The sequence below is a fragment of the Marinilabiliales bacterium genome (genome assembly GCA_007695015.1).
Classification (GTDB): Bacteria; Bacteroidota; Bacteroidia; order Bacteroidales; family PUMT01; genus PXAP01.
In genome coordinates, this window is record REEN01000047.1 from 1 (window position 1) to 57,671 (window position 57,671).

Genomic DNA, 57,671 nt, shown 5'->3' on the forward strand with positions numbered 1-57,671 from the left:
CAGGCTTCCGCCTGATGAATATAACTCAATATGCAGGTCGGTGTCAAAAACCTGCCCCGCTTCAATGACAAGGTAGGTGGTTGCAGGAACCGGATATACCCTGATCCCGGTTTCCGGATGCCGGGGCAGGAAATTCGGACTTAGGGTGATAAAATGTTGAACCGTATCGGCACAGGCCCTGTTCCTGACCACCTGACTGACAGTGTACTGACCTGATCGGGAATAGGTGTGTACCGGCTCCTGCCGGGTGCTGGTGCGCCTGTCGCCAAACTCCCAGTAGTATGAGGCGGCATTCTCGGAAAGGTCCAGGAACGCAACCTCCAGTCCGTCCTGCGAATAGTTAAAGCCTGCACGGGGTATATTGGTTGCGTTTACAGCCATGTCTATCTCAGCCTCCTTCTCATCAATTTCTCCGTTCGATGTAACTGCAAGTTTAACTTTGCGTTTCCCTCCCTGGTTATAGGTTACAAAATGTGGTCCCCTCGTATCTGCCGTACGCGGTGATGCTCCGGTTCCGAAATCCCAGGCCCATGTCCCGGGGTTGCCTGTGGAAAAATCGGTAAAAACCACCCTGTCGCCCTGGCATATCTCAGTGGTACTGACGGTGAAGCGGGCTGACAGCTCCTCTTCTCCCCAGGGGTTCAGTCCCCCGACCATAAAGGCATCCGTGCTGTCGGGGTCAAGCCAGGGCTGTAACCGGCTGTTTGTACCTTCGTACCTGTCCCATGCCAGCGAAAATTTGCAGTAGAAATCATCTACCGCATCTCCGCAGCGGGCATCTCCGCCGGTCAGCAACCCTACCAGCGAGCCGTTATGGTCGAACAGGGGGCTGCCTGAGGAGCCTCCCTCCGTGGTGCCGAGGCCCCATCGTTCTATATGCCAGTGACCGTTGGCTGTGTATCCGCTCCCAAAAGTGGCGGTTACCGGCTGTTCAGCAGATACCGCTATCTTTTTTACATCGCCGTTGGGGTGGTGAATTGTTGCCACCGGAGCTGCAGGCGGATCGGGCGACCTGTTCCAGCCGGCATACCATGCATTGTAGGACTTAGGAGGTTTTTCATTTAATTTGACAAGCGTGAAATCCAGGTTCTGCTGGGTGGCGAGCAGCTCTGACCCTGAAAGGCTCTGGTTGAGGGGGCCGTCACTCCCGTTGCAGAAAGGACTCTCGTAACCGAAAAGGAAGACGGTGTTTGCGGCCCTGTTACTGTTATCAATGCAGTGGTTTGCAGTGAGCAGGTAGGGCTTGCCGTCATTGGCGGTGTTATTGACCAGAACCCCTGTACAGAGCTGTATCCCGTTTATAACAAGCCTGGCAACGGCGTTTTTTTCAGTCTGAAAGTTATCACCTGTGGGACAGTTTATATCTATGTTGCATTTTCCCGAGAACCCGAACCTGCTGCTCTTAAGGTTATGTATGCCGATAAAATCATGGGCTACGGTTCCGATCTCCAGCTCCCCGTAATGTGTGGCTCCTTTTTGCATCTGCATCTCCACGACAATACGGTCACCTTCAACTGGTGATACAGCAAGGGTGCCGTGCCGCTGGTTATTACGGTGGTCAAATGCACCCAGTACCTGTGTAAGCGAGTGGGAGTAAAGGAAAACAGAGGCTCCTTCCGCGAGGGTGAACCGGCTGAAAATAATGTTCAGTGAGTATGCGCCGGCTGACCTGATTGAGACCCTCCAGACCCTTCGTCCATCTGCAAGTTCCTCCCAGATCCCGTCTTTCAGGGGATCAATGCTCACCGAAAAAGGTTTCGCAAAAACAAGGGGTTTCAGTCCGGCACCATCATCCTGCTCCATATCGGAAATATACCGGGAAAGGTCGAAAACGGGCATCTCTATCACAGGCAGACTGCCCGGGGATCTGAGGAGGGCGGCGGCAGGCTCTCCTCCATGGCTTATCTGCGTTGCAGCATCATAAACCGGAAGACAGGCAAGGCTAACCGCTATCAGCAACCTGACTGATAATATGCAATTGAATTTCCTTTTGTCCCGTCCTGTCATTTCCCAAAAGTAAATGAAATTTTTTACAGGAAAAAAAGGCAGAGATAAGTACCTGCCCGTCCTAGTGGTGTCCGAAAGCCAGTCCCCGAGGCGCTATTCCCGTATTATAGCTCCCTTCCGGATCACCGTCATTAAAAATATGCAGTTTCCCCGGTGAAGTATAATCAGTGATCTCAAGGGTGAAAAAACGGCCTGTTGACGGGCAGGTTGCTGCATATGAGAAATTGTCCGGCAACATTGGTTCGGAAGGCTGAACCTGGCTGTCGATTGCCATTGCATACACGCCCCCTGCCTCTCCGTAATAGAGAGTTTCCCCGTCAGCAGAAACTGAGAGCCATGAGGGGTTAAAACCGTCACCTCTGACGCCGATCACCACGCTGCGGTCCGCCTTCAAAGTTGCCGGATTGATTCGGACAAGCCTGGAATCGGTCTCTTCAATTATTTCCGTCCAGGTCTCGTTGTAAACCACCCTGCCCCTTGAAAGGACCCAGACGTTACCATCGCGGTCGGTTACTAGCGCTACAGGGATATCGCCGGCCTCAACGGTGGTAACCACCTCATTGCTGCGGGTGTCTATGACCGATACCGTGTTGTCGAATGCCCAGCCGCCACTGTTGGCAACATACAGGTGGTTGCCGGCCACCACCATCTGCTCGGGTCCCATTCCGACTTCGATGGTATCGGTAATTATTCCGTTTTCCAGCTCAACCCTGTAAACGTGACCGTCAAGGTTGCCGTTTGAAAGGTAGCCGGAGCCGTTTCCTGTATAGGCGAAATACCTTGGATATGTGAAACCTGTTATGGTAGAAACCGATTCAAAGGTTGCCAGGTCAACCACTTCGATCTTCTGCGAGTTGTTGGCCACTATTACCCCCAGATCTCCGGCCAGGGTAAATGATTGTAACACATCGCCGGCAGGCCGGCCGTTGACATGTTCAAAAAGATTGTTCATAACTATGTTGGAGTCGGGGTCATACCAGCTTATCGAGCCGTTGCTGGCGTTGAAGGTACCTTCGCAGACTATGAATACTCCTCTTGCATAACCTTCCAGCCGCGGGGTATCATCCTCTTTTTCACACGAGATAAAAAATATCGTACCTGCTGCTAACAGGAAATATTGCATTGTTTTTCTGAGATCCATTTTCAATGATTTAGTTGGTTTGATCATAGGGGTTAACATTTGAAAACCGGTTCTGCATTAATCTCCTCCCCTGGTGAAGGAGCCGTTTATATAAAAATTATACCTGTCAATGCAGCCGCTGAATATTTTTTTTTAGTGAGCATCATTGTAGCCAAGTGTAAGCCCAAGGTGGAAAGTGCGTCCCGGCATTGCATAGGATCTGACCACCTGGTACTGTTCATTGAAAAGGTTCATCACCCTGATCTGAAGCATCGCTGAAATACCCCAGAGATTTACTCTATAGCCCCCCCATGCATTACAAACCATGAATGGTGGCATCATGTGCAGGGGATTGTTATCGCTCGTGGTGTGCCTGTTGCCCGTGTAGTTGACGGAAACCCCTGTATAGCCCCTTCCTTTTCCTGCATTGATGCTGAGTGAGCCGCTGTGCGGAGGCATGTACCTGAGGTGTTTCGGACTCTTTTTGCCCTCTTCCGGCTGAAGGCTTTCCACCATTGATTTTGCATAGTTATAGCCGGCCCTGGCACCGTAATGCAGGTTGCCTGTACTTCCGCCGGCTGACACCGAAGCTTCGAGACCTCTGACATTAACCAGATCCCGGTTCTCGGGATGCCACCAGCTGTTATTGCTGGTGGGTACCCATTGTATCATGTTTTTTAACCGTGACCTGTATATGCCTGTTTCAGCCTCAAGCTGCAGGTGCTGACTGCTTAGAAGCACCACCGACAGACCCGCATCGGCAGAATAGCCTGTTTCGGGAAGGAGGTCGGGGTTTCCACCCGGATACCAGTATTTGTCATTGAAGGTGGGAACCCTGAACTGGTCAGAGTAGCTTGCAATTATTGAAAGCCGGCCTGAAGGCAGCCTGTACCTGGCGCCTGCAGAAAGAAGTACCGGTATGTCGATGCCGGGGTGATACTCCTTCCTTGCCGAGGTATTGACAGTCAGTGCCGGAAGCGCCAGCTTGATCGCTGAGAATACAGCAGTGCGATACTCGGCCGGTTGCCGGACATAAGAACCGGCACTTGCTGAAAGGGATGAGAATATAAAACCGCCATCGGCTGAAAGATGGTCCGTCACCCATACACGGTAACTGGCATCGCCCATAAAACGCCTGGCGGTTATCTCTGACAGAGGCTGGGCGTTGCCGGCAGCATTCCGGCTGCCGTCATCCCAGGTCATAGTCTCGTCAAAGATTGCCGTATTGACAGAAAGAACGGACCTGTGCCATATTTTTGACCATTTTGCATATCCCCTGACTGAATTGTCGCCCTGCACGGCAATGGCAGGAAGGTAAGACCCCATAATTGCCGGAAGCTGTTTTTCCCTGACCTGGTACCAGAGGCCTGCTTCAATACTGTTGCCGCGGGGCAGTCTCAGAAACAGGTTCTGTATGGTACCCCTGTTATCGAGCGCATTATTGGCAATGGTTTCGCGGGGATTGCCCGGTTTGTATATATCGGTGTAGCGGAAATCGTTTTCAGCCTGGTGAGAGAATATGTTAATGTGATATTGTATCCGGGGATTGCCAAATCGCCCGGTTACCGAATAGTGGCGGTTGTCATATGAGCCCAGTTCGCTTCTTATTTCTGTACGCACCCTGTTGTTCCAGTCCGCCCTGTTCCCGAGCAGGACCGCCCCCCCGGTATTACCGCTCCCGGCAATGCTTCCTGCAGCACCATATACCACTTTGATTTCATCGGCGGCCGCGACCGGTACCAGGGAGAGGTCTGCCATGCCAAGTGTCAAAGAATTGAGCACAAAACCGTTCCAGGATATGGCGGACTGGTATGAGTTTGTGCCGCGCAGGAACAGGGAGGCTGCAGAACCTGCACTTCCGGGAGTATTTATATAGGCCGTGGTGAATGCCGGCAGAAGCGTGCCGAGATCGCTGCCTGAGAATGCCAGCATTGTCAGGGAGTCAGGTTCGGCCGACCTCTTGTCTTCATGAAAGAATGAACTGCGGTGCTCCTCTATAATAACCTCGTTAATGTGAAGCAGCATGAGGCTGTCGGCGCCGGCCGCTTTACTCCCGGCTCTTTCTTTATTGTCCGGGCCCCCTGTTGCCGGATCACCTGTTGCCGGATCACCTTTTGCCGGATCACCTGTTGCCGGATCACCGGGCACCGGATTGCCTTGTACAGGCAATAAAAGGATCAGGAATATGCAAAAAAAGAATAACGTGGTTTTCAAACCGGAATAATTATGTTTAACCCCGAACATCTGTAACAGGATCTGGCAGGTCTTCTGACTTACTCCCCTTCAGGACGCCTTCCCATTGCCGTAACCGGCAACAGTGGCAGGAATGCCCTGAAGGATTGACGGAGATTACAGCAGCGGGTACTGTCCGGGATTCTCACCCGGTTCCCTTTTCATCCCGTTTGCAGGAAGTTGCAAGCAGGAACCAATCCAGATGCAAATATAGCCATTTTTTCATACACGTTCCGGGAGTGTTCTCTTTTCCTCATATTACTTATCAACATCAGGGGGCCATATCTGTTAATTTTATAAATTTACCTTCTCAAAAAACCATTTTGAAAATAATTATTATGGACAGAGGAACCGCTCGTGAGAGAATACTGATCCTGAGGAAGAGACTGGAAGAGCACAACTACAGGTACTATGTCCTTGCCGACCCTTCTGTAAGTGATTTTGAATATGACAGGCTCATGGAAGAGCTGATCGGGCTGGAGCGTGAATTCCCCGAACATTTTGATCCTGCTTCACCTTCGCAGCGCGTGGGAAGCGACATTAGCCGGGAGTTTCCCCAGGTGCGCCACCGGTACCCCATGCTTTCACTTGGGAATACATACTCGCCTGAAGAGCTGGCTGAATTTGACAGGCGAATAAGAAAATCCGTTGAAGGAGAGTTTGATTACGTCTGTGAGCTCAAATATGATGGCGTGGCGATCAGCCTGACCTATGAGGAGGGCATTCTCACCCGTGCAGTAACAAGAGGCGACGGGGAACAGGGAGATGATGTAACTTTTAATGTAAGGACCATCAGGAGTGTGCCGCTCAGGCTGAAGGGTGAGGGCTACCCGCCACTGCTGGAGGCAAGAGGTGAGATACTTTTTCCCCGGAAGGGGTTTGAGAAGCTGAATGAGGAGAGGGAGCGGAAGGGAGAGAACCTGTTTGCCAATCCCCGCAACGCAGCGGCAGGTACCCTGAAGATACAGAACTCTTCAATAGTTGCAGGCAGGCCATTGGATTGCATTGTCTTCGGGGTTATGGGAGAGGGCCTGCCCTTTGACCTCCATTATGAAAACCTTGTCAGTGCAGGTAAATGGGGTTTCAAGATATCAGAACATACACGAAAGTGTTCTTCTCTTGAAGAGGTATACAATTTTATTGATCACTGGGAAAAGAACCGGTCCAAACTTCCTTTCGACATAGACGGCGTGGTTATCAAGCTAAATGATTTCAAACTGCACCGCTTGCTTGGCTATACCGCCAAGACACCCCGCTGGGCAATATCATACAAGTTTTCGGCAGAACGTGCCGCCACCAGACTTTTATCGGTCGATTTCCAGGTGGGGCGAACCGGAGCTATTACCCCGGTAGCCAACCTTGAGCCGGTGAGCCTTGCCGGGACAACCGTCAGACGGGCATCACTCCATAATGAGGAACAGATAAGACTTCATGATATCCATACGGAAGATACGGTGTACGTTGAGAAGGGAGGCGATATCATTCCCAAGATAGTAGGTGCGGACAGCTCAAAAAGGGTCGCCGGAAGCCGGCCTGTTGAATATATAAGTAACTGTCCTGCATGCGGTACAGCACTTACCAGGGTTCCCGGCGAGGCAAAACACTATTGTCCCGCCCAGAATACATGTCCCCCCCAGATACTTGGAAGAATAGAACATTACGTCAGCAGGCGTGCCATGAACATCAACATGGCAGGTGCCACGGCAAAGCTGCTGGTTGAACAGGGACTGGTGAGAGATGCCGGCGATCTTTACAGTCTGAAAGCAGAGGATCTTATTAAGCTTGAAAGGTTTGCGCTCAAGTCGTCGCAAAACCTTATCAGAAGCATTGAGCAATCCAAAAAGGCACCCTGGAGCAGGCTGCTATATGCTCTTGGGATACGTTTCGTAGGGGAGACAGTGGCGCGGAAGCTGGCAGAGGCCTTTCCTTCGGCCGATAAGCTGATGGATGCCGGAATGGAGGAGCTGCTCGCCGTTGATGAGGTGGGGGAGAAGATAGCCGCCAGTGTGACCGGATATTTTTCTGTTCAGGAGAACAGGAATATGATTGATAAACTACGCAGGGCCGGGGTTACCATGGAGGCTGATGGGCCGGTGGATGCTAATGCCGGGGACAAGCTTGCAGGTAAAAAATTCGTGATATCGGGCACCTTTTCGCGACATTCCAGGGAAGAGCTCAAAGTCCTTATCGAGCAAAACGGGGGTAAAAACATTTCAGCAGTCTCTTCTAATGTTGATTTTATTATCGGAGGGGATAACATGGGACCATCAAAGCTGCAAAAGGCCAAAGAGTTGAACGTGCCGGTAATTACTGAGGAGCAGTTTGAGGAGATGCTGGAAAGTTAGGGTTTTTCGATTTTGCAGGTGAAGCCCGCATATTTTTTGTTAATATTGCATTTTATACCTGATTAAAGCAATCTTATAGTGTTTCTGGAAAGAATAAGGAAAAGAACAGGCATGTTTCTGCTTGGAAGAAAGCTCAGGAAGCTGAGGCGCAACAAGCAGTTTGTCAATCTGGCCGATGCCGGTAGTGTAGGAATACTGTTTCAGCCAGCGGCAACCGGCAGCTTTGATGCTGTACATGAATTTGTGCGAAGGCTCGAGGGGGAAGGCAAGAAGGTTTTTGTGCTCGGTTATGTGGACGATGAGAAGGTACCCGACCAGCTGCTTCTGAGGAAAAGCTACCAGTTCTTCTGCCGCGGTGACCTTGACTGGTACTTCAGGCCAAAACCGGAGTTTGTAAACGAATTCATTGACAGGGAGGTTGATATATTAATGAATCTGAGTTTTGACGATATTTTCCCGCTGGAGTATGTCCATGCTCTCTCAAGGGCCAGGTTCAAAACCGGAAGGTTCAGGGAAAACAACGACAGGACAGACCTGTCTATCGATGTCCGCAACAGCAGGAATACAGAGTATCTTATTGAGCAGATAACCCATTATCTGCATGTAATTAACAGGAAACAAGAATAATATATTATGTCGAAGAAATTATTTCAGGGCACAGGGGTGGCCGTTGTTACTCCTTTCAGGGATGACGAAAGTGTCGATTTCCCCTCCATGGGAAAAGTGATTGAACACCTCATTGAAGGAAAGGTGGAATACATTGTTGCACTGGGCACTACCGGTGAATCGGTGACCCTGAACCAGGATGAAAAAACTGCTGTTATAAATTTTGTAATTGAAAAGGTCAATAACCGGATTCCGGTTGTTATGGGTGTCGGGGGAAACAATACGCATGAAGTGGTAAGTGCCGTACAGTCTGTTTGCGATGAGAACCTGCCGCTGGCCGGTATCCTCTCTGTTTCACCCTATTACAACAAGCCCACCCAGGAGGGTATATATCTGCATTATAAAAAGGTAGCCACAGCGTCGACACTTCCGGTTATCATATACAATGTTCCCGGCCGGACGGGCCAGAACATTACGGCTGAGACCACTGTCAGGCTGGCCCGGGATTGCAGGAACATAGTAGCCACCAAGGAGGCTTCCGGAGATCTCAACCAGGTCAATTACATACTTAAGAACAAACCGAAGGATTTCATGGTGATATCGGGCGATGACCAGCTCACCCTGCCCATGATCGCCCTCGGTGCATCAGGTGTCATATCGGTTTCTGCCAATGCGTTCCCGTTTGAGCTTTCTGAAATGGTAAGGCTTGCATTGAAAGGAAAACTCAGAAAGGCTCAGGCTTACCAGAATGCCTTGCTTGATCTGATGAACGCACATTTCGTTGAGGGGAATCCGGCTGGTGTGAAAGCCAGCCTGAATATCAGAAAGCTGATACATAACAACCTCAGGTTGCCACTTTGCAAGGTTTCCACACAAACCTACAACAAGATCAGGTCGCTTATCGAGGAACTGGACGGTATAAAGGAGAGCCTGTATGCCGGCTGATGACCGGCAGCAGGTCCCTCAGCTTCTAGTCCAGGTACCTGGCAAGCCAGTCCAGGAACTCATCATACCAGAATACGGAGTTCCGGGGTGACAATATCCAGTGGTTCTCATCAGGATAGTATATAAGCCTGGCGTCCAGACCCATTCTCTTGTAAATACCATATACCAGCAGTCCGTGACCCACGGGCACCCTGTAGTCAAGCTCGCCGTGGATTATCAGCATCGGTGTGCTGAAGTTGTGCGCGAACATGGCAGGGTTTGCCTCCATAAGTCTGTCAAAATTTTCCCATGGCGATCCGCTGTACTGGTGCGGACGGTACCAGGTATAGTCGGCCGAAAACTGCATGTGGATGTTGTACACCCCGGCATGATTGACCAGGCACGCGTACCTGTCGGTGTGCCCTGCTATCCAGCTTACCATGTAGCCGCCATATGAGCCGCCGGTTGCTGCCATACGTGTCTCGTCAATAAAGCCCCTTCCGATCATATAGTCGGTTGCCTTCATGATATCCCTGAAGGGCAGGTCGGCATGAGAACCGTGGATTGACCGGGCAAACTCCTGACCGAAACTTGTTGAACCATGAAAGTTTGGTAATGCCATAACATATCCCGGTTCAGCGAAGAGGTGGGCGTTCCACCTGTAGTGCCACTGGTCGCCGAATATGCTGTGGGGGCCTCCATGTATCATAAGTACCAGGGGATATTTTTTATCCGGGTCAAAACCGGGCGGATAGACAATATACATCTGTATGTCGGCTCCGTTTGCCCCTTTATAGGTTACGTTCTCAACATTGCCAAGCTTGATGGCCTCCAGTAGATCTTTGTTGACCGATGTCAGCTGTCTTGCGTTACCTCCCCGCTGCGTGGTGATGTAGATGTCGGCGGGACTGTTAAGGTTGTCGTGGGTGAATATGATTGATCCCCCCGGGGTGACCTGCAGGCTGTTGTTGTTGCCCTCATCAAAAAGAATGGTGTGGCTACCTCCGCCGGAAGGAATTGAGAACAGGGGCTTTTTTGCATTATGCTGCGCATGGAAGAATATTGTACTGCCATCGTGCGACCACTGCCACTGTTCACATGAGAGATCGATATCTGCCGTGATATTATGGTGTGTTTCGTTATACCTGTCGTATACCACCATCTGAACATTATCGGCATAGAAATCGGCCTGGTTCTGCCTGCCGTACAGGATCATGGTCCCACAGGGACTGTATACGGGGTTCGTATCGTCGGCAGGATTGCGGGTGGTTATGTTCCTCATCTCACCGCTGCCGTCGGCCGGCAGCAGGAATATGTCGTAGTTCAGTTTCTCGAACGGCTCGGGTATGCTGTTCATTGATACCGCGATCTCCTGTCCGTCCGGTGAAATATCATAGGACACACCGCCCATCATGGCGAAAAAGTTGGAGGTGCCGGGCATCAGGTCAGTTACCTCGCCCGATGTTATGTCGACAGAGAAGAGGCGCGGGAAAAACCCGTCTGTCAGCCACCTGTCCCAGAACCTGTACATCACGTTCTCGGTAACCTTTGCCGTTACCTTGCTATCCCTCTGCTCATTGATGATATCCTCAAGCCTGTCAAAGCACCCGTTGTAGTTTGGGTGAATATTGGCGGCAAAGGCGATCCTTTTACCGTCAGGAAACCACCTGGGAGCAAATACGCCGACAGGCAGGCCGGTGATTTTTCTGGCCTCGCCCCAGCCGTGCTCCATTATGTAAACCTGGGCAGGGTTGCCGTCCCTCCTGCTCAAAAAACCAATATGCTTTCCCTCCGGGCACCAGAATGGTGATGATTCCCTTCCGGTGAAGGTGATCTGCTTCTTTTCACCGGTTTCATTGTTTAACAGATATATGAATGTTGATGACTCATTACTTTGAAGATCATATCCGGTGAGTGTGAAAAGTGTGCGACTCCCGTCGGGAGATACCACAGGCGCACCGGCCCTGCGCATCTGCCAGAGGTGTTCGGCGGTAAAACCGGCAGGGTCATTGCCACTGGCTGATATTACAAACGCTGCAGTAATGAAAATAATGATTGATTTCTTCATGGCCTTCTGTTTTTCAGGTTTAGTTGCCTTTATTGTGACCTGTGAAGATTAAAAAAAAATAATTAAAATCCTATGAGATATCTGCAGGCTGACCCGGGAACATAAATGACAATTGAACAATTTATGAGCCTTGCACGTTGATAAACTACAGATAAGCTGATGTTAAACCAAAAATATGATCAAGATGGCCTTTACATTGCAACTGAACGACAGGGCGCCTGATTTCAGGCTCCCTGCAACTGATGGAAAAACCTATTCGCTGGCAGATTTTGATGACGCAAAGGTGCTTGTATTGTTTTTTACCTGCAATCACTGCCCCTATGTTATAGGTTCCGACGAGGTGACCCGCGCTACAGCTGAAAAATTCGGACCACATGGTGTCAGGTTTGCAGGCATCAACTCAAACAGCAAAAACACCTATCCTGAAGATGACTTTCCCCATATGGTGGAGCGGATGAAGAAGCATAAGTTCCCCTGGGTGTACCTTTACGATGAATCACAGGAGGTGGCAATGAAATACGGTGCTTTACGCACACCCCACTTCTATGTTTTCGACGGGGAGCGGAGACTGGTATATGGCGGGCGCGGTATCGATTCTCCCAGGGACAGTTCGAAAATGACGGTAAACGATCTTGAAAACGCCCTTGAAGATATCATTGCAGGCAGGCAGGTAAGTGTGCCGCTCACCAACCCGATAGGCTGCAATGTCAAGTGGGATGGCAAGGATGCCCACTGGATGCCGGCCGATGCCTGCGACCTTATATAGCAAACAGTGGTTTGGGACATGTATCACCGTGCAGTTGAAACACTGCAAAATGAGGTATAAAACAACCAGGAGGCTGTGAGGTTATCACAGCCTCCTGCTGTAAGTCAGCGACCCTGGTAAGGTACGCCGTTCTTTATCCAGTCCGCCGCTTCATGCCCTTTCAGATGATGGTCAAAATATTCCTTCATCCTTATGGTGTAGTCAACCTTGTTGGGGTATTTCTGCGGGTGATGGGGCTCGTCCCTGTATTGCAAAAAGATGATGTCCTTTCCTGCACGCCGCATTGCCAGATAGAGCTCGATGGACTGCTCCCAGGGTACTGCCTCGTCCACATCGCCGTGCATTATCAGAAGGGGGGTGTTTATCTCATGGGCATAAAAGAGAGGTGAGTTTTCTATATAGAGGTATCGCCGGTCAAAAAGGGATGAACCAAGCCTGCTCTGACCCGTCTCATACTGGAACTGCCTTGCCAGTCCGCTTCCCCACCTGATACCGCCATATGCGCTTGTCATGTTCGACACGGGGGCGCCTGCTATTGCCGCCCTGAAGATGTCAGTCTGCGTCACCACATAGGCTGTCATATAACCGCTCCACGAATGGCCGTGCAACCCGATAGCATCAGGGTCGGCTATGCCCAGATCAATAAGTTTATGCACGCCCGGAACCAGCGCGTTTACGGCCGACATGCCAGGCCGGCCAACCTTGAAGTGAATATCGGGCAGGAATATCACGTATCCGTTGCTGGCGTAATACCCGAACGATGGGCGGTGGTTTATCACGGTCTGGTTGAAATCATGCAGCCTTTGAGAAAACTGCTCATAGTAGTAGACAAATACCGGATATTTTTTGGAAGGGTCGTAATCGCCCGGTTTGATCACAATACCGTCAAGCGGCACGCCGTCTGCCGAATTAAATGATATGAGCTCTGCCGTCCCCCAGTTGAACTCACCGATCTGCCTGCCCAGGTCAGACACCTTTACCGGGTTCCTGAAACGCCTGCCGGTAACCCACAGGTCAGGGAACTCATCATAAGATTCACGGGTATACACTATGGTCTGCCCGTCTTCCGAAAGAAGCCTCAGCCGGAGGTTCCTGCCTTCGTCGAGAAGCATGTTAACCCCCTGCCTGTCAGATCTGAGCGACCATATGGACCTCTCCTTGGAGGTCTCGTTATAGCCTTCGGCAAAGAGTATATCGTTAAGGCCAATAAGCGGTTCGTTGTCAAGTCTCCTGATCCTGAATACGGTTTCGGTTTTGCGGCCCTCACCGCCTGTTATGTTCATCATCGCTCCGGTCCGCAAATTTGCCCTCCATATATCGTACCTGTCGTATATCAGTACCGATTCCCCGTCATCAAGCCATCCAGCCGTCCTGTAGCTGCCGGGTTCGGCCGGACGGTCCATGGTTTCGCTAAAGAAGGGTATATCGATATTTTCTGTCAGGTTTGTGACCCTCCCGGTGGATACCTCATACGAATGCCAGTGTTTGTTGTCGAAATGTATCAGGTAACGGCCGTTGGGAGAGAGTGCCGCCATATCCTGGTGCTCCTCTGCAACGAGGGTCCTCCCGCCGTCCAGCAGGTTTACCAGGTATATGTCCCTGAAACGCCCCTCCCAGGTTATTCTTTTCGCATAGGGCAGTGAGGAGGAGGCAAGAGCATTCTTCCCTCCCCTGGGGGTAATCAGATCGGGTACCTCTTCGCAGGCGAGAGGTACAATCCTGTTCTCTTCGATATGATATACGGCTGACAGGTTCTGTCTGCTAAACTGGTTCCACATGATCTTTTCATGCGTTTTGATAAGCGGGTCCTCGCCGTGCCAGATATCAATATCTGCCTGTTGGCCTATTGAATCGAGCACAGATGAATATTCTTTCTTCTCTTCAGGCCCGGCTGCAAACCGGTCAGGCCTGAAACCAAAAAAGAGCATTTTACCGTCGTTGCTCCAGCCCGGACTGTTGTCGAAAGGAAGGAACATACCCCCGGGTGCATCCTCCTGTCCAACGATCTCCCTAATAGCGCCACCCGGCTCCCATACGACAAGGGCTGCAGTTTCAAGGGTGTCCTTTTCCAGGTCTTCAGCTCTCATAAAGGCCAGGCGCCGTGTGCTTTCATGCCAGGTGAACCTGTTGTACTTTGCTTTTTCAGTAGTGTCTATAAAAGCGGGAGGTGTATCCAGATTTGCCAGTGAAAGGCTGAAAAGTCCGTTATTCGCTTCGAGGGTGTCGCTGACGGTAAATACCAGCGTGGAGGAGAGGCTGTCGACAGTCCACGTTTCCACAAAAGGCAGGGTTACCTCTTTGTTGCTGCCGAAGTCTTTTATCAGCAGCGGGGTACCGGACTTCTTCATCCGGTCGTTCTGATCTTTGTTCAGGGTGGTGTCCTCAACAGCATGGTGATGCACGAACAGGTAGCTGTGAAGTGTACTGAATGAGGCTCTTCTGACATCTTTAAAAGCGGTAGCCGAGCCGTCTGCCGTACTTATCATCACCGCTGCATTATTTGGCCTGTCTGAGGCAGACCTGCCTTCGGTTTCGGCAAGGGGGGGCGCCTGCAGGAACAGGGCCTTCTCTCCGTTGGCAGAAAAAGCGGGTCTTGTACCTCGGTCGACAATATATTCAGGGTTACCTGCGGCAGAGACGAGCACTCCGTATCCGTCGCCACGGTCGGGCGAAGCTGCATAGGCAACCCATTTGCCGTCATGGCTTACTGCCGGTGACTGCATATGGTGAAAATTCATTATGTCTTCCAGTGTCATGGCACGTCTTTCCTGTGCGGTAATGCTTAGTGCCAGAATAAAAACGACCGGCAGCAAAATACCGGTTCTGAGGAGTTTACTGCTGTTCATCATAGCTGTTGGATTGAATTATATCAGATTGGATTGTTTTTTCCGGTTGTCACTTTTTTCCTATTGTTACTTTTTTTGGCAGCAGGGATGCATTAACCCGACTGCGTGCCGGCGGAATATCAAAAATAGCAATATGTTTTTATTTTTTTTAAGCATGAGCAGCAGATTGACATGATCTATACCGGCTTTCTGCCGGCGGCATGTGGTCCGGTTCTGAATTCAAATATTTCTTCCGGGTACTCTATGCCTGTCAGGAACAGTCCCTGTGCGGGTGCCGAGGTGCCTGCCTTTTGCCTGTCCTGCGCCAGTATTATATCGCGAAAGTGTGCAACATTGATTCTGCCGCGGCCCAGCTCCAGCATCGTGCCCACAATGGCTCTTACCATGTTCCTCAAAAACCTGTCGGCCTTTATCTCAAAAATGACCATTCCGTTATGTTCTTTCCATGATGCGCTGATGATTTTGCAGATATGGGTCTTAACGTTGCTGTTGGACCGGCAGAAGGAAGAGAAGTCACTGTGCCTGATCAGTTCGGTAGCTGCAAGGTTCATTGCATCAATATCGGGAGGCGGGTACAGGTGGTAGCTGGTATCCTGCCTGAAGGGGTTTTTCCTGATACTAATATAATATTTATAGGTGCGTGACCTGGCGCTGAACCGGCTGTGGGCCTTTTCATTCACCGGGAAGATGTCTGATATTGCAATGTCACCGGGGAGCATATGATTAAGTTTACGCACTGTCTCGGCAGTGTTCCCGGGCTTCAGTGACGGCGATTCGAAGTGGGCGGCGAAATAGCTTGCATGAACCCCGGTATCGGTCCGCCCCGCCCCGGTAAGTCTTATCTTCTCCTTAAGCAGAAGCGCCATTGCCTCTTCAATGGTCTGCTGCACACTCCGGGCATTGGGCTGTATCTGCCACCCGCAGTATTCCGTTCCCCGGAAGGAGAGTTCTATGAAATATCTCTGACCCAATTATTATGCATTTTGCCTGGTCGCCGGCCCGGTTATCAACGAACTGCAACCTGTGGAGAAGCAAAGTTAACAATTTTGGGTTGTTTTGGGACTGACAGGTGCGATAGTGCCGTTGAGGATCTTATATTTGTTTTAATATGCTAAATTTGTGTAGATATATACCGTATCGGATAATTAAAACTCCGGACCTATGCAACCCTATTCAACTGCAGTTAAAACAGCGGTTTGGCCGGCTAGCGGATTTTTTGCAGCCGGAAAGCCGTTTGCGGCAGCAACTGCTGTGCTGATAACCATTTTCCTCCTGGTATTCGGGTCTGTTGCCCGGACGCAGGAGTTTGACAATGAATCCCGGTCAGTTTACATACTTGACATAGCCAGGTATGTAAAATGGGAGAATATTGACGATATATCTGTTTTCAGGATAGGTGTCCTGGAGCCTGTGGAGGATCTCTTCCCGGTGATCAGCCACAACGCATCACTCAGGGGCGAAATACAGGGCAGGCCCGTGGAGGTGGTAAGCTTTGAAACCATCGATGAAATTACGCCGGTAAGCCTTCTTTATGTTAACAAGAGGTATGATTACGACATTGCGCTTGTGCTTGCACGCATCAGGGGCAACCATACACTCCTTATAAGCGAGAATTATGAGTTCCACCGGTCTATGATAAATTTCATCGTTTATGATGGCCAGCAGAGGTTTGAGGTCAATGAGGACCGTATGAATGAGGAGGGCCTGCATGTAAGCGAGCTTTTCAGGGAGCATGCCGTGACAACGGAGGCGGACTGGCAGGAGATTTACCGTCTGGTGGAGCTTGAGCTGGAGCAGGAAAAGATACTGGTGCTGGAGCAGAACCGCCTGATAGAGGAGCAGCTTGCCGAAATAGAGATGCAGTCCGAACGTATAGACCAGCAGCGTGACCATATTGAAAGGCAGATGGAGGAGATAGAGCGGCAGGGGGAGCTGCTTGAAAAGCTAGAAGGCGAAATTGCCGCCCGCCAAAGGGAGGTGGAGAGGCAGAACCGGCAGATAGCAGAACAGGGCAGGGAGATAAGTGAACAGATGGAGGAACTGGAAGAGAACCGCCGGGAGTCAGAAAGGCAGAGTGCCATACTTGCCGGTCAGATGGAGAGGATTGACGAACAGGAGAATATGATAGCAGAGCAGGATGTCATCCTGGGCAGGCAGCTTGAACAGATAGAAAAGCAGAGGCTTCTGATATGGTTCTTCATTGTTATGCTGGTATTCATCGCAGCTCTTGCCTATTTCATTTACAAAAGCTACCGCATCAAGAAAGAAGCCAATATAAAACTGGAAGAGAAGAACAGGCTGATTACCAAACAGCGCGATGAGATACAGCAGCAGCGGGACAGCATAGCAGAGCAGAGGGACAGGATAGTCGAGCAGAACAAGCTTATCTGGGATTCAATAAACTATGCCCAGAGGATACAGCGGGCGATCCTGCCCGATGATACCAATTTCAGTGTAATTCTGGATCATTTTTTTATCATGTACAGGCCCAAGGATGTGGTGAGCGGTGATTTTTACTGGGAATCGAAGATTGGCAATGAGGTTATCGTGGTGGCTGCCGATTGTACCGGTCACGGAGTGCCGGGCGCCCTTATGAGCATGCTGGGGGTGACCTTCCTCAACGATATAGTGAATACCCGCAAGATTACCCGGCCTTCCGAGATACTCGACAAGCTGAGGGAGGATGTGATCAATGCCTTTCACCAGCAGGGGAGCCGCAAGGAGGAGATACAGGACGGCATGGACATTGCCGTATGCGCTATCAACCAGGAGAACAAAACAATACAGTTTGCCGGGGCCAACAACCCACTGATACTCATCCGCGGAAGCGAGGCCTTCCAGTACAAGGGAGACAGGATGCCCGTTGCCATAAGCGACAGGATGATGGACTTCAACAACCACATTATTGAGTTGCAGGACAAAGATCAGGTCTACATCTTCTCTGACGGTTATATTGACCAGTTCGGCGGGGATAATAACAAGAAATTCATGCGTAAGAGGCTGGTCAGTCTCCTTATGGAGATCAAGGACGAACCGATGATCAGGCAGAAGGAAATTCTGGTCCGCAGCTTTGATGAGTGGAAAGGTGATAACGAACAGACCGATGATGTGGTTATGATCGGTCTCAGGATATAGGAGCGGGGACTATTTGCATTCCCACCGTGTGGTGCGGTTGCCAATTGTCACATCCTCCTCATCGAGTATCTCCTCCAGCCTGAGGCCCGAATACTTTTCCCATTCCGTTGCGCTATCGAGAACACCATCAACATAGGTGGCTTTCCTGCACATCATTGAGTCCTCCAGTTCGCATGATTTAAACATGAACGATCCGGCTGCGAAAAGAGCGACAAAAAAGAGTGCTGCCAGTTTCTTTGTAAGATTGATTTTTTCCATAACAACTCAGATACAGATAATGTGTATTAGATTGATCAGGCTCGAAAATTAGGGCAATTATGCGAGAAATGCAAAGAATGTTCCGGTTTTCCGTTTGTCTTTAAATGATTAATTTTGCAGTTTTTATTGAGATATTCAATTGATGAATTTGAACAGAGAGACCCGGAGGAGACGGACATTCGGCATTATAAGCCATCCTGATGCAGGTAAGACCACCCTCACTGAGAAACTTCTGCTGTTTGGAGGTGCCATACAGGTTGCCGGCGCCGTGAAATCAAACAAGATCAAGAAATCGGCCGTGAGCGACTTCATGGAGATAGAGCGGCAGAGAGGCATATCGGTTGCCACCTCGGTCATGGGCTTCGAGTACGGGGGTTATAAGGTGAATATCCTTGACACGCCCGGCCACCAGGATTTTGCAGAGGATACATACCGTACGCTGACCGCGGTTGACAGTGTCATAATAGTAATTGATGCAGCGAAGGGTGTTGAAACGCAGACAAGGAAACTGATGGAGGTATGCCGTATGCGTAAAACGCCTGTAATCGTATTTATAAACAAGATGGACAGGCCCGCCCTCGATCCTTTCGAGCTGCTTGACAACCTTGAAAAAGAACTGCAGATCAGCGTCTGTCCGCTCAGCTGGCCGATTGGGAGCGGAGGAGGTTTCAAGGGTGTGTTCAACATGCATGAGCAGAAGCTTGACCTTTTCCCATCTTCAGGTAGTCACCCGGAACAGAAGGATTTTAAGGTAAATGATATCCTTTCGGGGGAAGCGGACAGCTATTTAGGGTCCGGTGCTGCATCACTGAAGGATGATATTGAACTTGCCCTGGCCGGATACCCCCGGTTTGACCGGGAACAGTATTTAGGGGCAGCTCTGGCTCCCGTGTTCTTTGGTTCTGCGCTTAACAATTTCGGTGTCAAGGCTTTGCTCGATTGCTTCCTTGAAATAGCTCCCGAGCCAGGTACCATAAAAGCGGTTGAGAGGGAGGTTCATGCCGGCGAGGATAAATTCACTGGATTCGTGTTCAAGATACATGCCAATATGGATCCCAACCATCGTGACCGGTTGGCTTTTGTGAAAATCTGCTCCGGTATTTTTGAGCGCAATAAGCCTTATCTTCATACACGCACAGGCAAAAAGCAGAAGTTCAGCAGTCCCACTGCCTTCATGGCAGAGCGTAAATCGGTGGTTGATGCGGCATACCCCGGCGATATAATTGGCCTTCACGATACAGGGAATTTCAGGATAGGAGATACTTTGACAGAGGGTGAGGTGCTTAATTTCAAGGGAATACCCAGTTTCTCACCAGAATTCTTCAGGTATGTCGAGAACGCCGACCCCCTTAAGTTCAAACAACTGGCAAAAGGGCTTGACCACCTTATGGATGAGGGCGTTGCACAGTTGTTCGTCAACCAGGTGAATGGCAGGAAGATAATTGGCACAGTGGGACCCCTGCAGTTTGATGTTATCGAGTTCAGGCTAAAGCATGAATACGGGGCTACCTGCAGGTACGAACCTTTGAATATTCACAAGGCCTGCTGGATGGAGAGCAGCAGCCGGGAGCAACTTGACGATTTCAGAATGCGCAAACAGCAGAATATGGCTAAAGACAAATGGGGCAGGGATGTGTTCCTGGCTGATTCGGAATACAGTCTCCAGATGGCAAGAGAAAAATATGACGCCATCAATTTCCATACCATATCGGAGTTCTGATGACGGGTACTGCAAAACGGCTTCGATGCTCTGTCGGATACCTTGCCGGACTGGCAAATGATGATTGTCATGAATTATTTATGTGTACTCGATTATTTTTGCCGGCGTTGTTTTTGCTGCTAAAAAATAAAATCCGGCTGTACACACAACACAAATTTAGTTTTCTAATTATTTTGTACATTTGTTTGACCTTTTTTGGTATATATACTATATTACAATTATAGTCAGGTCATTAATTATAGCAGACAGTAGTAAATTAATTATATAAAAGTAAAATTTCATCCACATGGAAAATAAACTTCAGGAATTAACCGAGAAGATCTATGCTGAAGGGGTCGATAAGGCCAATAAAGAGGCCCAGCAGATTATTGACAATGCCAGGGCCGAGGTTGAGAAGATGCAGGAAAAGGCGCGTGAGGATGCCGGACAGATAATTGAGAAGGCTAAGAAGGAGGCAGAGGAGATTAAAAAGAATGTGAACTCTGAGGTTAAGCTTTCGGCAAGGCAGGCGATTAATACTATCAAGCAGCAGATCACCGGTCTGGTAACGGCAAAGGCTACCGGTGAGAATATAAAGGAGGCTTTTAAGGAGAAGGAATTTCTGCAGAAGATCATCGAAGTTGCCGTTAAAAACTGGGATCCGAAGTCCGGCAAAACTATGGATGTGGCTGTTTTGTTGCCGGAAAAAGACAAAAAGGAGCTTGACGATTATTTTAACAAAAAGCAGAAAGCACTCCTGGATGCCGGACTTGAGATTAGATTTGATGACAGTGTGGTGGCTGGTTTCAAGATAGGGCCCAAAGATGGCAGTTATCAGATCAGCTTTACAGATGAGGATTTTGAGAATTTTTTCAAGAACTACATCAGGCCCCGTACCAAAGAATTGCTATATCCGGAAGAAAAATAGTGCCGGATGGTAGTGTTGCCCGCAACTACTGCTGCGGCAACTGTAACCGGTTTTGGCCGCCACGCCTACGGTTTAATCATTTTTATCAAGTGCTTAATATGAAATTAACCTGTATAATTAAGTAATGTTTGAAAGAAACTACTACTATCTGGTAGCCGGACTGCCTGAAATTCTGATCGACCAGAAAAAACTCAATTTTTCCATAGCCGATTTCAAGGAGGATATGGAGTATCATTTGCACCCTGATGATTTTGGGCTTGTAGAGTTGCTGTTTCTCCCGGCCGATAACAAGAATCTGCTGAACCTTCTGATGAAAACGGGCGGGGAATTTGATAACAGTGGTAAGTATTCACAGGAAGAACTTGAGGAGGAGATCAGAGAGCCGTCGGCTGCGCCCGAATACATGCAACAATTTATTACCGCTTATAAATCAGGGAACTCCGTTTTTGACGGACTTTCGTGGGAAGACCAGCTTACATGGCTTTTTTATGAATACCTGTTGCAATGCCCGAATGCATACTTGCGGGAATGGTTTGATTTTGACCTTAACCTGAGAAATATAGTTGCAGGTTTCAATGTACGAAAGCATAAGCTTGAAGGAGACAAGTTTTTTATAGGAGATAATAGTATTGTTCAGGCGGTCAAAAAAAGTACGCTCAAGGACTTCGGATTGGTTAATGATTTCGGGCCGATGGAAAAGCTCGTAGCAATCCATGAAAATGAAAACCTCCTGGAAAGGGAGATTGCCATGGATAAACTGCGCTGGGAATTTATGGATGAGCTTAACACGTTTAACTATTTCACCATAGAAGTTCTGCTCGCTTTTGTCAAAAAACTGCAGATGATAAATCGTTGGCTTGATATGGATTATGAAACAGGAAAAGAGATGTTCACAAAGCTTCTGGATCAGCTTCAGCAGAGTTATGAGTTTCCCAAAGAGTTTTCGGTAAAACAGGTAAATTGATAATCATACTTTATACACATGAAAGAAAATAATCTAACCAGGGGTAAAGTGACCGGCGTCATAGCCAACCTTGTGATGGTTGATGTTGACGGACCGGTTTCTCAGAATGAAATTTGCTATATCAATCTCGAAAACGTCAAGCTGATGGCGGAGGTCATCAAGGTTATTGAGAACCGTGCCTATATCCAGGTATTTGAGAGCACCAGGGGACTGAAGGTGGACACTGATGTTGAGTTTTCCAGGGGTATGCTCGAGGTAACACTTGGTCCGGGTATTCTTTCCAGGAATTATGACGGACTTCAGCATGACCTCAACAAGATGGACGGGGTGTTCCTGAAGAGGGGAGATTATACCGCCGCGCTGGATGACAAAAAGAAATGGACGTTCAAGCCGCTGGCAAAGAAGGGTGATCAGGTTCTGGCCGGTGACTGGCTGGGTGAGGTGAATGAGAATGAGCAGCCCCACAAGATCATGGTACCATTCAAATTTGCGGGCAAATACAAGGTTAAAAGTGTTGTGGGTGAAGGAGAGTACACTATTAATGACGAGATCGCAGTTCTTACCGACGATAAAGACAACGAGGTGCCGGTTACCATGGTCCAGAAGTGGCCTGTCAAGATACCCATCAAAACCTATAAGAATAAGCCACGCCCCTTCAAACTTCTTGAGACGGGGGTCAGGACCATGGATACCCTTAACCCGATAGTGGAGGGTGGTACAGGGTTCATTCCCGGTCCTTTCGGCAGTGGCAAGACTGTTCTCCAGCATGCAATTTCCAAACAGGCTGAGGCTGACATAGTGGTTGTTGCAGCCTGCGGAGAGAGGGCAAATGAGGTAGTTGAGATCTTTGCGGAGTTTCCGGAGATTGACGACCCCCGGACCGGCAGGAAGCTGATGGAGCGCACCACCATTATTGCCAACACCTCAAATATGCCTGTTGCAGCTCGTGAGGCATCGGTATACACCGCAATGACACTGTCGGAATATTATCGTGCTATGGGACTTAAGGTCCTGTTGCTTGCTGACTCAACATCAAGATGGGCACAGGCCCTCAGGGAGATGTCAAACCGTATGGAGGAGCTTCCGGGCCCGGATGCTTTCCCGATGGACCTTCCGGCAATTATATCCAACTTCTATTCAAGGGCGGGCTTTGTTTACCTGAATAATGGTGAGACCGGCTCCATAACATTTATAGGTACAGTATCACCTGCGGGTGGTAACCTGAAGGAGCCTGTGACTGAATCGACCAAAAAAGCAGCACGCTGTTTCTACGCTCTTTCACAGCAGCGTGCCGACAGTAAGCGTTACCCTGCGATCGACCCGATTGACAGCTATTCTAAATATCTCGAATACCCCGAGTTACAGGATTACATAAAGGAAAAGATATCAGATACATGGGTGGATAATGTGATGCTTGTCAAAAATATACTTATCAGGGGTAAGGAGGCTTCAGAGCAGATCAACATTCTTGGAGACGATGGTGTTCCCATCAGTTACCACCTTGATTTATGGAAATCCGAGGTTATAGATTTCATTATTCTCCAGCAGGACGCATTTGACCCGATCGACCGCTCCTGCCCCTTACCCAGACAGAAGTACATGCTCGATAAGGTGCTTGATGTATACAACACTAAATTTGAGTTTGATAGCTTTGAAGAGGTTAACCCTTATTTCAAGCGGATTATCAACGAACTGAAACAGATGAACTATTCGGAGTTTGAATCTGATCAGTTTAAGAGACACGAAAAAGAATTGTATTATATAATCGACGAAAAGAAATCAGCGTAATGGAAACTAAAGCTTTTCAGAAAATATACACTAAGATAACCCAGATCACCAAGGCAACATGTTCACTGAATGCCGAGGGCGTGGGATATGAGGAACTGGCCTCGGTTAACGGCCGTCTGGCTCAGGTTGTTAAGATACAGGGGCAGAGTGTTACCCTCCAGGTATTCGGAGGCACCGAAGGTATTCCTTCAAATGCCGAGGTTACTTTTCACGGCAGGCCTCCCGTAATAAAGGTGAGTGATGATCTTGCAGGGCGTTTCTTCAATTCATTCGGATTGCCCATAGATGGCGGACCCGAGGTTGAAGGGGAAGAGAGGGAGATCGGCGGGCCCTCCGTAAACCCGGTAAGAAGGAAGCAGCCATCGGAACTGATTGCCACGGGTATAGCCGGCATAGATCTTAACAATACACTTGTAACAGGCCAGAAAATACCCTTCTTTGCCGATCCTGACCAGCCGTTCAACCAGGTTATGGCAATGGTTGCCCTGAGGGCAAAGGCTGACAAGATCATACTCGGCGGTATGGGGCTCACTAATGACGATTATCTCTATTTTAAAAATGTGTTTGACAATGCCGGCGCGCTTGACCGTATCGTCAGCTTTGTAAATACCACAGAGGACCCCCCGGTTGAACGCCTGCTCGTACCCGACATGGCCCTGACAGCGGCCGAATATTTTGCTGTCGACAAGAACGAAAACGTGCTGGTGCTCCTTACAGATATGACGCTGTATGCCGACGCTCTCAGTATCGTTTCAAACAGGATGGACCAGATACCCTCGAAGGACAGTATGCCCGGATCGCTTTACAGTGACCTGGCAAAGCTGTATGAAAAAGCGGTCCAGTTCCCGGAAGGCGGCTCGATCACCATTATTGCGGTTACCACCCTTTCAGGGGGAGATATTACTCACGCAATACCCGACAATACGGGTTATATAACCGAGGGACAGCTTTTCCTGCGCCGTGATACCGAGATTGGCAAGGTTATAGTCGATCCGTTCAGGAGCCTGTCACGCCTCAAGCAGCTTGTGATCGGCAAGAAGACCAGGGAGGATCATCCGCAGGTTATGAACACTGCGGTGCGTCTCTATGCGGATGCAGCAAATGCCCGTACCAAGCTTGAGAACGGTTTTGATTTGACGGACTATGATGAGAGGACCCTCAAATTTGCAAAAGATTATTCAAATAAACTCCTTGCTATTGATGTTAACATTGATACCGAAAAAATGCTTAATACAGGATGGGAACTTTTTAAAGAGCACTTTACCCAGGCCGAGGTTGGTATCCGCAAGGAGATGACGGACAAATACTGGCCGCGTAAAAAATAGTTTAGCGGATTATTGAACTGAAAATACCGATTGCATGGCCATAAAATTTCAATATAACAAAACCTCTCTGCAGGATCTTAACAAGCAGCTCCAGGTCCGGGTAAGAGCCCTGCCTACCATAAAAAACAAGGAAACGGCGTTGAGAATGGAGGTGAAAAAGGCGAAGGATGAGGCCGCAATTCTGGAAAATAAGCTGGATGAAAAGATCAAGGCTTACGATTACATGACCCGGCTATGGTCAGAGTTTGATCCCGGACTGATAACTATAAAGGATGTTGAAGTATCTGTCAAAAAGATAGCAGGGGTAAGGACTCCGGTGCTTGATGACATTATTTTCGAAATAGCCGACTTCAGCCTGATAAATAAACCGGACTGGTACTTTGACGGAATAAAGATACTTAAAGAGCTTGCCCAGGTGGCAATTGAAAAGGAATTTTTCTACAGGAAGATGAAGCTTCTTGACCATGCCAGAAAAAAGACAACCCAGAAAGTAAACCTTTATGAGAAGGTTCAGATACCCGGTTATGAGGAGGCTATACTGAAGATCAAGCGGTTCCTGGAGGATGAGGAAAACCTTGACAAGTCATCCCAGAAAATAGTAAAAACCCGTCAACAGAAAGCAGAGGAGGCACAGATATGATATCACCAATGATCAAATATTCATTTCTGATCTATCACAGGGAATACGAAGATTTTCTTGATGACTTGTGTGAACTGGGTGTAGTGCATATCAAGGAAAGGGATCTTGATGTCAGCGAAGAAATAAGGGAAAAATACCAGTATATCGATAGAGTCGATAAGGCTATCCAATTTCTGAAAGTAAGGGAAAAAGATCACCCTGTTATCGGCGGTCACCTTTATGGAAAGGATGTTTTTGAAGAGATTGTTGAGTTGCGGAGCCAGTCAGAAGGAGTTATGAACAAGTTGAACTCACTCAGAAAGGAGATACATGAACTCTTCCCCTGGGGTAACTTCTCGCCTGATATGATTGACAAACTCAGGAAGGAAGGTGTAATCATCAGGTTCTTTGTTTGTCCTGTACGGAAGTTTGAACAGGAGTGGAAGGAGCAGTATACGATCGAGGAGATAAACGTTCATGGAGGACAAAAACATTTTGTCGTGATTACGAGGGAAGGTGAGGACGTCAGTATTCCCGCCGAGGAGTTTATACCGTCAGGCCGTTCGCTGGCAAGCCTTTGCAAAGAGAAGGACGGGGTGAAGGAGGAGATCGGGGTAATTGAAAGAAGGTATGAAGAGATGGCCAGGATGGATCTGGATGCACTTGAAGATTACAAAAATGAGCTCATCCAGGAGCTTGAATATGAAAAGGCTAATCACAACACATCCAGGGAAGCAGATGATAAGCTTATGATACTTGAAGGATGGGTGCCGCAGGAGAAGGTTGATAAAGTTAACCACTTTATTGAAAATTCAGGAGTTGCCTGTATAACGTCGGAACCGGCCGAAGGAGAAAAGATTCCCGTTAAACTGATTAACAATAAATTCTCCCAGAAGTTTGAAAAAATAGGAGAACTCTATACGCTGCCCGATTATAAAGAACTTGATGTCACGCCATTTTTTGCTCCCTTCTATGCCCTGTTCTTTGGTTTCTGCCTGGGCGACGCCGGCTATGGTATATTACTTGTGACTGCCGCTATAATTGCCAGATTCAAAGTCCGGAAAGAATTTAAGCCACTTGCTGTACTGGTGTCTTATCTGGGCATGGCAACAATACTCTTTGGAATAATAAGCGGCGTCTTCTTTGGTATTCTCCTGTATGAAACCAACCTGCCGGTGTACCGCGACCTTTCGGCAATGCTTGCCGAAAGGGGAACCGATATCAATATGATTTTGTTCTACCTTGCCATAGTTCTTGGTGCTGTTCAAATCATTTTTGGCATGATCCTGAAAGCCGCAAATGAAACAATCCAGTTTGGCTGGAAATTCGCAGTTGGTACTTATGGATGGCTGACACTTATACTCGGAAGTCTGCTTTTATACCTGGTAAGCGTTGCCACCGGAATTTCGATGGAAAGGCTAATGCCTGTTATGTATACCATTCTTGTGGTGAGCGGGATTATGATACTGTTTTTGAATAATCTTTACAGGAATATGCTTACCAATTTCGGGCTGGGGCTTTGGAATACCTATAATATGGCCACAGGCCTGCTGGGAGACCTGCTTTCTTACATTCGTCTTTTCGCCCTTGGAATATCCAGTGCCATACTCGGACTTGTTTTTAATACCATGGCGGTGTCAATGAGTGGAAATATTCCCGTGATAAGCATTATTATAATGGTCTTTATTCTTGCCTTCGGTCACGGCATAAATCTTTTCATGTCAGGGCTTGGTTCGTTTGTACACCCCTTACGCCTTACTTTTGTTGAGTTTTACAAGAATGCCGGTTTTACTGGCGGGGGTATAAAATATAGTCCTTTTAGAAAAACTAATTAGATAATACAATTACTTACACTTAATCTTTATTTATTATGGAACCGATTATTTTAGCTTACATTGGCATTGGATTAATGATTGGCCTTGCCGGATCAGGAAGTGCCATTGGTGTATCTATGGGCGGCAGTGCTTCCATTGGTGCATTAAAAAAGAATCAGGATGCATTTGGTACTTATATGGTGCTTAGTGCGTTACCCGGAACTCAGGGACTTTACGGGTTTATGGGTTATTTCGTTCTGACCGGATATACCGGTTATCTGCCAGATGATATGACTTTTTACTCCGCCGCAACTGTTTTTGGTGCAGGACTCGGACTTGGTATCGTTGGGCTGATTTCGGGTATCCGTCAGGGTCAGGTTTGTGCCAACGGTATAGCCGCAATTGGAGCAGGATATAATGTTTTCGGAAATACACTTATCCTTGGTGTTTTCCCTGAACTGTATGCAATTATTGCTTTTGCTGCTACCTTCCTGGTTAGCGGAGCTATCCTCTAGGCGCCGGAACCAGATCAATACAGGGACCCGCCATGCTTTAATGCAGGGCGGGTTCTGTTTTAAGGCTATTTTAAAGTGACATCTTTGAAAAATCTTTAATAAGGGTTATATTGCAACACAGATGAAATTACATCTTTTTACAGATATGCCTGAAATAATAATGTCAAGCAGATTTAAACTGCACACCTTTACAATGACCTTCCTGGCCTTAGCTGCCTTTTTATTTGTAATGGCTGGTTGTGAGAAGGATGACCTGGTCGCTATAAGGAGTCTGGACACTGTTGAACCTGTTATTGTATGGAGAACAGCTGAAACCGGAGGCGTAATTGTTGCCAACAGGAAGCTTGACCTGGTGGAATTTGGTGTATGCTACAATACAACTCCCAATCCAACGGTTGAAGATAACATAGCTCCCGGAACCGGCCTGGAGGAGATAATAGAAGCAAGCAGGTATGAGGCAGAGTTTAAAAGCACCATAACACTTCTTATGCCCGGCACCACTTATTATATTAGGGCTTACGTCACTACCGGCTCAGGTACGGCTTACGGGAACCAGCTTACCTTTACAACAAACTGACAGACTACAGGAATGGCCCCTTACCAATTTGCCCTATGATATCCATTTGCATACCTGTTTATAATTACAAAGTTGGGAGGCTGGTCCGGGATCTTGAATTACAGGCAGATAGTTGCGGTGTTCCCTGTGAATTGGTAATAATAGATGACCATTCACCCAAAGCTTTAAGGAATCTGAATGAGGCACCCTGCAGCAGGCACAGTTATATTAAGCTGGAAGCCAATGTGGGACGCTCGCGTATACGTAATATGTTTACACAATATGCCAGGTATGACCTGCTTCTCTTCCTGGATTGTGATTCAGAAATCATTTCCGGCGAATTCCTGAAAAACTACATTGATGAAATATCAGGGAGTGATGCACCTGTTATCTGCGGGGGCAGGATATACGACAAGAACCTGCCTTCACCCGGGGAAAGGCTCCGGTGGAATTTTGGCAGGGAAAGAGAAAGTATACCTGCAGCAGTCCGCCAGAAAAGTCCGGTTCGCTATTTTATGACCAATAATTTTCTGATAAGGAGAGAGGTTTTTGATTCCGTAAAATTTGATGAGAGGATAACCCAGTACGGGTACGAGGATACACTTTTTGCATATAATCTTGGGAAGCTTGGTCTGCACATAAGGCACATTGACAATCCCCTGATGCACTCGTGTGTTGAAACCAATTCGGCATTCATTGAAAAAACCGACAGGGGTATTGCAAACCTGGTAAGCATTATTCAGTATACCGGCCAGGACACCGGCTTTATTAATACGGTCAGGATATTGAGCGTATACTTCGGCATGAGAAAGAATATTGCGGGCATACTTGCCGGGTATATTCTGATGTTGTTGCGGCCGGCTTTGAGGATCATGCTTTGCCGCCGGGTTTCATCACTCTACCTGTTTGACCTGTACAAGCTTGGTTTGCTCCACCTGCTGATGGGAAAAACAGGACCCCCGAAAACAACTCCGGGGGTCAGTGGTTAAAACAGCCGTATTTTAACCTGCTACTTCACATGTGGATGTGGTCTTGCTTCAAACTCTGTTGTATAGCTCTCTAACATTATCCTATCATTATTACCGATGCCGGATCATTAACCCTCAGGGTAAACGATTCGGTGAGGAATAACCGGACCTCTTTTTCGTTATGCGATTCATAACCTATTGAGATATCCTGCCCAATCACCAGGTTGATATCCTCTGCAGCGGAGGGTACAAGGAATGCCTCTTCAATGAAATGGCCCATAATTACCGGACCTCCCAATAGTTTCTCCAGCTGAAGCTTAAGTGGATATCCTTTGAAATGTGAAGAAATCTGCTTCCATAGCGCGGGACTGACTACAAGTGTCCATGGACCGGTGACTGATGCATCCATCATCTTTGTGATGCCCTCCGAAACTGTTGAGAGCAGGCCTTCTATACTGCCCGGCAACTGCAGCTTTTCTGAAGAATTTACATCTTTGAGACCGGTGACTGATGCATTTTTGATTCCGTAGTAGACAGTCTTCTCCTCAAACTCAGCCAGCTTGACCGCTGCCTCTTCCAGCTGATCAAGATCTGCATCCCTGGCTCCCCTGGCCAGGTTGTCCAGTTCCCATATGTTAAGTTTAAAGCTTATTCGTGGTTCTATAAGGGGCTGCACTTTATGAATTCCATAAACAACGCCTTTTTTATCCTGTCCTCCTGGAATATCGAGTCTTCCGGTGGGCACTGCAGCATAGTCCCATCCCATCGGCCCGCTTATTGAAGCGAACCTTCGTGCTGAAAGATGAGAGCTGAGTATCTGTTTTGCTGCCGATTTTATTTCCTGCCATGCTTCATCAGAAAGCGGGGCCAGTGATTGTTTTAATATGTCCATAGCGATTTATTTTATTTTTCCTATTCCAAGGTCAGACGGATCCTCTTCTTTGCCGTCCTCCTTAAAAAGTTGTTTTCTTAGTTCGTCGTCCCACACAGGCATGTTTTTCCGCAGCCATTCGATGGTTTTACAGGCATGCTCGATCTCCTCATCCCTGTTGTGTATTAGAATATCTTTTAGCTCATCATCTTTGGTTGTAACAACGCGCTGGTGATACCAGTCCACTGCCTCAACCTCTTCCTTGAGGCTGTTCAGCGCCCTTGAAAAATCCCTGTCGCGGGGACTGAGCTCTTCTACAGGTTCATGATAATTTGACATTTTTATAGTTTTTTGTTCAACATTCTAACAAAACATAAAAATACAGAATAGCCGGCGCAACACCAAATACTCAGATCAGGAAACTCTCATGATGCGATGTAACACAAAACAACATGAACAACCCATGAGGGTTTTATGGATTTAAAAGCAAAATAATTATAAAGTCTACCTCATAACCCGAAAAGATACTGTTTACCGGTAACGGCACATGAGATTTACACAGTTGTCAGAACCTGAGCGATTTCAGGTATGTGGCAGCTGATTCCAGGCATGCCAGTCCGTCAACCACATTATCCTTCTCAACGAAATAGTGCCTGATATCCTGATCCACCGCCTCGGCAAGTACAGTGCCGAAATCGATTATGCCGCTTCCGGGGCAGGCAAATGTCTCTTCCTCTCCCGGAGCCATGTCCTTGACATGGAGCAGCGGATACCTGCCCCTGTATTTCCTGAGAGTTTCAACCGGATCGGCACCTCCTTTTTTGGTCCAGTAAATATCAAGCTCACACTTTACAAGTTGCTCGTCGGTGTTATCCATCAGGTAGTCAAAAGGAATAACACCCTCTTTTGTGGCATGGAACTCAAGATCGTGATTGTGCCAGCAGAGGGTTAATCCCCGGCTCCTGCACATCTCGCCGATCCTGTTCAACAGGTCGGCACTTATCTTGCAGTCGTCGAGCGAAAGCGGCGCCCCTCCGAACCATGGCCAGTAAAGGACCGCATATTCAACCTCAAGGGCGTTAAGCCTGTCGAGAGAACTGTTCACCTCGTCCATGTTTTCCGAAAAAGCGGCACCGCCTGCCACCACCTTCATTCCAAGGCTACCCAGGTAACTCAGGAAGGATTGAGCCGAGTCTCCAAGGTAATTGCCTGTTTCAATCTCGGTGTAGCCCATACCGGCAGTTGCTGCAAAGACCTCCTGCCAGTCGCCGTCTCTCACCTCATTTCTGATCATTCCGGTTATATAGCCTATGTTTTCAAGCTTCCTGACATCATCCCCGCAGGAAGTGAGGGTTTTTGGTATGAATGCCGCTGCCGTGCCGGCAGCAACAGTCTGGATGAACTTTCTTCTGTTAAGCATGGTTGTATGTTTTATCAGGTTATTTGGGGCAGTTTCCAGGGAGCCCTGTATGCAGGAGTAACAAGTTCATTTGCCTTTTTGCTGTTGGTGAACCGGGAGTTAACATCATCCCAGACAAGCAATGATTCTCCTGTCCTTGCTGCAATATTAGGAACATGGACATGTATTGCTGCTGCTCTGGCCGTTGAAGGGGGACATACCGGTGTTTCCCTTGATTTGATACAGTCAAGGAAATTCCTGACATGGTAGGGATGGGCTTCCCTGATACCTGAGATCTCTGTTGCATTTGCCTTATGACTTTGTGTACCCCCGTCCCATTCTGGTATGACCCTGTAGCCGTGCCTGTCGGTTATTACAGTGCCGTTGTCGCAGATAAATGCAACACCGTACGATTTACCCCAGGGCCCGCTTTGAATGCCCGCTGTCATCTCCCATGAGATAACATAATCCTTTTTAGGATAAACTACCGTCATGGTGTCAAATGTTTCACGCTGCCTTTGCTGTCCGCTGTTGTTTGTTGCAAAGGTCATCACCTCCTCAGGTGCATCGATCAGGTCATTTACCCAGAGGCCCATGTCGATCAGATGCACACCCCAGTCCGACATCAGTCCACCGCCATAATCCCAGTAATGCCTCCATGAGCCGTGAAAGCGGCTTCTGTTGAAGGGTCTTTCGGGAGCAGGCCCAAGCCACATGTTGTAATCAACACCTTCGGGTACGGGTTCGTCATCCCTGAAGGGTGTGCCCAGTCCGTAGTTGAAGTTGCCCCATACCTTGACTTTTCTCAGTTTGCCCAGTGAACCATTCCTTACCAGCCCGATGCTCTCCCTGAAGGCACGGTTGCTGCGTTGCTGCTGCCCCACCTGTACTATCTTGTTGTATCTGTCTGCTGCACTGACCATAATATTGCATTCGCCGATGGTGTTTGCCAGGGGTTTCTCAATATATACGTCCTTGCCTGCCTGCAGGCAGTATATCATGTGCAGGCAGTGCCAGTGGTCGGGGGTGCCGATGATTACCGCATCAATGTCACTTTGCTCCAGCATCTTCCTGAAGTCACCGTAGAGCCTCGGTTTCTGGTTGTATTCTTTCCTTATGGTTTCAGCACGCTCGTTGAGCACTCCCTCGTCTACATCACACATGGCGACACACCTGGTGTCTTCATAATCAAGATGGTCCCTCAGTATCTTGAAGCCAAAGTTTCTGCAGCCGATAACTGCAATATTGATCCTGTCGCTCGGGGCAACCCGGGCGGCCCATACCCCGGAGGGGATCACTGCAGCCAGTCCGATACCCGCTGAAGCCGCGGCAGTCTTACGTAAGAAATTTCTTCTGTTGAGATGCATGGTTAAAGATTTGGTTGGTGTTTGGTTAGTAAATGGAATTGCACCGAAAAATACAACCTTTATGTATATTATCAGCACAAACCGGTCAATTTTTTAGTGCTGGCAATACAGGATAAAACTGATATAAACCCCTTCTGTCATTTGATATTATTTATAGTCAGCATTTTCGCTGTACTCAGTGGAAATGTACATTTGAATTAAAAAAAGGTTATTTTTAAGGTTTGATAGAAGAGACTGTTTTTTGTTACTGCTCGGTAAAAATTGAGAAATGCAGGTAAAATTTCCGGCTTATTTCAAGCTTGTTGTTATCCTTGCCGGGATAGTGCTGATAGTTATTATAATGCGTTCGGCCAAGATAGTGCTGGTACCTCTTTTAATATCGGGACTTCTTGCCATACTTATCAGCCCGTTCACATCCTGGCAGGAGAGTAAGGGTATCCCATCAATACTGGCTGTTTCAGCCAGCCTGATAGCCCTTCTTGCCGCTATTACAGGTATTGTTTACTTCTTTTATAACCAGTTGCTTGGGTTCTCCCGGGACCTTAGTGCGCTGGAAAACCGGGTTGAAGAGATCATAGGGGCTGCCAATGATTTTATTACTAACAATTTTGAAGGTGTTGTGCCCATTTCGATTGACAGCATCAAGGACACTCTTTTCCAGCAAGTTTATGAGAATATGGATGCCCTTACACAGGGCATAATTGCCACTGCGGGGACGGTAACCATGATATTCATAATGCCTGTTTACATATTTCTTTTTCTCTATTTCAGGAAGTTCCTGGTGGAGTTTGTTCGGCGTGCTTTTTCCGATCATTACAGGGAGAAGGTTTCACGGGTGATCAACAGTGTTCAGGGAGTTGTGCAGAACTATATCAAGGGGATGTTTGTGGTGATCTGCATTCTGGCTGTTCTAAACAGCATAGCCCTTTACAGTCTCGGGATCCGTCATGCCATGCTATTTGCCGTTTTTGCAGCTTTTCTGAATGTTATCCCTTTCCTCGGTCCGTTCATAGGGGCCACACTCCCAATTCTCTTTGCGTTGCTGACAAAGGACTCTCTATGGTATCCCATTGGTGTGTTCCTTGCATTTTATGTTATTCAGCTGATGGAAAGTAACATCTTCACTCCCAAGATCGTCGGAGGAAAGGTCTCTATGAATCCTCTTATGACGATAATTGCACTGTTCATAGGGAATTTTATATGGGGACTTGCCGGTATGATACTGTTCATACCGGGAATGGCGGTACTTAAGGTGATATTTGACGAGATAGAAGGTATGGAGCCTTACGGATTCCTGCTGGGCAAGGTAAGCGACAGTAATGATGCAGACACACCGAAGCGTGAATACAAGCTACTTGCCGAGATCAAGAAAAGGATGAAGTTTTAGATGGTTATGCAACCCGGGTAAGATCAGACACTGGTAAGAACCGAACATATAGTTTTGCTAATCAAGTTGCTAAAATATTATTGATATGAAACCACTGGTTTTTTTATTTGCATTGACAGTCAGTTTCTCCGGTATTATTAATGCCCAGAACCTTGACGACATTCTTACAAGCCATTTAGATGCAATAGGTCAGCATAACCTGAGCAAAGTGAACGGCTTGAAGATTTCCGGCACAGCCGTGCAAATGGGAAGGGAGATGCCTTTCTTTACCATACAGAAAAGGCCCGACAAGATCTATAACGAGATCGATATTGAAGGCACCAGGGTGATCCATGCTTTTGACGGCACTACAGGGTGGGCCCTGGAGCCATGGGTAAGTGAAGAGCCACGCGAGCTTAACGAAGATGAACTGGCGAATGTTGTCCGTACAGCCGATATTGACAGCGACCTGTATAACTGGAGAAGAAGGGGGCGCGAATTGCACCTGGTGGGTGTTGAAAATTTTGAGGGCCGCGAGGTATATAAACTGGAGCTTTTTATCTCTGAGGAATATAACTACCTGTACTACCTGGATACGGAAACATTCCTCATTACGAAGATTGTTAACCGAAGCCTGAGTCCGGGAGGTGAAATGTTTGAGGGAGAGACAAGAATCGCTGAATACATTAGGGTTAACGACATGATGTTCCCCGCCAGGACAGAGTTCCGGCTCGGGGGGCAGTTGCAGATGATCAGCCTGGTTGATGAAGTTACAATTGATCCGGACATGGATGATGATGTTTTTTCAATGCCTAATGATTGAGATCTTCTGTGCCTGAAATTGTCGAGGATATTGATTTTTCATCACTAAAAAGGGAACTGGCAGGAGAGATTCTTTTCGATAAGGTGACCAGGGTGCTTTATGCTACAGACGCTTCGGTTTACCGGGAACTTCCAGCTGCCGTTTGCCTTCCGGCGAATGAGGCTGATATCATAAAACTTGTCAGGTTTGCCTCGACGCATGGCTTACCGGTTATACCAAGGGGAGCCGGCACTTCCCTGGCCGGCCAGGTTGTGGGCAACGGTATTGTTGCTGACGTGTCAAGGTATATGAACCGTATAATTGAGCTCAATACCGAAGAGAGGTGGGTAAGGGTTGAACCGGGTGTAGTGCTTGACGAGCTTAACCAGTATATCAGTCCCCATGGTCTCTTCTTTGGTCCCGAAACATCCACTTCAAACCGTTGCATCATCGGAGGAATGCTTGGCAACAATTCGTGCGGTGCCCATTCGCTTATCTACGGAAGTACCAGGGAACATACCCTGGAGGTGAGGGCGGTACTTTCAGACGGCAGCGTTGCCCTATTTGGGAGCAGGACAAATGAGCAGTTCAGGGACATGTGCAATGGAGAAAATCTTGAGAGCAGGATTTACAGGCATATAGACCTGACGTTGGGTGACAGCCGCATTGCCGGCCGGATAAGGAACGGGTACCCCGATCACCGGGTGACACGCCGGAACACCGGATATGCCCTTGATCTTCTGCTGGAGACTGCACCATTTACCGATGGCGGCAAGGATATTAACCTCTGCACCCTGCTGGCAGGCTCTGAGGGCACCCTTGCCTTTGCAACTGAGATCAAGCTTAACCTGGTTCCGCTGCCTCCTCCCTGCAAGGCGCTGGTATGTGCGCACTTCAAAACCCGTGAGGAAGCGCTGAGGGCGACCCTGCTGGCTCTTGAGTTCAATCCCGGGGCAGTCGAGATGATGGATGACATCATATTGAATCTTACCCGCGATAATCTTGAGCAGGGGAAGAACCGTTTCTTCATTGAGGGAGATCCGGCTGCCATACTGATAATCGAATTTGCGGAGGAATCTCATGACCGGATCACGCAGGCTGCCAGTGCAATGGAGAAGAGGATGAGGGATGCCGGATACGGCTATCATTTTCCCGTGATCAGTGGTAAGGACATCCCCAGGGTTTGGAACCTCAGGAAAGCCGGACTGGGAGTGCTGTCGACCATGAAAGGAGATGCAAAGCCGGTATCTCTGATCGAGGATACATCGGTGAGAGTGGATGTGTTGCCGGAATATATTGACGAGGTAAGCGCCCTGCTTGAAAAGTACGGCAAGGAGGTGGTTTTTCATGCTCATGTGGGGTCGGGAGAGCTTCATATGCGGCCGGTACTGAACCTGAAAGACCCCGTCGATGTCGATCTTTTTTACAGGATAGGCAGGGATGTCGCCCTTCTGGTAAGGAAATACCGCGGCTCCCTCAGCGGCGAGCATGGCGACGGACGTCTCAGGGGAGAGTTCATTCCCCTGGTCCTTGGAGAGGATAATTACAGCCTGTTATGCGAGCTTAAGGAAACCTGGGATCCGCAGGGTGTTTTCAACCCGGGCAAGATAACCGGTACTCCCCCTATGAACACCCATCTTCGTTATACTCCCGGGAGGGAGGTGAACGAATACGAGACCCTGTTTGATTTTTCACCCTGGGGAGGAATAGTCCGTTTTACCGAGCAATGCAACGGGTCGGGTGACTGCCGCAAGAGTGAGAAGGCAGGAGGGACCATGTGCCCCAGCTTTATGGCAACGAGGGATGAATATACCACCACCAGGGCAAGGGCAAACCTCATGAGGGAATTCCTTACAAATCCACCGGGCAGTGGCCCGTTCAGCAGCAGGGAGCTGTATGATATCCTGGACCTTTGTCTCTCATGCAAGGGATGTAAGTCGGAGTGCCCCTCGAACGTTGATATGGCGAAGCTTAAAGCCGAGTTCCTGCAACACTGGTACGATAAAAACGGCACTCCTCTCAGGGCCCGGCTGGTTGCCAACATCACTCTCATATACAGGATCGGATCAGTATGGCCCGGACTGTTCAATGCTGTTTTAAGTAACCCTTTCATTTCTAAAATGGTGAAATCTCTTGCCGGGTTTGCACCTGAAAGGAGCATACCCCTGCTTCACTCATGCCTCCTCCGGGGTTGGATGCGCCGTTACCGGTTCATGGTTAATGGCGGTGATCATCAAAATGGCAGGGTGCTTCTTTTTGCAGATGAGTTTACCGGTTACAATGACGTGCATGTGGGCATCAGGGCAGTTATGCTGCTTGACCGCCTCGGTTACCGTACTGACATTATGAAACATGGTGTGAGCGGGCGCACATTCATCTCCAAGGGTTTCCTGCGCAGGGCCAGGAAGATCGCACAAAAGAACATTGAGCTTTTTTCTGGCATATCGGTCAATTATGTTGCGATTATAGGTATAGAACCTTCAGCAATTCTCACCTTCAGGGATGAATATCCCGACCTCACCGGCCGGGAGTATGCCGACAGGGCCAAAAAGCTGGCCGGATCAGTGTTCATGATTGATGAATTCATTGCATCTGAGTCCGACATAGGAAAGATAACACCCGGACAGTTTACCCGGGAGCCGGCGGAAGTGCTTCTGCACGGCCATTGCCAGCAGAAGGCGGTGGCTTCAACCGCCCCGACGATCAGGATGCTTTCCCTGCCTGAAAATTACAGGGTGAGGGAGATCCCTTCGGGATGCTGCGGCATGGCGGGATCATTCGGGTATGAGAAGGAGCATTATGAACTCTCAGTGAAAGTAGGCGAGCTGGTGCTCTTTCCCGAAGTAAGGGCAGCTTCACCCGGCACCCTGATCGCTGCACCCGGCACGAGTTGCAGGCACCACATAACCGACGGAACCGGCAGGAAGGCCCTTCACCCCGTTGAGATCATGTATGACGCACTGATACAGTCGCCGGAAACCTGACTTTTATCTTGTTGTAATAAAAAGTCAAATGTTAGCTTTGTGTAACGTTTCCCTTGTCACGGACCTATTACAAACAGATGGAACCCGCAATAGCCTTAGGCAGAAAAAATAACCTGTACAAACCATGCGGGTTTCATACGTTCAAGGCACTGAATACCGATAGTATACTAAACATAATTCATCGATTCTTTATTTGATAAACCTGATTTGTACGGATGAACATTTATCTGACGGTAATATTAAGCTATTTCCTGTTCATCATACTTGTTTCGCTTTTCACCAAGCGTATTGCAAGCAGGTCTGCCGCCGATTTCCTGGTGGCCGGAAGGAATCTGGGACTGATAGCATGTGCGGTAGTGGTAGCATCGGAGTGGCTTGGCGGCATGAGCACCATCGGGGTCAGTGAAAAAGCCTTTACTTCGGGCACGATGCAGCCTGTACTCTACAATATATCCACTGCCTTTGGCATGATCATCATAGGGTTTACCGTTGCCCGGTATTACCGTGAGAAGAACGTACATACGGTAAGCGAGATGCTTGAGAGTCTTTTCGGCAAGCGTACAAGGAGTGTTTCGGCAGTAGCATTCCTTGCAGCCTATATAACCCTTTCATATGTGCAGCTGCAGACCTGTGCAAGTGTCCTTGGCCCCCTTTTCGACATAAGCTGGACCAATGCTGTGCTTATATCGTCGATAGTGATAACAGCCTACACCTATGTTGGCGGTATGCACGCGCTGGCTATCACAGGGATCATACACGTAGCGGCTATGTTCATCGGAACAGGTATTGCTCTTGTTGTGGGGCTGGACAAGATTAATGGCTTCGAAGCTCTTTCCCTGCGTCTTGTGGAGCTGGGGTCGCCGGCCAACTGGTACAATCCCTTCAGCGGGGGCATGTCGTATGCCATGTCGCTTATAGTCGGCGGAGTGCTGGGCGGTATGGCCGGCCAGGCAAGCATCCAGCCCATATTTGCAGCACGCAATGTTAAAACGGCAAGGAATTCTGCAATCCTTTCGAGCCTTATAATTGCCCCTTTCGGGATCATGGTGGCACTGCTCGGCCTTATTGCCCTGACAGGCTACTTTATAGATGCTGAAGCCGTTACAAATCCGAAGATGGTGCTTCCAACCCTGATGACAACCGAGGAGTTTATCCACCCGTTTTTCGGGGGACTGGCACTGGCGGGCATACTGGCTGCCATTCTCTCAACGGTGGGTCCTGTAAACTTCGCGGTGGTCACCATAGCCACCAAGGATATCTACCACAGCCTTATAAACAAGACGGCGGTGGACCAGAAGATAGTTGCCACGGCACGAAGGCTGGTCATCCTGGTCAACTTCGTAACTATTCCCATGGCGATATTCATTCACGGTGCAATACTTGATGCTGCATATGTATCCTACGCAATAAGGGCCATAGGTGCCATAGTGATAATACTTGGTATTTACCGCAGGGGCTGGATAAGCTCTGAAGGGGTGAGATGGGCTTTTGCCGGAGGTACGGCGGCTGTGCTCCTTGCAGTTGCCGGCAATAAATTGGGCTGGTTCAGGATAGAAGAGACCTTTGTAGGTGTGGGCTCGGCAATACTGTTCATTATAGCCGGAAACATCAGGGAAAAGCTCAGAAGATCAGGATCCCATTAAAAAGATATTTAGTATGGAAACTCCGCTAAAGGGTATTATGGTTACCGAACTTGCCAACGTGCTGGCCGGACCCAGCGTGGGATTGTTCCTGGCCGAGATGGGCGCCACGGTGATCAAGGTTGAGAACGTAAAGTCGTGCGGTGACGTGACCAGGCACTGGAAGCTTCCGGTGGAGAACCCGGATACCGATATATCAAGCTACTTTTCATGCGTTAACTGGGGGAAGCAGTCCCTCGCCGTTGACATGAGCACCGGCGACGGACTGGAGATTGTCAACCGGCTGGTTCGCAAAAGCGATATCCTTCTTTCCAGCTACAAGCCCGGCGACGCCGAAAAGCTGAAGGTGGACTATAACTCGCTTAAGGCCCTTAACGAAAAACTAATCTACGCGCATGTGACGGGATACGGCCCGGATAATCCAAGGGCGGGTTATGATGCCATCATACAGGCTGAGAGCGGTTTTACCTATATGAACGGTGAGCCCGGTGGTAACCCGACCAAGATGCCGGTTGCGCTGATGGATGTGCTGGCGGCTCACCAGATGAAGGAGGCCATACTTCTTGCCCTGCTTTCACGTGAAAGGGGAGGCGGGGGACAGTTTATAGAGGCTTCGCTGCTCAGATCGGGCGTTGCATCACTGGCAAACCAGGCCACAAACTGGCTGGTGGGCCGGTCGATACCCCGGAGGATGGGGTCGGACCATCCAAACATAGTGCCATACGGTACCATCTTTTCAACTGCAGACGGAAAAGAGATAGTGCTTGCGGTAGGCACCGACAAACAGTTCGGTGAGCTGTGCCGTTTGCTGGGGAGACCGGAGATGGCTTATGATGAGAGGTTTGTTAAGAATTACAACAGGGTTGTCAACAGTGAAGAGCTCAAGAGGGTGCTCCAGGAACTCATTGGCGGGTATGAAAGAAAAGAGATACTTGAGCTGCTGGAGAGCAGGCGTGTACCTGCGGGCGGGGTGTTTAACATGAAAGAGGTTTTTGAAACGCCCGAAGCAGCCTCGATGCTGATTGAGGCGCCATTCAACTCAGGATCGATAAAGGGGGTCAGCTCAGTTGCTTTTTCATCAGACCGGATAGAGGTCGCCAGAAATCTTCTGCCGCCTCCGCACTATGGTGAACACAGCAAACAGATACTGACAAACCTGCTGGGATATTCCGGGGACAGGATTGATGAACTCCTGAAAAACAATGTGATATATGCAAGTTAAGAATGACAGTCAGATGGTTATCATTGACGGCAGCCGTCTTGTAACCGAAGCGATGGCCCGGGCAGGGGCCGATGCTTTCATAGGTTATCCCATTACACCGGCGAACCTGCTGTACCAGTATGCAGGCCGGCGCCTGCCCCTGATGCTTCCCGCCCCCGATGAAATAACAACCCTGCAGTGGATGTCGGGTCTTGCAGCAGCCGGCAGGATCCCGGTTACGGCAACATCATTTCCCGGGTTTGCACTGATGATAGAATCGGTAAATATGGCTTTTATGATGGAATTGCCCATGGTAATCGTGCTTGTCCAGCGACTGGGACCGGCAACGGGGACAGCCACATGCGGGGCGCAGGGAGACCTGGCGCTGCTGAGGGGGATGATATCGGGAGGCCACCAGGTGCCGGTGCTGTGTGGTGACGGCTTTAAGGATACCTGGAATCTTGCTGCAGAAGCAGTACATACTGCGGTCCGCCTCCGCACCCCTGTGATATTCCTTACCTCAAAGGAGGAGATGATGACCCGCAGAAGTTTCGATCTGTCACTGCTGGATGATATTTCCCCCTTTGAAAGGCATTCTCCCGGTGGTACTGAATACAAAACCTACGAACCGGGAAAGGACGGGATCCCGGCGTTCCTTCCCGTGGCCAACGGGAGCCGGCAGGTCCGGCTCAATGCCTCCACTCATGACAGGGAAGGGATACTGCGTCATTCCACCAGTGAGGCCCTGGCCAATACCAGGAGACTTGAGGATAAGGCGAAGCATCATCTGGAAAGCTATACCTGTTACCAATATGATAGCCAGGATGATGCCGCCACACTCGTTGTGTCCTACGGAATAACCGCTGCTGCTGCCAGGGAAGCTGTAAGCGGTATCCGCGAAAGCGGAAAAAACGTGTCGCTTCTTGTCGCAGGCACATTGCTGCCATTGCCGGATATCTATTACGTGATTACAGGTAAATATGAAAGGGTAGTAATAACCGAGGAGAATATCAATGCCCAGTTTGCCAGGCTTATGTTTGGAGAGAAACTGCCTGAAAGGGTTCGCACTGTTGGTGCGTTAGGAAAGATGATTGCTCCCGGCGAAATAACCAGGGAGGTACTGTTATGAGCACAATACTGAGGAGAAAAGATCTGCCCTACTGCAAAGGGTGCGGACATGACCTTATAGCAAAGAATACGGCTAAGGCACTGGAGCGTATGGGACTTGAGGCCCTGGATGTGACGGTGGTTACAGATATAGGTTGTCACGGTATTATTGATGGCTGCCTCAATACTCACACTGTTCACGGCCTCCATGGCAGGTCTGTTGCCCTTGGCGCAGGTATCGCTATGGGAACAGGGGAAAAGGGGAATAAGATCATTGTATTCATAGGTGACGGCGGCAGCACTATCGGACTGCAGCATATACTTGAGGCCGCCAGGCTGAACCTGGACATGACCGTGGTGGTGCATAACAACATGCTTTACGGGATGACGGGGGGACAAACAAGCGGACTTACTCCCTGCGGCTTTAAAACAACCACATCGTCTGAGGGGAATCCCTGGTCAGGCTACGACCTTTGTGCCCTTGCACACACTTCGGGTGCTGCATTTTCAGGCCGGGTAGCCGGCGTGGGTGATATTTCCGGTATACTGCAGGAGGCATTTGAAACTGGCGGGTTCTCGCTGATCGAGGTCGTTGAAATTTGTCCCAGTTACGGTGTAAGGCTCAATCCCGGAAAGAAACTCAGAGAGATCATGGAGGACTCGGGAAGGCTGCCCGGGAGATGGGTAAACGACAGGAAGCCGTTTATGATTGAGCAGGGTAAGAAGAGCGAAGACCTTCTGAGTGAGCTTAAGACTATTGCCCCAGGTAATAATGTGCCGCCAGGTAATGCCGTTTCTGTTATTTTAAGTGGCTCGGCCGGCGAGGGTGTTCAACTTGCCGCCGGCATTCTTGCTGCCGCTGCTGTAAGCTTGGGATACCACGTTACACAGAAGGGCAGCTACCCGGTGACTGTAGGTGTTGGGTTTTCCACAGCCGAGCTTATCATTTCACCCCGGACGGTAATGTACCACGGCATTGACATACCCGATATGGTGGTGGTCACTTCTGATGACGGACTTGAGCACTGCAGGAGGAGAGTGGAAGCTATGAAAAGGGGCAGCCTCTTTATTGACAGTTCGCTTGAGTGCCCGCCAACGGGAGCAGTGGTGGTTGCTCAAGATTTCCGTTCTATCGGTGCAAGGAATGCGATACTGTTTGCACTGTTCAGGATGGCTGCAGACACAGGCATCCTGCAGCCGGAGGTTATTCGCAGCATTGCTCTTGAGAGTGGTTTGCCGGCCACAGTTCCGGTCGACAAAATGATGGAGCTGGCCACCGGCCGGGCAGCCACAGGAACTCCCTGAATTTATGTTTGTTATGACGGCAAAAATACATCAAGCAGTTGCAATACCCTAAGTCCGCGTACAGATGTATTGGTATTAACCCGGACACAGGTGTCCCGGGGTCATTCCGGGTACCGGTACTGCGCTGCCATTCCGGGCATAGGTGTTGTGCCGTCAATGTGTTCACAGTTGATGCGCCGAAATAGATCAGCGCTGATTGTCCGGAGTATCAGTAAAAAAACTTTTGAGATAAGGGAAAAAGTTATTACTTTTGCAGCCTGTTTTATCAGGACTTAGTCCCCCTTCCCATAATCAGGGGGCGGTTAAACTAAATTATTAACTAATAAATCATTATGTTAAATCAGTATGAAACCGTTTTCATTATTACTCCCGTTTTGTCTGAAAGTCAGATGAAGGAAGCGGTTGAAAAAGTCAGGAAAATTATCACTGACAACGGAGGAGAGATAGTCCACCATGAGGACTGGGGATTGAGGAAACTGGCCTATCCCATCAAAAACAAATCCACGGGCTTTTACAACCATTTTGAGTTCAGGGCGCCCGGAGAGCTTGTCGCAAAGCTTGAGACCGAATATAAGCGTGATGAGCGCTTTCTGAGGTTTCTCACTTTTCGCATGGACAAGTATGCGATCGTGTATAGTGAGAAAAGACGTTCAATTGCTAACAAGGAAGTAAAGAAGGAGGAATAAGCCATGGCACAAAATCAATCAGAAATCAGATATCTCACCCCTCCAACGGTAGAGATCAAAAAGAAGAAATATTGCCGTTTCAGGAAGAACAAGATAAAGTATGTTGACTACAAGGATCCCGAGTTCCTGAAGAAGTTCCTCAACGAGCAGGGTAAAATACTTCCCCGCCGGATAACCGGTACATCGCTTAAGTACCAGCGTAAGGTGTCAACAGCGGTAAAACGTGCCCGGCACCTTGCATTGCTGCCTTATGTAACGGATTTGTTTAAATAAATAATTGGAGGACCGAAAATGGATATTATACTTAAGCAGGATATAGAGAATCTTGGTTATGCCGATGACATAGTTACAGTAAAGGACGGATATGCCAGGAATTTTTTGATACCCAGAGGTATTGCTGTTGTTGCTACTCCCTCAGCCCGAAAGATGCATGAAGAAAACCAGAGGCAGAGGGCTCACAAGGCGGCAAAAATACTTGAGGAAGCAGAAGCATTCCGTGATAAGATAGAGGGAACAAAGCTTACAATCGGTGCGAAAACCAGCACCAAGGGCAAGATCTTCGGCTCGGTTAACACTATTCAGATCGCAGAAAAGCTCAGTGAGCTCGGTTTTGAGATTGACCGGAAGCAGATCTCCATAAAGGAAGACCTGGTCAAGGAGGTCGGCACCTACACCGCCACTATTAAGCTTCACAAGGAGGTCAAGGTAGAGGTGGAGTTTGAGATTGTTTCAGAATAGCAGGCGCAACCGAAACAGATAATGGAGCCTTTCCTGTTAGGGGAAGGCTTTTTTTATTTATGGGCTTTGCCGGTTAGTTCCGGATCCATTCCTGCGCCTTTTAGTTCTGACAGGCATGGCCACGGGTTTTTGATCTGCCCGGGGCTGCAATCATTTTCTGCCTGAGACTTCAGTCTTTTCTGGCAGAGACTTCGGCCTTTTCTACCTGCAGCAGGCAATAAGCTGAAAATATGTTATTTCACCGCAATGGTCTCAATCTCGACCATTACACCCAGCGGAAGCCTGAACACTCCGTATGCAGCCCTTGCCGGTGGATCTTCATGGTAGTATTCTGCATAAACCTCGTTCATGGCTGCGAAATTGTCCATGTCATCCAGAAGACAGGTAGATTTTACCACGTCTGAGAAGCCATAGCCGGCCTCTTCAAGTACCGCTCCTATATTTTCCATCACCTGGCTGGTCTGTTCCCTTATTCCTCCATCGGCTATCTTCCCGGTTGCCGGGTTGACAGGGATCTGTCCGCTGATAAAAAGTGTCCCGTTTATTTCAACGGCCTGTGAATAGGGCCCTACAGCTGCAGGCGCTTTTTTGGTGTGGATTATTCGTTTCATATTCATTGGGTTATGTTAATGAAGGGTTTTCGTATACCCGGTGTTGAGCTATATTGTTTCGGCCTTTTACCTGAAAAAGTTGTCGTACCAGCTGCGCTGGGTGTGATACTTGAGGTCTTTGAGCATGGATGATTTTACCTGGATGGTAAAATTCCAGCTTTTCCTTGATCCGAACGGAACAACCCCAAACCTCATCTCCCAGCAGTGAAGGTCCCTGTAAACATTAATATTGGTCATCGTAAAATCTCCTGCCCTGAAATCATAACCTGAACTGAAGCCGATCCTCCATCTTGGCGTGAGACTCATATCTCCCGAAAAATTAACGGATTGATTTATCTGTATTTCATCACGTGGCTTGGCATATGTCAGGTTATACCTTAGGCTCAGGTTCCACGGTACATTGAAATCAACGTAATCGCCATAATAATAAACCGAGGCATCTATATCGTCCAGGTGAGAGAACCTGTCCTCTCCGGGAGGCATTTCGTCTCCGGCTGTTATCATGGGGTCCATTCCTTCAGGTTGTGCCAATCCGTTACCGGGGGGTGGTGCACCAGGAGCCGGCCTCCTGTCCGCCGCCGCTGAACGTAATCCCATGGTCATACTAAGTCCCGCCCTCGTTATACGCCCCGGTCTCCTGTTTACGCTCCACTGAGAGGCGCTGTAGCGCCTGAAATTATCATCAACGGCATAGGGGTCCATCACTGCATTGAAATTGATATTGACCCTGTTGTTCAATATGGATGTGTTCCCGCTCATGTTAACTGTCGACCAGTTCATGGAGTCGGCATAAACATTGTAACTGGTAGTAAAGTTGAGCCGGTCCAGTATTTTTACCTTACGTGATTCAGCATCCGGGTCGTTCCGGTCACGCACTTTCATTTCGATATTGTTTGCAAGGCTGAGGCTGACTGATCCGGCACGCCCCCTTATAGACGGGGTTCCGTATAGCTGTCCCTCAAATATTGAATAAACGGTTGTATTGCCCAGGGTATCCCTTTGGACCTCCCTGTAGTAATCCGGCACCAGTCCTTCCATATCGGGAGTGAAACTGAAGCCGACCGACGGAACCATCACATGCCTGATCGCTTCAACCCTTGAATCCCTGAACTGGAACATGCCGTATATATTCTGGCTCAGGCCTGTGGAGAAACTGGGGGTCAGTGCGTGACCGTAGACTATACCGGGGATTGTATCGGTAACAAGACTTGGGACAACCTCATTTCTTACCGGGTCAAAATAATCATCCACCCAGGTCTTCCTTATCTGCTCGGTGTACATGACACCGGTATAGGTGAGTGAAGGTGTCAGGTTAAGAAGGTTAAGAACCCTGAAGTTGGCACGCAGGGGTATGTCATGCTGGAAACCGCTCTGCATATCGCCCAGCGTTTCCCTTCTGAAAAGGAGTGTGTCGAAGGTGTTTATCCTGTTGTCAAGCTTTGAGGAATAGCTGAGCTCAATATTGTCATACCAGCGCTGCTCTACCCTGTCGGGGTTCCTGAAAGGATACTGCCTGGCCATGTTAAAATTGACTGAGGGCATCCTTACGCTGACCGATTGGTTAGAGAAGTTCTGGTTTGCGCTTATGTTGCTTGTCAGGCTGAACGGCGAGTCGGGCCACCGGTGGCTTAACGAAATACTTGACTGCGCAGTATTCTGAGCAAACCTGTCCGGATCAACAGTATTGAACCGGTTGAACGAGCTGGATCCGAAATTTACACTTGCCGAGAAATTACTGTAGGGCGAGGCCTTGGGGTCCTGCCTGTGCTGCCATGCAATATTGTAGGAGGTATTCTGCTGGAAATTTGCCATTCCCCTGTCACCAACAACATTGTTTGAATAGGCAAATCGCATGCTTCCCCCGAACCTGTAGCGCAGATTGTAATTTGACATGGCGTTTGCCGACCATGATCCAAGGCTGTAAACATCGCCGGTAAGCCGCAGGTCTACATAATCGTTGAGATGCAGGTAGTATCCCAGCTCGCGCAGGTAGAAACCCCTGTTTGCCTCTTCGCCGTAACTGGGCATCAGGACACCCGAGGTGCGGTCGGGTTTGTTGGGAAAGAAACCAAACGGAACAGCAATGGGCAGCGGGATATCTTCAATTACCAGGTAGGCCGGCCCGCTGATAACCATTTCATCGGGGATCACTTTTGCCCTGGTAAGAGCGATATAGAAATGAGGATGTTCATGGTCACATGAAGTATATTTACCCCCATGGATGTGAAGATGGTCATTTTCGTGCTTCTTTGTTACGTTACCGTGGAGAAAGCCCCCTTCCTGCTCCGTGATAATTCCTGAAATCCATCCCTTTTCAGTCTCGAAATTATACCTCATTATCTCTGCCTCGTATGTGTCGCGACCCTCGGTCATTACCGGCCGTCCCGTTATTACACCGTTTTCATCTGGAAGGCCGCTTGCATATATCTCCCTGGCGTTCATATCCATTTCAATATAGGCTGCCCTGAGCTCAATATTTCCGTATTTGACCCATGCCTCTCCATACAGAAATATTTTATTTTCAGAAACAGAAATATCTATGGAATCTTCAGCATTGTACTCCAGTGGTGCTTCAAGCCGGTCGGACCGTCGCTCTGCCCTGTCGGGCGATGATGGTTGCTCAGGGCCGGCCTCAGACGGTTCTTCGCCGGTATCCGGCAGCGGCTCAATGCCCGGATAATAGATATCACGTCCGAGCGTATCGGGAATAATCCCTTGACGTAACTGATCCAGTGTATCGGGTGTCGCATCCTGGAGTAACTGGTTCAGTGTATCGGGAATCGCATCCTGGGGTAACTGATTCAGTGTATCTGGCCTGATCCCCTGGGACTGTCCCTGACTGGGATCAGGGGGCAGCGGTGTATATGCAGCCAAATACGGAACAACCTGCTCCGGAGGTTTGTCGAATCCGGAGATCAAAAGCACCAGTATTATAGAAGGTATTATGTGAAGGAGGAGCTTAAAAAGCTTGATATAATACTTATTATGCAATTTTATTATACTATTTTTGTATCCAGATCAGTTAGAAATTTGAACTCTCAAAACTAACCAATAAAATCAATTTGGAGTCAGATGGCCGGTAATTTAAAGTCCCTTTTTATTCATTCTAAACGGATTTTCCCGGTAATTCTTGTTTTCTGTTCACTTTTTATGGTCTCTCCCCTGCAAGCAGTCAGTGATGGCGCATACAGGCTTCGTACAGTAGTGATTGATCCGGGGCACGGAGGAAGGGATCCGGGGGCTTTGGGAAGACGAAGCAGGGAGAAGGACATAGTACTCGCTGTCTCGTTGAAACTTGGCGAGTATATCAACCAGCATCTTCCCGATGTCAATGTAATATATACAAGGTCGACAGATGAGTTTGTCGAGCTTCACAGGCGTGCGGAGATAGCGAACAGGAACAATGCCGACCTGTTCATATCGATACATGCAAACGCCAATACCAACCGGACCGTCAGGGGAACGGACACATTTGTGATGGGACATCACACATCAAAGGAGAATCTGGAGGTAGCGATGAAGGAAAATGCCGCTATCCTGCTGGAGGATGATTACGATGAACAATATGAGGGGTTCGATCCCAATTCGTCCGAATCATATATTATCTTCTCTTTAATGCAAAACACTTATCTTTCACAGAGTCTGGACTTTGCATCTTATGTTCAGGGTCAGTTCAGGGAAAGGGTAGGAAGGGTTGACAGGGGAGTCCGGCAGGCGGGTTTTCTGGTGCTCTGGCAGACAACCATGCCGAGTGTGCTGATTGAAGTTGGGTTTATAAGCAATGAAGAGGAGGAGAGGTTCCTGATGTCGGAGCAGGGCCAGGCATATATAGCATCTGCAATTTTCAGGGCATTCAGGGATTACAAGGTATCGATAGAGAGAAAGAGCGATGCCCTCTATGCAGCAGGTGGGGGAAACATTAACAGGAATGGCAGGAGGGACAGCAGGGTTGCAGGCGCCGCTTCTGGTAATTCAGGAACCGTGGCGGAAAACAGTGCAGATATCGCATCTGTTGACAGTGAACAAGAGGCAAAAGAGATGGAGAGACAGGAAACTGTGCCGAAGACCGGTGAAGGTGATGAGGTGGTTTTCAAGGTTCAGGTAGGCTCATCCAGGAATAAGATACCACTTGATTCCGATTTTTTTGGGGGAATTGAAGATGTTGAGGTATTTGAATCCGGCGGTTTGTTCAGATATGTTGTCGGGGCTTCTGCAACTCTTGAAGATGCTGCGGAACTTAGAACAAAGCTGCAACAGATCTTTCCTGACGCCTTCATCGTTGCAGTTAGCGAAGGACGGCTGGTATCACTGCAGGAAGTTTTGAACAGAGATTGAAACTATACGTGGCAAATATCTTCCCGTACCGGGAATTGTTACCCACCAAAACTAAAAGAAAATTATCAGATGACGGTAAAGTTAAGCAAAGAAGCAAAGGTCGGGTTATTGGTAATCATAACCCTGGCGTTCTTCATCTGGGGATACGGGTTCCTTAAGGGTAAGAATGTGTTTTCACCCACCAATGACTATTATGCATTATATGACCGTGTCGGGGGACTAATGGAGTCGGGGCATGTCATGCTTAGCGGTCACAGGGTTGGTTATGTTGATGACATAAGATTTACCGGCGGACAGAGATATTTGCAGGTAAGGTTGTCGATCGACCGGAAGATAGAACTGCCTGAGGGCACGGTTGCCAGAATTATCAATTCAGATTTCATGGGCACCAAGGCAGTTGACCTTATCATGGGAGAATCTTCTGAGAGGCACAATCCCGGTGATACCCTCAGGTCGGAGGTAGAGCCCGACCTTGTGGAGGGACTTCTGCGGCAGGTAGAGCCGGTGCGCGACAAAGCTGAAAGCATGCTGGCATCGGTTGATTCGGTTTTTGTCATTATGAGGTCAATTCTGGATAAGGATGTACAGGAAAGTATTTCAGAAGGTGTAATAAATGCAGGAGATGCAATTGCAGGACTGAAAAGGTCGGTAAGTACCCTGGAGGGCATGCTGACAGATCAGGAGAACCGTTTCGGCAATATCATGTCCAACCTTGAATATATCTCCGATAATTTTGTCTCTGTTTCCGATTCTCTGGCCCAGTCAGATCTTTTGACAGCTGTAAGCAATGTGAACAATGTTTTGGAGGAGCTCAACCACGTAATGAAAAGGCTGAACCGCGGTGAAGGGACAGCAGGTAAGCTTCTGGCAGATGAGGAGTTGTACAACAATCTGGAAAGTGCAGCCAGGAATCTGGACCAGCTGGTCATTGACCTGAGGGAGCATCCGGGAAGGTATGTCCACTTTTCTATTTTTGGCCGGAAACGCGAATAAAGAGCTTTTCTATTTTGACAAATGGCCGTTTTAAATTGATTAAATAATCAATTTTTTTTCTTCCGGTTAAGAGTAACATTAGTTAACAGCGAGTAAAGTTGTAGTTAACAATTTATTAACACGGATTTGGTTTAATGATATGATAATAAGACTATTAAAAGTTTTTTCATTTTTTTCCCTCTTTTAAGGCTTTGTTAATAAAACCATTGTTTTATTTTCCACAATGTCAATACCCGGAGCAATTTTTTTTTAATCATTTTTTTAACAAAATTGCTTCAGCGTAAAAAAAGTTATAATTTATTCAAAGATTTAGTGTTTAAATGGATAGTAATCACGTTGCGATCTGGAATAATTGTCTCAAGGTAATCAGGGATAATGTGCCCTCAATAAGTTTCAGGACATGGTTTGAGCCTATTGTACCCCTGAAAATTGACCACAATGTATTGACGATACAGGTTCCCAGCCCCTTTTTCTACGAATACCTGGAAGAACAGTACATCGATATACTCAGCAAAACACTGAGGAAAGAGCTGGGTAATGATGCCAAGCTTGAATATAACGTTGTGATGGAGAACAACGGTTTCTCCGATATCAAGCCGTATACGGTGAGGTTCCCCGGCAGATCGAAGTCCGAGCCACGAAACAAGCCCGTTACAATCCCGCTCGATGACGGTGAGAATACCATTAAGAACCCGTTTATAATACCCGGCATTAAGAAACTCCATGTTGATCCTCAGCTATGCCCTGATAAGACTTTTTCCAATTTTGTCGAAGGTGACTGCAACCGTCTTGCACGTTCGGCCGGACTTGCTGTTGCAGCCAAACCCGGCGGGACGGCTTTCAATCCCCTCTTCCTTTACAGTGACAACGGCCTTGGTAAAACTCACCTGGCACAGGCTGTTGGCATAGAGGTCAAAGAGAAGTTTCCTGATAAAACCGTTCTGTACGTAGATGCGAACAAATTTTCCAACCAGTTTGTAGAAGCTATAAGAAACAATAACAGGAACGATTTCCTGCATTTCTACCAGATGATCGATGTGCTGATAATTGATGACGTGCACGATTTTGCCGGAAAAGAGAAAACGCAGGACATTTTCTTCCATATATTCAACCATCTTCACCAGTCCGGCAAACAGCTCATACTGACATCTGACAAACCTCCCGTGGAGCTTCAGGGGATGGAGCAGCGGCTGCTGTCAAGGTTCAAGTGGGGGTTATCGGCCGATATGCAGTCACCCGGTTTTGAAACCAGGATCGCCATCCTGAAGCAGAAGGTTTATAACGACGGCATAGATATCCCGGAAGATGTGATAGAGACACTTGCAACGCATATAACAACCAATATCAGGGAGCTTGAGGGAGCGCTGATCAACCTTCTGGCCCAGTCCACCCTTAACAGGCGTGAAATAAACAATGAACTCGCCAGGCAGGTGATCGACAGGCTTGTCAGGAACAGCAAGCGTGAGATATCCATTCAGTATATTCAGAAAGTGGTCTGCGACTATTTCAATATTCAACTTGATCAACTGCAGGTGAAGACCAGGAAGCGGGAGATAGTCCAGGCCCGCCAGGTTGCCATGTTCTTCTCAAAGAGCCTGACCAAATCGTCACTGGCAACGATAGGATCGCAGATCGGGGGTAAGGATCATGCAACAGTCCTGCATGCCTGCAAGACGGTTAATAACCTTATGGAAACCGACAAGCGCTTCATGCATTGCATACAGGAGATAGAGAAAAAGCTGAAAGTCTGAATATAGCGTCTGCTTCACCGTTATTCCTTTTATTACCCTGACCCGTGATGAATTTTAAATCATTTCAGCAGGGTTCTTCTTTTTTGCAGGAATTAGCAGCGCTGTGTCTCCGTAACTCAGGAACCTGAAATTATTGTTCAGTGCATATTCATACACCCTTCGCCAATCATTTCCTATGAATGCGGCTACAAGTAACAGCAGCGTGCTGCCCGGCTGGTGAAAATTGGTCATCATCCTGTCCGTTAACCTGAACCGGTAGCCCGGAACTATCATAAGTTCCGTTCTTGCTTTAAGGAGGTCATTACCCTCATTTGCCATTTTATTCAGCAGGGCATTCATTGCTTCGGTTACAGTAACATCACCGGGCAGGTCAAGATACTCCCACTGTCCGAGGCTGATATCGTCGGCTTCGGAGGGACCGTGGTTACACCGGGGTTCTATATTTGTTTTGCTATTATGTAAGCATTTGACGCCCAGCCAGTAAAGACTCTCCAGTGTCCGGACGGTGGTAGTGCCGACAGCGGTGACTGCTCCATGGTTCTGTAATATCCGGCGTATTATCTCACCTGAAGCGGTAAAATGCTCTTCATGCATAGTATGCCCCTCTGCAGTGGGGGATTTGACAGGTGCAAAGGTGCCTGCTCCCACATGGAGGGTTATCTCACCGGTGGCAGAACCGGATCTCCTGATCTCATCAAGGATCTCTCCGGTAAAATGGAGGCCTGCAGTAGGTGCAGCCACTGAGCCCTCATGCCTGGAATAGACTGTCTGGTACCAGTTTTTGTCGCCTGCTTCAGAATCGCGTCCCAGGTAGGGCGGTACCGGGGTCAGTCCGGCTCCGTCTATAATTGCCCCGAATCCCAGGGCTTCAGGCTTCCACCTGAACTCTATTTCCTGCCAGCCTCCATGGTCTTTCACCATTAAGGCTTTTAGCACCGCTGCCGCTCCCTCAATAATTACCTCTTTTTCCAGGTGGCCACCCTTCCATCTCTTTTTGTTTCCAATCATACATTTCCACCGGCACCCCGGCCCTGCCAGGAATGCTTCTGTGTATAGGGAGGGCTCCAGGGGTTCGAGCAGGAATATTTCTATTCTTGAGCCTGTCGATTTGTACATGATTATCCTGGCCTGTATTACCCGCGTATTGTTAAACACCATTAAGCCGCCATTCTTTGCAAGTTTTGCTATCCCGCGGAAAGGCAGGTGGGTAATTGCGCCGTTGTCATACAGCAACAGCCTTGAGGCTGACCTGTCCTTCAAAGGGTATTTGGCGATCCTTGCAGCGGGAAGATCGTAGGTGTAATCCTCCATTCTGATATCTCCGGGAGAAAGGTGCATGAATCATCACTCAGTTTAGTCCGGCGAAATTAACTATTTTTGTACCATAATCTGAACAAAATCTGCTGAAATATGATAAGCGAAGGCGACAGGGTGAAATTCCTTAACGACACAGGTGGTGGGGTGGTAATCAGCCTGGACGATCCGAAGATGGCCATTGTGCTGATTGATGAAGGATTTGAGGTCCCTGTTCCCGTGTCGGAGTTAATTCCTGTACCCGGCGAATCTTCGGGAAAGTACAGCAGTCAAAACACCGGCCCGGGTACCGGTTCCCGTTCCGGCAAAGGTATTCCTGCCAGGGATGCTTTTGATGTGGACGGCGATCAGTATGATGAGGACGAGGAAGATAAGGTTGATGAGGTAATTCAAGCGGCGCAAGGCTATGAGGCAGATCCGGCGGATCCGGCCGATCAGGTATCTTCTGACTATGGTTCGCCCCCGGGAAAGAAAAAGGCAGAGGTGACAACTGCAGACGCGGAAGAATTCGGACCCGGAGCAGGCTCTGCCGAACGTAATATACTGGGGGGACTTGTTGAAGCAAAGCACGGAAGTGAACTGGAGCTCTGGTTGATAAATGACAGCAGCCTTATGGTGTTCTATACACTTCTGAGGAAAGATGATCCGTCCTGGCTGAATATCGCATCAGGCAACCTGGACCCCGAAACCAAGATCCGGGTGTGCACTTTCAGCAGGGAGGAGGTGAACTCATTCATCACTCTGAAGTTCCAGGCACTTTTTTACATGGAAGGCATTTATGATCCCGTATCACCGTCACAGGCAGATCTGCGACTTGATCCCGTCGATATCTATTCGGACGGCAGCTTTACGATAAACGATTTTTTTGAGGAGAATGCGCGGATACTCCCGGTTATCTCAGATCAATATGACCGGGAGGTCAGGAAAGCAAGAGAACAGGAGATAAGCAGGCTCATTGCCGGTAAAGTGGAAACGGACAGTAAGGATAAGGATAGCAGAAAGAAGAAGACAGCCGCCGATCCACTTGTTGAAGAGGTGGATCTCCATATAGGGGAACTTCTGGAGGATCACAGCTCCCTGTCCGGGAAAGAGACCCTTGATATCCAGATGGCCCGCTTTACCACGGCACTTGAGGGAGCATTGCGTGGCAAAACCAGAAGGATAGTCTTTATACACGGAATAGGGCAGGGGAAGCTGAAATATGAGATCAGGAAAACGCTTGATAAGAAATACCCTAAGCTTCGTTACCAGGATGCCTCGTTTAAGGAGTACGGGTACGGGGCCACAATGATCATCATCAGAAAATAATTATCTGTTCAGGCTCCGGCCGGCACTACCGGGAATCCAACATGAGCATCTGTCCAGGGCTAAGGCCGGCAGTAACCGGGATCAGCGGAATATCTGATAAGGGTTTGCGGACTGTACCGGAGGTCCATAAATCATTCCGGCACAATATTTGACATGATCGGTTGATTGTCAGACACTTTTTTGTAATTTTGCCGTGCAGGTCATGCAATTGATTGTGTGATCCAGGTGTTATTATCAAAATCAGCAGGCCGTTCCATCGCCTTCCGCCACAGGCGGGGGGAGGAAAGTCCGGGCAGCAAAGGGCATCATGCTTCCTAACGGGAAGATACCTGTGAGGGTATGGTAACGGAGAAGAAAAAAACCGCCCCGCATGCCGGGGTAAGGGTGAGAAGGTGAGGTAAGAGCTCACCGGTCCGTCTGGCGACAGGCGGAGCCGTCCGTTCCGTGAGCTGTAAGGCCATGTATATTCCGGGTTTTCTGTTAATTCAGAAAAGCAGGGCTGCCCGTCCTGCATTCCCCGAAGGGGATGACCGGAAGGGGTAGGCCGCAAGAGGCAGCCGGTGACGGCTGTCCCAGACAGATGATGGAAGTCCCCGATAGGGGATACAGAACCCGGCTTACAGGCCTGCTGACTTTTTATAACCGTCAGAATGATGCTAACGGTCCGGTTTGACGGGCACCTCCGAGAGTTTCATTTCAGGTATCCTTATCCGCGAAAGCGCCCATGCTATAAGCAGACCGCTCACCATCTGCCAGATACCCCACCAGGCAGCCATGAAGGCCATGCCACCGTTGCCATGGAAAATATTGAATATCAGTACAAGTGCCAGTCCGCTATTCTGAATACCGGTCTCAATGCTGAGTGTCCGCCGGTCCGCTTTGTGCACCCGGGCCACCGTGCCGACCATGTAGCCGGTTGAAAGTGTTTGCACGTTCAGCAGGAAGACCAGCAGTCCGATCGGAAATATGACATATGTAAAGTGTTCCAGGTTTGAAATGAGGGCACCGAAAATAAAGGAGAGATAGAGCAGGATAGATGTGATCTTGATCCTTTTCATGTTCTTTTCTGCAAACTTCGGGAACTTATGTGCAAACAGCATCCCCGCGATTAGCGGTATACCCAGGAGGATGAACACAGTCCTGGCCATCTCGAGGAAGTCTATCTGGATAGGAATATTCAGGTGGCCGGCCTGCTGATAGTAACGAACATACATCCCTCCCCAGAATGCGAAGTTGAAAGGGGTGAAAAACGTGGCTGACAATGTTGCAAAAGCAGTAAGCCCCACAGAAAGGGCTATGTTGGCTTTCGCCAGTGCCGAGATAAAATTAGAGATGTTTCCCCCCGGGCATGCCGCGATCAGGATCATGCCCATTGCCACCGACGGGGGCGGATTGAGCATTATGACAAGGGCAAAGGTGAGTGCGGGCAGAAGCAGGAACTGTGAAACAATACCCAGGATGGCCGATTTGGGATAAAGAAATATCTTTCTGAAGTTTTCTATCTTTATCTCCATTGCGACCCCGAACATAATACAGGCCAGTGTTATATTCATATAGAGCAGTCCCCCCTCCGAAAAGTTCAGCCTTATGCTGTCAATTGCGGCCAGTGATTCGAACATATCACACGGTGTTGGTTTCCCGGTAAATATAAACCGCTTTTTTCGAATTGTACCATGCTGACGGTCCATATCGGGTAAGGAACTGTTGATAAATTGTCACTTTTTGTGAAATTTTGACACTGCCGGGCACTTTGGCAGGTTTTATGTTTAGCGGAATTACTGTATTTTTGGGGTCAGTCTGTTAATCGGTTAACAAATTTTAAAAATTTTTACCATAATAACATTTTCCTCACCGGCGTTAATTTCCAAATTCAGGACCGCTGCTATCATGAAAAACTATTAAATTAACAATTTATGCAGGAAACAATTGACATTAAAGAGCTTAACGAGCGGATCAGACAGGAGAGCTCTTTCATCGATGCCATCAACAACGAGTTGTCAAAGGTGATAGTGGGGCAGAAGCATCTGACCGACAGTATGCTGATAGGACTGTTGTCTGACGGGCACATACTTATCGAAGGGGTGCCCGGACTTGCAAAGACCTTGTCCATAAGCACCCTTGCCGGCGTTATCAATGCCCGCTTCAACCGTGTCCAGTTCACTCCCGACCTGTTACCGGCCGACCTGACAGGAACCATGATCTACAGCCAGAAGAAAGAGGAGTTTCACGTAAGGAAAGGGCCCATATTTGCAAATTTCATCCTGGCCGATGAGATCAACAGGGCTCCTGCCAAGGTGCAGTCCGCCCTCCTCGAGGCTATGCAGGAACGCCAGGTTACAATAGGCTCGGATTCATTCAGGCTTGAGGAGCCATTCATGGTAATGGCAACGCAGAACCCTATTGAGCAGGA

At 48.6% G+C, this 57,671-nt stretch carries 45 protein-coding genes, 1 other RNA gene and 1 riboswitch (1 of these 47 running past the window's edge); of the genes, 31 read left to right on the plus strand and 15 right to left on the minus strand.

Going from position 1 to position 57,671, the window contains the following annotated elements; genetic code table 11:
- The 3 genes from EA408_05140 to EA408_05150 all read right to left on the minus strand — a co-directional run.
- Positions 1 to 2,007: PKD domain-containing protein (locus EA408_05140; protein TVR73227.1), on the minus strand; the 2,007-nt coding region annotated here is incomplete at its 3' end.
- A gap of 61 nt (positions 2,008 to 2,068) precedes the next feature.
- Complete coding sequence (locus tag EA408_05145) at positions 2,069 to 3,187, minus strand: YncE family protein (GenBank protein ID TVR73228.1); 1,119 nt, start codon at positions 3,185 to 3,187, stop codon at positions 2,069 to 2,071.
- Positions 3,188 to 3,280: 93 nt separating this feature from the next.
- On the minus strand, positions 3,281 to 5,371 hold the full coding sequence (locus EA408_05150; protein TVR73229.1) for a TonB-dependent receptor: 2,091 nt from the start codon (positions 5,369 to 5,371) through the stop codon (positions 3,281 to 3,283).
- Positions 5,368 to 5,572: riboswitch (cobalamin riboswitch) on the minus strand. (Overlaps the previous gene by 4 nt.)
- A 125-nt stretch (positions 5,573 to 5,697) precedes the next feature.
- Between EA408_05150 and ligA the strand changes: the two genes are divergently transcribed.
- The 3 genes from ligA to EA408_05165 all read left to right on the plus strand — a co-directional run bounded on the left by ligA (position 5,698) and on the right by EA408_05165 (position 9,255).
- The gene (gene ligA / locus EA408_05155) at positions 5,698 to 7,704 is read left to right on the plus strand and encodes an NAD-dependent DNA ligase LigA (GenBank protein ID TVR73230.1); all 2,007 of its coding nucleotides are present in this window, start codon (positions 5,698 to 5,700) and stop codon (positions 7,702 to 7,704) included.
- A 78-nt stretch (positions 7,705 to 7,782) separates the two neighbouring features.
- The gene (locus tag EA408_05160) at positions 7,783 to 8,331 is read left to right on the plus strand and encodes a hypothetical protein (protein ID TVR73231.1); all 549 of its coding nucleotides are present in this window, start codon (positions 7,783 to 7,785) and stop codon (positions 8,329 to 8,331) included.
- A gap of 6 nt (positions 8,332 to 8,337) precedes the next feature.
- A complete protein-coding gene (locus EA408_05165) occupies positions 8,338 to 9,255 on the plus strand; it encodes a 4-hydroxy-tetrahydrodipicolinate synthase (protein TVR73232.1) in 918 nt (305 codons plus the stop codon).
- 25 nt (positions 9,256 to 9,280) lie between these two features.
- Here the strand turns inward: EA408_05165 and EA408_05170 are convergent, their stop codons facing one another.
- On the minus strand, positions 9,281 to 11,302 hold the full coding sequence (locus EA408_05170) for a S9 family peptidase (protein ID TVR73233.1): 2,022 nt from the start codon (positions 11,300 to 11,302) through the stop codon (positions 9,281 to 9,283).
- A gap of 184 nt (positions 11,303 to 11,486) precedes the next feature.
- On the opposite strand from EA408_05170, the gene EA408_05175 reads away from it, so the two are divergent.
- Positions 11,487 to 12,068: a thioredoxin family protein gene (locus EA408_05175; protein TVR73275.1), complete on the plus strand. Its 582-nt coding sequence runs from the start codon at positions 11,487 to 11,489 to the stop codon at positions 12,066 to 12,068.
- A 104-nt stretch (positions 12,069 to 12,172) separates the two neighbouring features.
- Here EA408_05175 and EA408_05180 read toward each other — a convergent pair whose 3' ends face one another.
- Entirely contained in the window at positions 12,173 to 14,917 is a 2,745-nt protein-coding gene (locus EA408_05180; GenBank protein ID TVR73234.1) for a S9 family peptidase, read from the minus strand.
- Positions 14,918 to 15,090: 173 nt separating this feature from the next.
- Positions 15,091 to 15,885: a tRNA pseudouridine(38-40) synthase TruA gene (gene truA, locus EA408_05185; protein ID TVR73235.1), complete on the minus strand. Its 795-nt coding sequence runs from the start codon at positions 15,883 to 15,885 to the stop codon at positions 15,091 to 15,093.
- Positions 15,886 to 16,075: 190 nt separating this feature from the next.
- Between truA and EA408_05190 the strand changes: the two genes are divergently transcribed.
- On the plus strand, positions 16,076 to 18,049 hold the full coding sequence (locus tag EA408_05190) for a DUF4154 domain-containing protein (protein TVR73236.1): 1,974 nt from the start codon (positions 16,076 to 16,078) through the stop codon (positions 18,047 to 18,049).
- 9 nt (positions 18,050 to 18,058) lie between these two features.
- Here the strand turns inward: EA408_05190 and EA408_05195 are convergent, their stop codons facing one another.
- Positions 18,059 to 18,307, minus strand: a complete 249-nt coding sequence (locus EA408_05195) for a hypothetical protein (GenBank protein TVR73237.1) — start codon at positions 18,305 to 18,307, stop codon at positions 18,059 to 18,061.
- Positions 18,308 to 18,449: 142 nt separating this feature from the next.
- Here EA408_05195 and EA408_05200 point away from each other — a divergent pair, with 142 nt between their 5' ends.
- The 10 genes from EA408_05200 (at position 18,450) to EA408_05245 (ending at position 29,504) form a co-directional block, all read left to right on the plus strand.
- Positions 18,450 to 20,027, plus strand: a complete 1,578-nt coding sequence (locus tag EA408_05200) for a peptide chain release factor 3 (GenBank protein ID TVR73238.1) — start codon at positions 18,450 to 18,452, stop codon at positions 20,025 to 20,027.
- A gap of 286 nt (positions 20,028 to 20,313) precedes the next feature.
- A complete protein-coding gene (locus EA408_05205; protein TVR73239.1) occupies positions 20,314 to 20,934 on the plus strand; it encodes a V-type ATP synthase subunit E in 621 nt (206 codons plus the stop codon).
- 124 nt (positions 20,935 to 21,058) lie between these two features.
- Complete coding sequence (locus EA408_05210) at positions 21,059 to 21,898, plus strand: DUF2764 family protein (GenBank protein ID TVR73240.1); 840 nt, start codon at positions 21,059 to 21,061, stop codon at positions 21,896 to 21,898.
- Between the two features lie 18 nt (positions 21,899 to 21,916).
- Complete coding sequence (locus tag EA408_05215; GenBank protein ID TVR73241.1) at positions 21,917 to 23,686, plus strand: V-type ATP synthase subunit A; 1,770 nt, start codon at positions 21,917 to 21,919, stop codon at positions 23,684 to 23,686.
- Positions 23,686 to 25,011 (plus strand): V-type ATP synthase subunit B, encoded by a 1,326-nt coding sequence (locus EA408_05220; protein ID TVR73242.1) that lies wholly within the window; start codon positions 23,686 to 23,688, stop codon positions 25,009 to 25,011. The genes EA408_05215 and EA408_05220 overlap by 1 nt, the downstream gene beginning before the upstream one ends.
- A gap of 34 nt (positions 25,012 to 25,045) precedes the next feature.
- Complete coding sequence (locus tag EA408_05225; GenBank protein ID TVR73243.1) at positions 25,046 to 25,651, plus strand: V-type ATP synthase subunit D; 606 nt, start codon at positions 25,046 to 25,048, stop codon at positions 25,649 to 25,651.
- A complete protein-coding gene (locus tag EA408_05230; protein ID TVR73244.1) occupies positions 25,648 to 27,465 on the plus strand; it encodes a hypothetical protein in 1,818 nt (605 codons plus the stop codon). Before EA408_05225 ends, EA408_05230 begins: the two co-directional genes overlap by 4 nt.
- Before the next feature lie 35 nt (positions 27,466 to 27,500).
- On the plus strand, positions 27,501 to 27,959 hold the full coding sequence (locus tag EA408_05235) for a V-type ATP synthase subunit K (protein TVR73245.1): 459 nt from the start codon (positions 27,501 to 27,503) through the stop codon (positions 27,957 to 27,959).
- 160 nt (positions 27,960 to 28,119) lie between these two features.
- Positions 28,120 to 28,536, plus strand: a complete 417-nt coding sequence (locus EA408_05240; GenBank protein TVR73246.1) for a hypothetical protein — start codon at positions 28,120 to 28,122, stop codon at positions 28,534 to 28,536.
- Between the two features lie 35 nt (positions 28,537 to 28,571).
- Complete coding sequence (locus tag EA408_05245) at positions 28,572 to 29,504, plus strand: glycosyltransferase family 2 protein (protein ID TVR73247.1); 933 nt, start codon at positions 28,572 to 28,574, stop codon at positions 29,502 to 29,504.
- 76 nt (positions 29,505 to 29,580) lie between these two features.
- Here EA408_05245 and EA408_05250 read toward each other — a convergent pair whose 3' ends face one another.
- From EA408_05250 to EA408_05265, 4 genes are all read right to left on the minus strand, one after another.
- Positions 29,581 to 30,375 carry a bacteriocin gene (locus tag EA408_05250; GenBank protein TVR73248.1) on the minus strand — a complete coding sequence of 265 codons (795 nt, stop codon included), beginning with the start codon at positions 30,373 to 30,375 and terminating at the stop codon, positions 29,581 to 29,583.
- A gap of 6 nt (positions 30,376 to 30,381) precedes the next feature.
- A complete protein-coding gene (locus EA408_05255; GenBank protein ID TVR73249.1) occupies positions 30,382 to 30,693 on the minus strand; it encodes a hypothetical protein in 312 nt (103 codons plus the stop codon).
- Between the two features lie 226 nt (positions 30,694 to 30,919).
- A complete protein-coding gene (locus EA408_05260) occupies positions 30,920 to 31,774 on the minus strand; it encodes a sugar phosphate isomerase/epimerase (protein TVR73250.1) in 855 nt (284 codons plus the stop codon).
- Between the two features lie 14 nt (positions 31,775 to 31,788).
- Positions 31,789 to 33,120: a twin-arginine translocation signal domain-containing protein gene (locus tag EA408_05265; protein ID TVR73276.1), complete on the minus strand. Its 1,332-nt coding sequence runs from the start codon at positions 33,118 to 33,120 to the stop codon at positions 31,789 to 31,791.
- Between the two features lie 268 nt (positions 33,121 to 33,388).
- On the opposite strand from EA408_05265, the gene EA408_05270 reads away from it, so the two are divergent.
- From EA408_05270 to EA408_05315, 10 genes are all read left to right on the plus strand, one after another.
- Complete coding sequence (locus tag EA408_05270; protein TVR73251.1) at positions 33,389 to 34,507, plus strand: AI-2E family transporter; 1,119 nt, start codon at positions 33,389 to 33,391, stop codon at positions 34,505 to 34,507.
- An 85-nt stretch (positions 34,508 to 34,592) separates the two neighbouring features.
- Positions 34,593 to 35,309: a hypothetical protein gene (locus tag EA408_05275; GenBank protein TVR73252.1), complete on the plus strand. Its 717-nt coding sequence runs from the start codon at positions 34,593 to 34,595 to the stop codon at positions 35,307 to 35,309.
- Between the two features lie 29 nt (positions 35,310 to 35,338).
- Entirely contained in the window at positions 35,339 to 38,272 is a 2,934-nt protein-coding gene (locus EA408_05280; protein TVR73277.1) for an FAD-binding oxidoreductase, read from the plus strand.
- A 215-nt stretch (positions 38,273 to 38,487) separates the two neighbouring features.
- A complete protein-coding gene (locus EA408_05285) occupies positions 38,488 to 39,915 on the plus strand; it encodes a sodium:solute symporter family protein (protein TVR73253.1) in 1,428 nt (475 codons plus the stop codon).
- A 13-nt stretch (positions 39,916 to 39,928) separates the two neighbouring features.
- Positions 39,929 to 41,134 (plus strand): CoA transferase, encoded by a 1,206-nt coding sequence (locus tag EA408_05290; GenBank protein TVR73254.1) that lies wholly within the window; start codon positions 39,929 to 39,931, stop codon positions 41,132 to 41,134.
- A complete protein-coding gene (locus tag EA408_05295) occupies positions 41,124 to 42,242 on the plus strand; it encodes a hypothetical protein (protein TVR73255.1) in 1,119 nt (372 codons plus the stop codon). The genes EA408_05290 and EA408_05295 overlap by 11 nt, the downstream gene beginning before the upstream one ends.
- Entirely contained in the window at positions 42,239 to 43,525 is a 1,287-nt protein-coding gene (locus EA408_05300) for a hypothetical protein (GenBank protein ID TVR73256.1), read from the plus strand. Before EA408_05295 ends, EA408_05300 begins: the two co-directional genes overlap by 4 nt.
- Before the next feature lie 332 nt (positions 43,526 to 43,857).
- On the plus strand, positions 43,858 to 44,211 hold the full coding sequence (locus EA408_05305; GenBank protein TVR73257.1) for a 30S ribosomal protein S6: 354 nt from the start codon (positions 43,858 to 43,860) through the stop codon (positions 44,209 to 44,211).
- Positions 44,212 to 44,214: 3 nt separating this feature from the next.
- On the plus strand, positions 44,215 to 44,484 hold the full coding sequence (gene rpsR / locus EA408_05310; GenBank protein TVR73258.1) for a 30S ribosomal protein S18: 270 nt from the start codon (positions 44,215 to 44,217) through the stop codon (positions 44,482 to 44,484).
- An 18-nt stretch (positions 44,485 to 44,502) separates the two neighbouring features.
- Positions 44,503 to 44,949, plus strand: a complete 447-nt coding sequence (locus EA408_05315; protein TVR73259.1) for a 50S ribosomal protein L9 — start codon at positions 44,503 to 44,505, stop codon at positions 44,947 to 44,949.
- A 233-nt stretch (positions 44,950 to 45,182) separates the two neighbouring features.
- On the opposite strand, the gene EA408_05320 is transcribed toward EA408_05315, so the two are convergent.
- A complete protein-coding gene (locus tag EA408_05320; protein TVR73278.1) occupies positions 45,183 to 45,560 on the minus strand; it encodes a RidA family protein in 378 nt (125 codons plus the stop codon).
- A gap of 66 nt (positions 45,561 to 45,626) precedes the next feature.
- Entirely contained in the window at positions 45,627 to 48,551 is a 2,925-nt protein-coding gene (locus tag EA408_05325) for an LPS-assembly protein LptD (GenBank protein ID TVR73260.1), read from the minus strand.
- Positions 48,552 to 48,710: 159 nt separating this feature from the next.
- Between EA408_05325 and EA408_05330 the strand changes: the two genes are divergently transcribed.
- The 3 genes from EA408_05330 to dnaA all read left to right on the plus strand — a co-directional run bounded on the left by EA408_05330 (position 48,711) and on the right by dnaA (position 52,639).
- Positions 48,711 to 49,895 carry an N-acetylmuramoyl-L-alanine amidase gene (locus tag EA408_05330; protein ID TVR73261.1) on the plus strand — a complete coding sequence of 395 codons (1,185 nt, stop codon included), beginning with the start codon at positions 48,711 to 48,713 and terminating at the stop codon, positions 49,893 to 49,895.
- Positions 49,896 to 49,964: 69 nt separating this feature from the next.
- Positions 49,965 to 50,888, plus strand: coding sequence for an MCE family protein (locus tag EA408_05335; GenBank protein TVR73262.1), 924 nt, complete (start codon positions 49,965 to 49,967; stop codon positions 50,886 to 50,888).
- Between the two features lie 320 nt (positions 50,889 to 51,208).
- Positions 51,209 to 52,639, plus strand: a complete 1,431-nt coding sequence (gene dnaA, locus EA408_05340) for a chromosomal replication initiator protein DnaA (protein ID TVR73263.1) — start codon at positions 51,209 to 51,211, stop codon at positions 52,637 to 52,639.
- 54 nt (positions 52,640 to 52,693) lie between these two features.
- Here dnaA and EA408_05345 read toward each other — a convergent pair whose 3' ends face one another.
- On the minus strand, positions 52,694 to 53,977 hold the full coding sequence (locus EA408_05345; GenBank protein ID TVR73264.1) for an S-adenosylmethionine:tRNA ribosyltransferase-isomerase: 1,284 nt from the start codon (positions 53,975 to 53,977) through the stop codon (positions 52,694 to 52,696).
- Between the two features lie 72 nt (positions 53,978 to 54,049).
- Between EA408_05345 and EA408_05350 the strand changes: the two genes are divergently transcribed.
- A complete protein-coding gene (locus tag EA408_05350) occupies positions 54,050 to 55,261 on the plus strand; it encodes a DUF2027 domain-containing protein (GenBank protein TVR73265.1) in 1,212 nt (403 codons plus the stop codon).
- A 240-nt stretch (positions 55,262 to 55,501) separates the two neighbouring features.
- Positions 55,502 to 55,897, plus strand: an RNA gene (rnpB, locus tag EA408_05355) — RNase P RNA component class A.
- Between the two features lie 20 nt (positions 55,898 to 55,917).
- Here the strand turns inward: rnpB and EA408_05360 are convergent.
- Positions 55,918 to 56,880 carry a bile acid:sodium symporter family protein gene (locus tag EA408_05360; protein ID TVR73266.1) on the minus strand — a complete coding sequence of 321 codons (963 nt, stop codon included), beginning with the start codon at positions 56,878 to 56,880 and terminating at the stop codon, positions 55,918 to 55,920.
- A 294-nt stretch (positions 56,881 to 57,174) separates the two neighbouring features.
- Here EA408_05360 and EA408_05365 point away from each other — a divergent pair, with 294 nt between their 5' ends.
- A protein-coding gene (locus EA408_05365) for an ATPase (GenBank protein ID TVR73267.1) crosses the window boundary here: on the plus strand, positions 57,175 to 57,671 show its beginning. Its footprint extends 499 nt past the window's final position; the window shows 497 of its 996 coding nt (coding positions 1–497); the start codon lies at positions 57,175 to 57,177; its stop codon lies beyond the right edge, outside the window.

Excerpts from the sequence above, each read along its gene's own strand:
- EA408_05180 (TVR73234.1), bottom strand. The coding sequence starts at position 14,917 with ATGATGAACAGCAGTAAACTCCTCAGAACCGGTATTTTGCTGCCGGTC.
- rpsR (TVR73258.1), top strand. The coding sequence starts at position 44,215 with ATGGCACAAAATCAATCAGAAATCAGATATCTCACCCCTCCAACGGTA.
- ligA (TVR73230.1), top strand. The coding sequence starts at position 5,698 with ATGGACAGAGGAACCGCTCGTGAGAGAATACTGATCCTGAGGAAGAGA.
- EA408_05305 (TVR73257.1), top strand. The coding sequence starts at position 43,858 with ATGTTAAATCAGTATGAAACCGTTTTCATTATTACTCCCGTTTTGTCT.
- EA408_05235 (TVR73245.1), top strand. The coding sequence starts at position 27,501 with ATGGAACCGATTATTTTAGCTTACATTGGCATTGGATTAATGATTGGC.
- EA408_05240 (TVR73246.1), top strand. The coding sequence starts at position 28,120 with ATGTCAAGCAGATTTAAACTGCACACCTTTACAATGACCTTCCTGGCC.
- EA408_05165 (TVR73232.1), top strand. The coding sequence starts at position 8,338 with ATGTCGAAGAAATTATTTCAGGGCACAGGGGTGGCCGTTGTTACTCCT.
- EA408_05230 (TVR73244.1), top strand. The coding sequence starts at position 25,648 with ATGATATCACCAATGATCAAATATTCATTTCTGATCTATCACAGGGAA.
- EA408_05315 (TVR73259.1), top strand. The coding sequence starts at position 44,503 with ATGGATATTATACTTAAGCAGGATATAGAGAATCTTGGTTATGCCGAT.
- EA408_05260 (TVR73250.1), bottom strand. The coding sequence starts at position 31,774 with ATGCTTAACAGAAGAAAGTTCATCCAGACTGTTGCTGCCGGCACGGCA.
- EA408_05170 (TVR73233.1), bottom strand. The coding sequence starts at position 11,302 with ATGAAGAAATCAATCATTATTTTCATTACTGCAGCGTTTGTAATATCA.
- EA408_05195 (TVR73237.1), bottom strand. The coding sequence starts at position 18,307 with ATGGAAAAAATCAATCTTACAAAGAAACTGGCAGCACTCTTTTTTGTC.
- EA408_05145 (TVR73228.1), bottom strand. The coding sequence starts at position 3,187 with ATGTTAACCCCTATGATCAAACCAACTAAATCATTGAAAATGGATCTC.
- EA408_05290 (TVR73254.1), top strand. The coding sequence starts at position 39,929 with ATGGAAACTCCGCTAAAGGGTATTATGGTTACCGAACTTGCCAACGTG.
- EA408_05270 (TVR73251.1), top strand. The coding sequence starts at position 33,389 with ATGCAGGTAAAATTTCCGGCTTATTTCAAGCTTGTTGTTATCCTTGCC.
- EA408_05330 (TVR73261.1), top strand. The coding sequence starts at position 48,711 with ATGGTCTCTCCCCTGCAAGCAGTCAGTGATGGCGCATACAGGCTTCGT.
- EA408_05295 (TVR73255.1), top strand. The coding sequence starts at position 41,124 with ATGCAAGTTAAGAATGACAGTCAGATGGTTATCATTGACGGCAGCCGT.
- EA408_05275 (TVR73252.1), top strand. The coding sequence starts at position 34,593 with ATGAAACCACTGGTTTTTTTATTTGCATTGACAGTCAGTTTCTCCGGT.
- dnaA (TVR73263.1), top strand. The coding sequence starts at position 51,209 with ATGGATAGTAATCACGTTGCGATCTGGAATAATTGTCTCAAGGTAATC.
- EA408_05285 (TVR73253.1), top strand. The coding sequence starts at position 38,488 with ATGAACATTTATCTGACGGTAATATTAAGCTATTTCCTGTTCATCATA.
- EA408_05210 (TVR73240.1), top strand. The coding sequence starts at position 21,059 with ATGTTTGAAAGAAACTACTACTATCTGGTAGCCGGACTGCCTGAAATT.
- EA408_05225 (TVR73243.1), top strand. The coding sequence starts at position 25,046 with ATGGCCATAAAATTTCAATATAACAAAACCTCTCTGCAGGATCTTAAC.
- EA408_05265 (TVR73276.1), bottom strand. The coding sequence starts at position 33,120 with ATGCATCTCAACAGAAGAAATTTCTTACGTAAGACTGCCGCGGCTTCA.
- EA408_05245 (TVR73247.1), top strand. The coding sequence starts at position 28,572 with ATGATATCCATTTGCATACCTGTTTATAATTACAAAGTTGGGAGGCTG.
- EA408_05150 (TVR73229.1), bottom strand. The coding sequence starts at position 5,371 with ATGTTCGGGGTTAAACATAATTATTCCGGTTTGAAAACCACGTTATTC.
- EA408_05335 (TVR73262.1), top strand. The coding sequence starts at position 49,965 with ATGACGGTAAAGTTAAGCAAAGAAGCAAAGGTCGGGTTATTGGTAATC.
- EA408_05350 (TVR73265.1), top strand. The coding sequence starts at position 54,050 with ATGATAAGCGAAGGCGACAGGGTGAAATTCCTTAACGACACAGGTGGT.
- EA408_05175 (TVR73275.1), top strand. The coding sequence starts at position 11,487 with ATGGCCTTTACATTGCAACTGAACGACAGGGCGCCTGATTTCAGGCTC.
- EA408_05220 (TVR73242.1), top strand. The coding sequence starts at position 23,686 with ATGGAAACTAAAGCTTTTCAGAAAATATACACTAAGATAACCCAGATC.
- EA408_05205 (TVR73239.1), top strand. The coding sequence starts at position 20,314 with ATGGAAAATAAACTTCAGGAATTAACCGAGAAGATCTATGCTGAAGGG.
- EA408_05360 (TVR73266.1), bottom strand. The coding sequence starts at position 56,880 with ATGTTCGAATCACTGGCCGCAATTGACAGCATAAGGCTGAACTTTTCG.
- EA408_05215 (TVR73241.1), top strand. The coding sequence starts at position 21,917 with ATGAAAGAAAATAATCTAACCAGGGGTAAAGTGACCGGCGTCATAGCC.
- EA408_05255 (TVR73249.1), bottom strand. The coding sequence starts at position 30,693 with ATGTCAAATTATCATGAACCTGTAGAAGAGCTCAGTCCCCGCGACAGG.
- EA408_05250 (TVR73248.1), bottom strand. The coding sequence starts at position 30,375 with ATGGACATATTAAAACAATCACTGGCCCCGCTTTCTGATGAAGCATGG.
- EA408_05300 (TVR73256.1), top strand. The coding sequence starts at position 42,239 with ATGAGCACAATACTGAGGAGAAAAGATCTGCCCTACTGCAAAGGGTGC.
- EA408_05345 (TVR73264.1), bottom strand. The coding sequence starts at position 53,977 with ATGCACCTTTCTCCCGGAGATATCAGAATGGAGGATTACACCTACGAT.
- EA408_05190 (TVR73236.1), top strand. The coding sequence starts at position 16,076 with ATGCAACCCTATTCAACTGCAGTTAAAACAGCGGTTTGGCCGGCTAGC.
- EA408_05200 (TVR73238.1), top strand. The coding sequence starts at position 18,450 with ATGAATTTGAACAGAGAGACCCGGAGGAGACGGACATTCGGCATTATA.
- EA408_05320 (TVR73278.1), bottom strand. The coding sequence starts at position 45,560 with ATGAAACGAATAATCCACACCAAAAAAGCGCCTGCAGCTGTAGGGCCC.